We start from the raw sequence: 42,866 nt of genomic DNA, 5'->3' as shown, positions 1-42,866 counted from the left end.
AAGGGAAGAAAAAATGTGTCCGCAGGACGCGGTTTTTCTTCGAGATTCGCTCGAAAGCGTGGTTTCGAGCGAGAGGCTGTTCGGAAAACGAAGTTTTTCGACAGCCTCAAAGGACCCCAAAGGGGTCCTTTTCTGTGTGCGTAAGGCTCTTACTTAATGTTATCAAACAGTCCGGTAAAATCAAACGTTGCAAAGTAGTCCTTCGGGGTCTCTGCGCGGCGGATCATTTCTACCGAGCCGTCCTCGCGCAGCAGCAGCTCTGCGGAACGCAGCTTTGCGTTATAGTTATAACCCATCGAGAAGCCGTGCGCGCCGGTATCGTGGATATAAACGTAATCGCCGATGTCAATCTGCGGCAGATTGCGGTCAACGGCAAACTTGTCGTTATTTTCGCACAGACCGCCGGTCACATCGTAGGTATGATCGCACAGCGCGTTTTCCTTGCCGAGCACGGTGATATGGTGGTATGCGCCGTACATCGCCGGACGCATGAGGTTTGCCGCGCAGGCGTCCAGACCGGCATACTCCTTATAGGTATGCTTCTGGTGGATGCACTGGGCAACCAGAGCGCCGTAAGGGCCAAGGATAAAGCGGCCCATCTCGGTGTAGATGGCAACATCGTCCATGCCGGCCGGAACAAGAACCTCGTCGTAAGCCTGATGTACGCCTTCACCGATGGCCATGATGTCGTTCGGCTCCTGCGACGGACGGTACGGAATGCCTACGCCGCCGGACAGGTTGATGAATGCGATATGCACGCCGGTCTCCTTCTGCACGTCAACCGCCAGCTGGAACAGGATGCGTGCCAGTGCCGGATAATACTCATTGGCAACCGTGTTGGAGGCGAGGAATGCGTGAATGCCGAAATGCTTAACACCCTTTTGCTTCATGTACTTGAACGCTTCGACCAGCTGCTCGCGGGTCATGCCGTACTTGGCCTCCTGCGGGGTATCCATGATGGAGTTGTTCAGCACGAAGTCACCGCCCGGATTGAAGCGGCAGGACATGGTCTCCTTCCAGTCACCTACTACCTTGTCGTAGAAACCGAGGTGGGTAATATCATCGAAGTTGATGATGGCGTTCAGGTCGGACGCGAGCTTGTAGTCCTCTGCCGGAGTGACGTTGGAGGAGAACATGATGTCATGCTCCTTTACGCCGCAAACATCGCTGAGCTGCAGCTCGGGCAGGCTGGAGCAGTCACAGCCAAAGCCTTCCTCATGCAGAATCTGGATGAGACGCGGGTTCGGCGTCGCCTTAACAGCGAAGTATTCCTTGTAGCCCGGATTCCACGCAAATGCTTTCTTTACCTTGCGGGCGTTCTCACGGATCGCCTTCTCATCGTAAATGTGGAACGGAGTCGGATAGGTTTTGGTGATCTCCTGCACTTGCTGGAGCGTCAAAAAGGGTTTCTTTTCCATTGGTGTGTTCGCCTTTCCTTTACTGGGGTATTCAATCGGTATTCTTACCGAGAATTCGCTCAAATCGACGGCGCATATCGTTTTCCATGCGCTGGGTCTCGATTTCGTCGATATCAACGATACGGCCGTCCTTGATGATGACCACCATGCCCTCGCACAGCATTGCCGGTGCATCGGCACGGTCGAAATTCACCATTTCGCCGTTTACTTCAACGACTACGGAATCGCCTTCAAAGCGATCTACAATTCCGGTCTGCTTTGTCATAGCAGTCTCCTCCTCGCCTCATTGATTCTGGGCGGTACCACATTGGGTATTCCCTTTTACTTACATTACTTACTCTTAAGTTCTGCTTTACTTACTCTTAAATTCTGCTTTTGCAGATTACTCTACGCAGTGATGGTAGGAATCGAACTCATCGGTCACTGCCTTGGTCGGTGCCGGTGTCAGCAGGCTGACAACAACGATGGCAAGCAGACCGAACACAAAGCCCGGCACGATCTCATACAGATCGAAGATGCCGCCGGACAGCTGCGCCCATACCAGATCGACTACGCCGCCGACGATAATGCCGGCATACGCGCCCTGCTTGTTCGTGCGTCTCCAGAACAGCGAACACAGAACCAGCGGACCGAAGGCAGAGCCGAAGCCGCCCCATGCGTAGGATACCAGACCAAGGATGGTGCTGTTCTGGTTGGTTGCGATCAGAACAGCGATAATTGCTACCGCCATAACGCAGCCGCGGGAGACCCACATCAGCTCCTTCTCGCTTGCGTTCTTGCGGATCTTGTTGTGGTAAAAGTCCTCCGTGATAGCGGATGCGGTAACCAGCAGCTGGCTGTCCGCAGTGGACATGATGGCTGCCAGAATAGCCGACAGGAAGATACCGGCGATGAATACCGGGAAGATCTTCGCTACCATGTTAATGTAGATGGTTTCCTGATTGCCGTCATTGAGCAGCAGTCCGTCGCCGAGGAACATACGGCCGGAAACGCCAATCATGATAGCTGCGGTCAGCGAGATAAGCACCCATACCGTAGCAATGCGTCGGGATTTCTTGATCGCCTGCGGAGACGAAATGCCCATGAAGCGCACGAGGATATGCGGCTGACCGAAGTAGCCGAGACCCCATGCAAGCAGCGAGATGATGCCCATTGCAGTATACGGCACGCCGGTCGCACCGTCAACGAGCATATTCAGGAAATTCGGATCGAACGCTTCCACCTGCGAGAAGAACTCGGTCGGGCCGCCCATCGAGAAGATAGCGATGGTCGGAACCGCGAGCACGCAGAAGAACATCAGGATGCCCTGGAAGAAGTCGGTCCAGCAAACAGCGAAAAAGCCGCCTGCAAACGTGTACGAAATAACGACTACTGCACCGACCAGCAGCGACACTATGTACGGAATGCCGAATACGGACGAGAACAGCTTCGCGCAGGATACAAAGCCGGACGCGGTGTAGAACAGGAAAAACACCAGAATGAACACCGCTGCAACAACCGAAATCCAGCCGCTTTCATCGTGGAAACGGTTTTTGAAGAACTGCGGCAGCGTAATCGCATCACCTGCGGTTTTGGTGTACTGGCGCAGACGCTTTGCAACGAGCAGCCAGTTAAGGTAAGTGCCAATAGCCAGACCAATGGCAATCCATCCTGCGGAAATACCGGACAGGTACGCCGCACCCGGCAGACCCATCAGCAGCCAGCCGGACATATCGGATGCCTGTGCACTCATGGAGGTTACCCACGAGCCAAGCTGTCGGCCGCCCAGAAAATACTCATTTGTCGTGCGGTTTTTGCCGACGAAATACATGCCTATGCAGAGCATAAAGATCAGGTAACAGCAGAATGCCGCTATTGTGATTATGCTGTCGAAAGTCATATGTTTTACCCTCCTAAAATTTCATTTTAATTATACACGGAAACGTGCAATTTTGCAAGATTTCACGAAGGAAATTGCATCTTTAGCGAAAAATATACACTTTGCACAATTTTCCGCCGAGGAAAATGACAGCAGTTATCACAAACGCACCCAACATATCCTCATTCTGCAATATCAGACGGGCTCTCCTGCACGAGAAGGCGTCCGGCGGTACGGTCGATGCCAATGGCGCCGAGCGGCGCGGTAATCAGGATGGCGAGCACCGCCACCGAAAGCACCAGCTGTCCGCACGGCAGACCCATCGACAGCGGCACCGAGCCGATGGCCGCCTGCACGGTTGCCTTCGGCAGATAGGCAATAACACAGAACAGGCGCTCCTTTCGGTTCAGCCCGGTACCGAGCATACAGATGCTTACGCCGACTGCGCGGAACACGAGCGCAAGTGCGATCATGAGCACAGCGGCGGCACCGGCCTGTACTGCGCAGCGGATATCCACAGCCGCGCCGACTAGCACGAAAAGAATCGCTTCGGCAGCGATCCACAGCTTGCCGAACTTGGCGGACAGACGTTTGGTGACTTTCTCCGGACTTTTGATCTTGAGGACGCACGCCATGCTCATAACGGCCAGCAGTCCGGACACGGACACGATGCCCTTGAGCCAGGTCTCCACCGCCATCAGCAGGAACGACAGGCCGAGAATCAGAATAACCTTCGTGCTGTTGCGGACATAGCAGCCGTGCCGATAAGCGGTCTCAAGGAACAGGTGCAGCAGCAGACCGACAGCCGCACCGAGCGCCACGCCGAGCACAATGGAAACCGGGATGTTCACGAAATCCATCATGTTGGCACTGCCGCCTTGTGCCATGCCGACAAAGGTCGAGAACAGCACGATCACATAAATATCGTCACAGGACGCGCCCGCCAGTATCATCTGCGGAATGCCCTGCCCTGTTCCCCGCTTTTCTTCCATCAGCTGTACCATTCTCGGCACAACCACCGCCGGAGATACCGCACCGAGCACGGCACCCATGACGGCCGCTTCTATCCGGTTGATGCCCAGAATGTGCGGCGCGAGCAGAAAAAACGCCAGAATCTCACAGCTTGCAGGCACGCACGCCATCATGACCGCCGGACGTCCCACCCGCTTGAGGTCGGACAAATCGAGCGACAGACCCGCTTTAATTAAAATAATGATGAGCGCCATCTGCCGCAGGTCGGACGAGATGGACAAAATGGAATCGTCCAGCCAGTTCAGCACATACGGGCCTATCAGAATGCCCGTAAGCAGCATGCCGATGATGCGCGGCAGACCAATCCGGCTGCACAGTGCCGCCGCAGCCAGACCGAGCAGAAATGCAAGCGCGAGTGAAGTAAGCATAGTTTTTTCCTCCCAGAAACGCAGAAAAGCCGATGGCATCTGCGTAAATTTAACGCAGAAGTCATCAGCTTTAAGTCTAAAAAAAGTCTAAAAAAGCGGTTTAGGACGTTCGTCCAAGGGAGAACCTCATTCCCCTGTTGCAGTTCTTATTATAAGGTATAGAAACCGGTTTGTAAAGCGGAATTTACAGCGCCATCGCTCTCGCCAGCTTGCTGGTCGGCTCAACCACGAGGTCAAGCTGCTGCGCCAGCTCTGCGGCAAGCGCGTGGAAGGTATCCTCGCTGCCTGCGACATACTCAAGTTCGATCTCGCACAGCGGCGCCGCTTTACCGTTATGACGCAGTTCGCCTTCGTCAAGCGCCATTTCGCACACGGTGTCGTCCTCCTGCAGCAGAACCGCACACCGGCGGAACGAAACCGTGCAGATTTCATGCAGGTCGGCTGCCAGCGCCCGCTCGCACAGGTCGTTCGGTGCACCAAGCTCGGGCAAACGGCGCAGACCGTCAAGCAGAGAGACCGCCTCGCACTGGTACTCCTCGTGGGCACGCATGCCGTCCGGCGTATCCGTGTTGCGCAGCTCATACAGCACACGCTGCGGTCGTTCTCGCGGCGCAGACGCAGTGCCGCTTGATGTTCCTTCAGCAGTCCGTCCGCCGTGTCAAAATAGCTGGATTCCATGTTGATGGTTCGGCTCTGGCTGCCAATCCGCGAGGAAGCCCACAGCAGCGCCTGACCGAGCAGCTTCTCGTCGGCACGCCACTTATATTCCTTCTCCATCGTTTTATCCATTATCGCACCTGTCCGTTTCCGTAAATGATATACTTGGTGGTGGTGAGCGCGGTCAGACCCATCGGGCCGCGTGCGTGCAGCTTCTGGGTAGAAATGCCGATTTCAGCGCCGAAGCCGAACTCAAAGCCGTCGGTAAAGCGCGTAGACGCATTGACATAGACAGCCGCCGCGTCCACTTCCTCAAGGAATCGCTGCGACGCATCATAATCGCGGGTGACGATGCACTCCGAGTGACCGGTGTTAAAGCGGTTGATATGCTCAATGGCCTCGTCCAGCGAATCGACCACCTTGCACGAAATTTCGTAGCCGAGGTATTCTCTGCCGTAATCCTCATCGGTCGCGGGCGCAATGCTGTCACCGAGGATGTCCATCGTGCGCGGACAGCCGTGAATTGCCACATGATCGGGTGCAAGGCCCTCTGCTGCCATCGGCAGAAATTTCTCCGCAACGTCCTTGTGGACAAGCAGGCTTTCCGCCGCATTGCATACGCTCGGGCGCTGGCACTTGGCGTTGACGAGAATATTCTTCGCCATCTCAAGGTCGGCAGCCGCATCAACGTAAACGTGGCAGTTGCCCGTGCCGGTCTCGATGACGGGCACGGTCGCGTTCATGACAACCGAACGGATCAGTCCTGCACCGCCGCGCGGAATCAGCACATCGAGATAGCCGTTCAGCTTCATCATCTGGGTTGCGGTGTCGCGGCTGGTGTCCTCCACCAGATTGATGGCGTTCTCCGGCAGACCCTCGGCCGCCAGTGCTGCGCGCATCAGCCTGGTCAGGCACATGGAGGACCGGAATGCCTCCTTGCCGCCGCGCAGGATGCACGCCGAGCCGGCCTTGAAGCACAGCACAGCCGCATCCACGGTGACATTCGGACGAGCCTCGTAGATAATGCCGATCACACCCATCGGCACGCGCTTCTGACCGATGTTCAGGCCGTTCGGACGCTTGTGCATCCAAAGCACCTCACCGACCGGGTCGGGCAGCGCCGCCACCTGACGGCAGCCTTCGGCAATGCCCGCAATGCGCTTTTCGTCCAGCATCAGGCGGTCGATCAGGCCGTCGTTCAGACCTGCCGCTCTGCCATTTTCAATATCAATCCTGTTTGCCGCGATGATCTCGTCCGCATGTGCCATCAGCGTGTCCGCAATGGCGAGAATGCCGCGGTTTTTGTCGTTCGTGCCGAGCTTCGCCACTGCGTACTTGGAGCGGCGGGCGTCCTCGGCAATTTCTAAAAGCTGTCGCATTACTTTCACCTCTTATAATCAGGAATTATTAGTAATTATAATCCTTTTGGAACAGGGTTCCAACCTCTTTACCGTCCACAATATCATACAAAAGTCCCTGCTTATCGCCGTTGGCGACCATCATGGGAATGCCTGCGTCCATGCAAAGCTCTGCGGCGGTGATTTTGGTCGCCATGCCGCCCGTGCCGTGCGCGGAACCGGCGCCGCCCGCCATACGGCGGATTTTTGCGTCGATCCTGCCGACGTGGTTAATCAGCTTGGCCTGCGGGTTGGTGCGCGGATTGGAGTCGTACAGGCCGTCGATATCCGAGAAGATAACCAGCAGATCGGCATCGCACATGCGTGCCACAACCGCGGACAGCGTATCGTTATCGCCGAAGTTCTCGATATGCTTCAGCTCAGCGGTTGCAACCGTGTCGTTTTCGTTGATGATGGGCACAACGCCGATCTTGGTCAGCGCGGTAAACGTGTTATGGATGTTGGTGCGCTGGTCGTCATCGACGATATTCTCGCGCGTCAGCAGGATCTGCGCCACGTTGATGCCGTATTCCAGAAACATTTTGTCGTAAATGTGCATCAGCTCGCACTGCCCGACAGCCGCCGCCGCCTGCTTGACCGACAGCTCCTTCGGTCTCTCCGCCAGGCCGAGCTTTGCCGTGCCGACCGCCACCGCACCCGAGGATACGAGCACCATCTCGAAGCCGCGGTTCTGCAGGTCGCTGATCGTGCGTACCAGACGCTCGATACGGCGGATATTCGGCTTGCCGTTGTCATAAGTCAGCGTCGAGGAGCCGACCTTGACGACAATACGCCGGACCTCGTTCATGTTCAGCATAAAAATGACCTCCAAAAGATAACGTGGAAGCCTTTTCCCGGACTTCCGCCAATATACACATTTTATCACACTAAAACGCGAGAGACAAGCCGAACACAAATCTTTTACACTTTATACACATTGTGAAAATTCTATACGGAGATTTTTATCGTTTGCACAGAATTTTTATTTCAAAACCTGTCATATTGTGCTATACTATATCTTATCTTCTTATGCCCAAATTCGACAGTACCGCTTTTCAGCGGCGCTGTCCGCATATATATTATAATGAAAGGAAGGGACCCGTTATGGCAAACCGCATGGTTCTTCATATTGCCGGTCAAAAATACAACCTGGTCTCCAACGAGAGCGCGGACTATATGCATGAGGTAGCCGAGCTGGCACGCCAGACCGTAGCGCACTGCGGCGGCTCGCCGTCGTTTGCGTCCACACGCGCGTTGGCACTGGCAACGGTCACGCTGGCGGATGATTACATCAAGGCCAAGTCTGCCGCCGAAGCCGCTGAGGCAAAATGCCGTGCCCTCGAAGCCGAGCTTGCCGCACTGCGCGACCGACAGGCGCAGAATAACGGCAAGCACCCGAATCACAACCGCAAATGAGGAATAAAGTAGAACTTCTTGCTCCCGCCGGTTCGCCGGAGGGCATTCGCGCCGCTGTGCAGTCCGGTGCAGGCGCGGTCTATATGGCTTCGGCATGTTCAACGCACGCCGCAACGCACAGGGCTTTTCGCATGACGAGATGGCAGATGCCATCGCCTACTGCCGCGCACGCGACGTAAAAACCAATATCACACTCAACATTCTTGCAGGTGACCGCGAGCTTGAGGATGCACTCGAGGATGCAAAATTCCTGTACGAAGCAGGCGCGGACGCGCTTATCGTGCAGGATCTGGGGCTGGCGCGGCTCATCCACGCACACGCGCCGGATTTCGCGCTGCACGCCTCCACGCAGATGACCATTCACACGCTCGACGCAGCAAAGCAGGCGCGCGACATCGGCTTTTCGCGCGTAGTGCTCAGCCGGGAATGCTCCCGCGAGGAGATCAAACTCATCACCGAGCAGGCCGGTGTCGAGACCGAGGTGTTCGTGCACGGTGCGCTGTGCATGTGCTACTCGGGTCAGTGCTACCTGTCCGCCGTGATCGGTCAGCGCTCGGGCAACCGCGGTCTGTGTGCACAGCCGTGCCGCCTGCCGTACAGCGGCGGCTATCCGCTGTCGCTCAAGGATCTCATGCTCGCCGGACACGTTGCCGAGCTTTCCGACTGGGGTGTGTCCTCGCTCAAGATCGAGGGCCGCATGAAGCGTCCGGAGTACGCCGCTATTGTAACCAAGGTTTACTCTGACCTGCTCCGCGAACACCGCAGACCGACCGCCGAGGAGCGCGACATTCTGCGCCGCGTATTCTCGCGCGACGGCTTCACCGACGGCTACTACACCGGCAAACTGGGCAACAGCATGTTCGGCACCAAGACTGATGTGCCGATGAACGAGGTAAAGAAACTCTATGACGAGGCCGCGCACCGCTTTGCCGAGGGCAAGGAGGCACCGCTCGTGCCGGTTTCCCTCTGCTTTACCGCCCGCAAGGACACCGGCGCGGTGCTCAGCGCGGACGGCGTTTCGGTCGTCATGCCGGTGGAGCAGGCGCAGAACCGCCCGACCACACCGGAGATGATCGAAAAATCGCTCAGAAAGATCGGCGGCACGCCGTTTTATATTGAGAATATGCGTATCGAGGTGCAGGACGGTCTGATGATCCCGGCGTCCGTGATGAACGGCATGCGCCGCGATGCACTCGACCTTCTGCTGGCAAAACGCGGCGTTGCGCCTCCCGCGACTGGCTGCACGGCAACGTGCTGCCGCGCGACGACGAGGCCGCTGCCCGCGAGGGCTTCCGCGGCTACACCGCAGCCGTGCGCACCAAGGCGCAGGCGGATGCGCTGCGCGAGCTTGGTCTGGAGACCGTTTACGTCCCGCTTGAAGTTGCAGCGCAGACCGGACTGCCCGCCATCCTGCCGCGCGTGTTCTCGGACAATGAGCAGCCGCAGATCGAGATGCTGCTCGGTGAAGCCATGAGCCGAGGAACCGACACGGTTCTCGCCGGAAACATCGGTCACATCCCGCTTGCCAAGCGGCTTGGCTTTACCGTACACGGCGATTTCGGTCTGAACGCCTACAACAGCAAAACGCTGAGTGCGCTGGCTGAAATGGGCGTTTCCCGCCAGACGCTTTCGTTCGAGGCTCGTCTGGCGCAGATTCGAGATATGCGCGGTCCGCTCGAGACCGACCTGATCGTCTACGGCCGTCTGCCGCTGATGATCTTTGAAAACTGCGCCATTCGCCGTCAGCACGGCGGCAAGTGCTCGTGCCAGAACGGCGTGACATACCTCACCGACCGCCGCAAGGAGCGTTTCCCGCTGCTGAACGAATTCGGCTGCCGCAACACGCTGCTGAACAGCCGTCCGCTCTGTCTGCGTGAGGATTTTGCCCGCCTGGGTGTACAGACCGCGCGTCTGCAGTTCACCATCGAATCGCCCGAGGAATGTGTGCGGATTGCCCGCGCGTTCCTGTCCGGCGCACCGCTGGACGGCGAATTTACCAACGGATTATATAAAAGAGGAGTCGAATAATGGAGATCGTTTTAGCGTCCGCTTCGCCGCGGCGCAAGGAGCTTCTGTCGCTTATCACCGAACACTTTACGGTCTGCCCTGCCGATGCGGACGAAACCCTGCGAGATGCGCCGCTCGGCGAGGAAGTCACCCGCCTTTCCCGCCTGAAAGCCGAGGCTGTGCAGGCGCAGCACCCGAACGCCGTGTGCATCGGCTCGGATACCATGGTCACGATTGACGGACTGCGCCTCGGCAAGCCGAAGGACGCGGACGAGGCCGCTTCCATGCTCCGCCGTCTGCGCGGACGCACCCATGAGGTGCTGACCGGACTTGCCGTGCTCACGCCGGACGGCGGGGCGCACACGCTGCACACCTGCACGCGCGTCACCTTCCGCGATTTTGCGGAGGACGAGCTTGCCGCCTACCTCACCACCGGAGAGCCGCTCGACAAGGCCGGCGCCTACGGCATCCAGGGCCACGGCGCACTGCTCATCAAGGGCATCGAGGGCGACTATTACAGCGTCATGGGTCTGCCTGTGGCTCCGCTTTATACCATTCTGCGCGATATTCATGCGGTGTAAGCCGCATTTACCTGCTGAAATTCCACATTTCAGTGCAACATTATGAAAGGAAGATTCGTTTTGCGACGACGTCATAAAGTCGGCTCTCCGCTCCTGATCGGTGCGGCAGTCGTCATTCTGCTGTGCATTTTCTCCGCGGTGTACAGCGGCATCAGCGGCAATTCCTCGCCGATCACGAGAGCCGCCGGTGCGGTTGTCCGGCCGTTTCAGCGGTTCGGCACCGGTGTCGGACACTTTTTCAACAAGGGACTGGATTATTTCACCGAGTTTGATGCACTCAAGGCCGAGAATGAGCAGCTCAAGCAGCAGATCAGCGACAATGCACAGCTTGTGCGCGACGCACAGATCGCGCTCGAGGAAAACAACCAGCTGCGCTCTCAGCTTGGGCAGCCGGAGAACACCCGCACCACCACCACGGTCAGTGCTGAGGTCATCGCCCGCAGTCCGGGCGACTGGGCGGATACGCTGACGCTGGACAAGGGCAGCTCGAGCGGCGTCAACAAGGACGATCTTGTAACGACCGTGGACGGCATGCTCGGCTTTGTCAGCGAGGTGACCGACAACACCTGCGAGGTGACTTCCATCACCGACCCGAAAATGCAGTGCGGCGCGCTTGTCACCCGCACGCGCGAGACCGCCATTGCGGAGGGCGACTATAACCTGATGACACGCGGTGCGCTTCGCCTGTCCTATCTGCGCGAGGACTCCAAGGTGGTCGTCGGCGATACGGTCGAGACCTCGGGACGCGGCGGTGTATTTCCCAAGGGCATCCTCATCGGCACGGTGGAAAGCGTACAGCCGGAGGAAAGCGGTCTGTCGTATTACGCGGTCATCAAGCCGTTTGTCAGCGTGGACAGCGTTTCCTCGGTTTCCATCATCACCGAATACACGGACACAGCGGAGTAAGCCATGCAGAGAGAACATATTTCCATCCCGAAGCTGATCGCGTATGTGCTTTTTTCGGTGATTATCTTCGCGCTGCAGACCGGCACGTTCGGCGGCATGCGCATTTTCGGCTCTGCGGTCGATCTGCTGCCCGCACTTGTCACGGCAGCCGCGCTGCTCGGCGGCCCGGCGGAGGCGGCTGTTACCGGCTTGACGGTCGGCATCTGCTATGACCTCAGCTTCACCGGCGTGGACGGTCTCTATCCCCTGTTTTTCCTGCTGTTCGGCTATGCCGCCGGAAAGCTCTGCCAGAGACTGCTCACCCGCAATTATATTTCCATGCTCATCCTTACGGCGTTTGAGTGTGTGCTGCTCGGTCTGCTGCGGTATCTCTTCTCGCTGATGCATGCAGGCGCGTCCTTCCTGATCGTCCTGCGGCAGCTTGCCGTCGGTACGGTGCTGACCTGCCTGTTCTGCTTTGTCGTTTACCTGCCGCTGCGCAGGCTCAGCGGCAAATCCCGTAAGCGCAGCCGCTGACCCTTTGCGGAAAGGAGCACTTCCCCATGTTAAATAAACCTCAACTGCTTCGCCGTCTGCTCGCGCTGTGCGGACTGCTGCTGCTGTGCAGCGGTGTGGCGCTCTCGCAGTTATTCCAGCTGCAGATTCTGAGCGGCGAAAAGTATGTCCGCCGCTCGGCGGAGTTTCTCACCACCACGTCTACGGTTTCCGCTGCCCGCGGTGAGATCCTCGACCGCTACGGCAGGCCGCTCGTCACCAACAACACCGGCTTTTCGCTCGTGCTCATCTACTCGTCCTTCTGGGACGGCAACGATAAGCGGTTTGATACCCTGCTCGATCTGACGCACCGTATCCAGACCGCAGCCGTGGACGCGACCGCCAAGCAGAATGCCGCAAAGGCGGCTGCTGCCACCGATACCTCGAGTGACACCTCTGCGGATGCCGCAGACAGCACGGATACGTCCTCGGACACCCCGACCGACACCGCGCAGGCGGTTTCTGCGGACACGGCGGCGATTCCGTCCATCAACGACCGGCTGCCGATCACACAGTCCGCGCCGTTCACCTACAACAGTTCATCGCTGGCCGAATTGTCGGGTTATATGAAGGACAGCGCCAAGTCGCTCGGTCTGGATGCGGTTACGGCGGCTGTAGACGCTGCCAAGCAGGCGAACGAGACCGACCCCAAGACCGACGAGAACGGCAACACCATTGATCAGGCGGCACAGGTGGATGCGACCAAGCTGGTCTCCCCGACCGAGTTTATCAACGCCATGCGCGCCTATATGGAGAAAAACCTCGGCATGCCGACCGATCTCTCGCTTGCGGACGCCCGCACGATGGTCGGCATCTATTACAGCATGCGCACGGTCGGCTTCAGCAATCAGGCGACCTACACACTCGCGGACAATGTGCCGATGGACCTGATCGCCTATATCAAGGAGCACAGCGCGGATTTTCAGGGCATTGAAATCCAGAGCGAAGCCGTCCGCCAGTACGACACCGCCACCGCCGCGCACCTGCTCGGCACGATCGGCTCCCTGACCTCCGACGAGTGGAATTCCGACAAAAACGGCGGCCCTTACAAGGACAAGACAGGCTACCAGATGAGCGATCTCATCGGCAAATCCGGTCTGGAGAGCGCGCTCGAGTCCTACCTGCACGGCACGGCAGGCTCCCGCACGGTGGAGACCGACCTTGGCGGTTCGGCTATTGCCGAGCAGACCACCGCTACGGCTCCCAAGCCGGGCGACAATGTTATCACCACGATTGACCTTGACCTGCAGGAAGTCGCCGAGAAATCGCTGGAAAGCAATCTGTCTGCCTACGGCAAGGGCGGCGCGGCTGTTGCGCTCGACCCGAACACGGGCGAGGTGCTCGCGATGGCGTCCTACCCGACCTACGATCTGGCAAACTACAACAAAAACTACGCCTCCATCCAGGCGGACAGCCGCCATCCGGAGGTAAACCGTGCAACCTCGGGTGTGTACCCGCCGGGCTCCACCTTTAAGATGGTGACCGCCATCGCGGGTCTGGAGGAAGGCATCATCTCCGGTGACACCTACGTTACCTGTACCGGCACCTACGAGTACGGCGGACAGACCTTCCGCTGCAACAACCACGACACACCCATGACGCTCAACGTCACGGATGCGCTCAAATACTCGTGCAATACGTTCTTCTACACGGTCGGTCAGAAGCTGACCGGTGAGCACCTCGAACAGTGGACTAAGAAGTTCGGTCTCGGCACGGCGACCGGCATCGAGGTCGGTGAAACCACCGGTCAGGCGGCAGGCCCGACCTACCGTGAGCAGCAGCGCAAGGCCGACCCGGCGATCCGCGAATGGCAGGGCGGCGATGATCTGAACGCAGCGATCGGTCAGTCGGATAACGGCTTTACGCCACTGCAGCTGGCAAACTATGTTTCCGCGATTGTAAACGGCGGCACGCTGTACAAGCCGACGCTCGTCAAAAGCATCAAAAGCTACGATTACAGCAGCTTTATGAAAACCGATGAATCCGAGGTGCGCGGCAAGATCGACATTTCGGATGCCACGCGTGAGCTTGTCATGCAGGGCATGAGCGAGGTTACCGACGAGGGCGGTACCGCAGGCAGCGTTTTCGCGGACTACCCCATCAAGGTCGGCGGCAAGACCGGTACGGCCGAGATGTTCGAGAACGGCGAGTCATTCGACAACGGTCTGTTCATCGCGTTTGCACCCTTTGACAACCCGCAGATCGTTATCTGCGTGGTCGGTGAAGGCGCAGGCCACGGCGCTTACGTTGCGCCGATTGTGCGTGATATGCTTGATGAGTATTTCTCTGTCGGCAAGTCGGACCGCGCAGCTCCCGTCAGGCGGAGAACACCCTGATTCGATAAAACAATTGTAAGCGAAACTGCAGTTTCGCGGCAGCCTAAGCCCGGCAAATGTGATTTTGCCGGGTTTTCTGCGTTCAAACCAGGCGGCTTTCCAAGTTTTCAACAAAAAAATCTCGAGGAACGCTTGTAAACCGCCCGCTGTTAGTTTATAATACACTTGTAGGCGAATCTGCAGATTTATGCAGTATTGCCTTAAATAAGGTTTTCTTTCGGAGGCGGTATGTTGAAGGTGATTCTTGTTGCGTCCGGTAAGGGCGGCACAGGAAAAACCTCCCTTACAGCGGGCGTAGGCGCGGCTCTCGCGCAGCTTGGCAGCAAAGTGCTGCTGATTGACGGCGACTGCGGTCTGCGCAATCTGGATATCGTGCTCGGCATGTCCGACCGGGTGGTCTACTCGTTTGCCGATGTGGCAGGCGGCGCAGTCCCCCTCGCGGATGCCATGGCGTGTCATCCGGATATGAAAACGCTGTACTTACTCACTGCACCGGTGGCGCTTCCCGCTCTCAGCGAGCGCGGCATGGAGCAGCTGGCTGTGCAGGCCGAGGAGGCCGGGTTCGACTACCTGCTGATCGACGGTCCCGCCGGACTGCCGGCTGAGCTTTCCTTTCTGGCGCATATTGCCACGCAGGCGATCATCGTCACCTCGACCGACCGCGTGTGTGTCCGCGGCGCAGAACGCTGCGCCCGCAAGCTGGAGGAGGAATACTGCATACAGCGCATCCGCATGGTGCTTAACCGCGTGCGTCCGCAGCTCATCAGCCACGGCAAATCCGGCAACATCGACGACGCGATGGACGAAGCGGGACTTCCCCTGCTCGGTCTCGTACCCGAGGATGTGGACCTCATTTCGTGCAGCAACAGCGGCAGGAGCATTCATGCCGTCAAGCACACGGGCGCGGCTCGCGCCTTTATGAATATCGCCCGGCGGCTCAACGGCGAGCGTATTCCACTTAAATTGTAAGTAATCTCAACATGAATATACAGGAAAGGGGTTATTCCTGATGAATATAGCACTGATCGCACATGACCGCAAAAAAGAACTGATGGTACAATTTTGCATGGCATACTGCGGTATTCTTGCAAAGCATAATATCTGTGCCACCGGCACCACCGGCAAGTTTGTTGAAGAAGCTACCGGTCTGAAAATCGACAAGTGCCTTGCGGGTATGCAGGGCGGCGAGGAGCAGATCTCCGCGCGCGTAGCCTACAACGAGATCGACCTCGTGCTGTTTTTCCGTGATCCGATGTCCAACGCACAGTACGAACCGGACGTTCATGCGATTTCCCGCCTGTGTGACATGCACAATATCCCGATTGCAACCAACTCGGCAACCGCGAGATGCTCATCCTCGGTCTGGACCGCGGTGATCTGGATTGGCGTAATATTGTCAACCCGAAGAACAAAAAATAAACATAGCATTCGTTGCACCGGATCGGGTACGCCAATTCGGTGCATACGTCTGTCTTGAGGAGAATCAAAATAGTTATGGAAAAAGTAAAACCCAGAACCTTATCCGGCTTTATGGAGCTGCTTCCGGCACCGCAGGTGCAGATGGAGCGCATCATGCAGGTACTGCGCGAAACCTATGCGCTGTACGGCTTCTATCCGCTGGATACCCCGCTGATCGAGTCCTCCGAGGTACTGCTTGCCAAGGGCGGCGGCGAGACTGAAAAGCAGATCTACCGCTTCACCAAGGGCGACAGCGATCTGTCCCTGCGATTCGACCTGACCGTACCGCTGGCAAAGTATGTTGCCCAGCACTACGGCGAGCTGACCTTCCCGTTCCGCCGTTTCCAGATCGGCAAGGTTTACCGCGGTGAGCGCGCACAGCGCGGCCGTTTCCGCGAGTTCTATCAGGCGGACATCGACGTCATCGGTGACGGCAAGCTGGACATCATCAACGAGGCCGAGGTGCCGAGCATCATCTACAAGACGTTCACCTCGCTCGGTCTTCAGCGCTTCAAGATCCGCATCAACAACCGCAAGGTGCTCAACGGCTTCTTTGCTATCCTCGGTTTGACCGAGAAGGCCGGCGACGTGATGCGCACCATCGACAAGCTGGAGAAGATCGGCGCAGAGAAGGTAAAGACCATTCTGGTCGAGGATTTCGGCGTGGAAGCGGCTACGGCTGACGAGCTGCTGAAGTTCATCGAGACCCCGGGCGGCACCGAGGGTATCCTCGCGGCGCTGGAGGGCTACAAGGGCAGGAACGAGGTATTCGACCTCGGCGCAGAGGAGCTGAAAACGGTTGCAACCTATATGCAGGCGTTCGGCGTTCCGGCTGACCACTTCGAGATCGACCTGACCATTGCACGCGGTCTGGACTACTACACCGGTACCGTTTACGAGACCGCTATGCTCGACCATCCGGAAATCGGTTCCATCTGCTCGGGCGGCCGCTACGACAACCTTGCCGAGTACTACACCGACAAGCAGCTGCCGGGCGTGGGCATTTCCATCGGTCTGACCCGTCTGTTCTACGTTCTCGGTGAGCAGGGTTATCTGAACGACCAGATGAACAAGGCACCGGCGGACGTACTTATCCTGCCGATGACTGACGACATGGGCGCCGCTATCAAGACCGCTACCGCTCTGCGCGAGTCGGGCATCCGCACCCAGTTGTACAGCGAGCAGAAGAAGTTCAAGCACAAGATCGGCTACGCCGACAAGCTGGGCATTCCGTTCGTTATCTTCCTCGGTGAGGATGAGATCAACGCGGGCGTTGTCGCTGTTAAGGATATGGAGAGCGGCGAGCAGGTCAAGATTTCGCTTGACGAGGCAGCAAAGCTCATCCATGACGGTCTGGCGAAGAAAAACGCAGGCAAAGTAATCTGCGACAAATAAATCGCTAAATTGCAGGGCGGGTGCCCCCCGCCTTTAGTAGAGATAGATTTTCAACTGAATATGGAGGGATTGTTTATGAAACAGCTTGTTTACGGCGGTATTCTCATGATAACCGGCATGCTCGGTGTCATTGCGGCTATTCTGGCGCTTTCCGCGTCGATTGCCGACAACGCTTCCATTATGTTCCTTATCGCCTTCGCCGGCATTATTTTATTTGCGATTATGGCCTTTCTCGGCTATTATGAGCACGTTCGTCCGGCGATGAAGGATAAGGACAATCAGTAACTTACCATCTATATTTCAGCTAATTCGTGCAACAGCGCGTATTAAATAGAATTTGCTCTGCAAATCAAAACTGTAATAAACAAATCTTAAAGGATTGATAAACATGAATAACACATCTATTGCAGGCATGAAGCGCACGCATATGTGCGGCGAGCTTCGCCTGGAGCACGCGGGCCAGACCGTTACCGTAAACGGCTGGGTTGACCGCGTGCGTGACAACGGCGGCGTTCTGTTCCTGCTGCTGCGCGACCGTGCGGGCATTGTACAGTGCACGTTCGACAAGTCGGTCAATGCTGACCTGTTCGACATTGCCTTCACCTGCCGCACCGAGTTCGTTGTAGCGGTAAAGGGCAAGCTGGTGGCCCGCGATGAGGCAGCCATCAACAAGAAGATGCCGACCGGCGAGGTCGAAATTATTGCCGAGGACATCCGCATTCTGTCCAAGGCAGAAACCACCCCGTTTGAGATCGACGACACCAAGGAGGTCGGTGACCAGATCCGTCTGAAGTACCGCTACCTTGACCTGCGCCGTCCGTCCATGCAGAAGAACCTGATGCTGCGCCACCGCGTAACGCAGGTTGCCCGCAACTACTTCGACGAGCACGGCTTCCTCGAAATCGAGACCCCGATGCTGACCAAGTCCACCCCGGAGGGCGCGCGCGACTACCTCGTGCCGTCCCGTGTACATCCGGGCAAGTTCTACGCCCTGCCGCAGTCCCCGCAGCAGTACAAGCAGCTGCTCATGCTGTCCGGCATGGACCGTTACATTCAGATCACCCGCTGCTTCCGCGACGAGGATCTGCGCGCTGACCGTCAGCCCGAGTTCACCCAGATCGACCTTGAGATGTCGTTCGTTGAGCAGGATGACGTTATCGCCGTCAACGAGGGCTTCCTCCAGCGCGTATTCAAGGAAGTGCTCGATGTTGACATTCAGCTGCCGCTGCCGCGCATGACCTGGCAGGACGCCATGGACAAGTACGGCTCGGACAAGCCGGACGTTCGCTTCGGCTTTGAGATCAAGGATATTTCCGACATTGCCAAGGACTGCTCGTTCAAGGTGTTCAAGGACACCGTAGCGAACGGCGGTACGGTTCGTCTCATCAACGTAAACGGCTACGCGGACAAGTTCCCGCGCAAGGAGATTGACAAGCTCGGCGAGTTCGTCAAGACCTACCGCGCAAAGGGTCTGGCATGGATGAAGCTCGCTGCAGACGGCAGCATGACTTCTTCGTTCGCCAAGTTCCTGTCCGAGGACGAGATTGCAGCCATCAAGGAGCGCGCAGGTGCAAAGGAGAACGACCTGCTGTTCGTTGTTGCCGACGCAAACTGGCAGACCGCCGCTGTGGCTCTGGGCGCGCTGCGCTGCGAGCTGGCTAAGCGCCTGGGTCTGGCTAAGAAGGACGACTTCAAGCTGCTGTGGGTCACCGAGTTCCCGCAGTTCGAGTACAGCGAGGAGGAGAACCGCCTCGTAGCCATGCACCATCCGTTCACCGCACCGATGGACGAGGATATCCCGCTGCTGGACACCGATCCGGCCAAGGTTCGTGCCAAGGCTTACGACATTATCCTCAACGGCTGTGAGCTGGGCGGCGGCTCCATTCGTATCCACGATCCCGAGCTGCAGACCAAGATGTTCGAGGCCCTCGGCTTCACCGAGGAGAAGGCCAAGGAGCAGTTCGGTCACCTGATCACTGCGTTCTCCTACGGCGCACCTCCGCACGGTGGTCTGGCTTACGGTCTGGATCGTCTGTGCATGCTGCTCGCCGGTCTGGATTCCATCCGCGACGTGATCGCCTTCCCGAGGTTCAGAACGCGTCCGACCTGATGATGAACTGCCCGGATACCGTAGATGACAAGCAGCTGGACGATCTCTCTATCGCAGTTACCCGCGTAGAGGAAACGCCTGAGGCATAAATTCTAACGACTTGAGAAGCCGCTGCGGAAACACCACAGCGGCTTTTCCGTTTCTGCGAAAGGAGCAACTTTTTTGAGCATTGAACGTAAGGTTCAAAACGAAACCGGAAGAAATCCGTACCGAATCGGTGCAAACGTACTGCTGCTCGTTGCGTTTTTCCTGCTGTTCCATCCCCTGCTGAGCAGGGGCTCGCTGATGTATCAGCCGACCATCTCGCACTGGCTGACCGCAGGCGCATTTGTGCCGCTGGTGCTGCGTCCGTGGCGCCGCAACCACCCGTTTGCGGAAAATCACACGCGGCTGTACGCGGCGGTTCTGCTCGTGCATGACGTGCTGCTGTTCCTGTCTGCGGCGGCTGTCAGCCTGATCCTGGTGGAATACATGGTCAAGGGCTGTGTCATCACGCTCAAGCAGTCGTTTTTTCAGGGCTGGATCTGCTATGTGGCGGTTTACGCCGCGGCCTATCTGATCTGCGGCAACGTGCGTATCGGCGTATGCTCGGCATGGCAATTTCGATGATCCACGGCATGATCGACCACTACGTTATGCTGTTCCGCGGCACGCCTGTCATGCTGAGCGACATTGCCGCCATCGGCACGGCAGCCAACGTGTCCAAGGGCTACTCTGCACCGATAGAGCTTTCCGTGCTCCGCGCCGCAGCGGCGGCTGTGCTGTTCTGCGTGAGCGTGTGCCTGATGCAGCGCAGCTTCAAGGTGCACAAGCGCTGGTACTTCCGCAGACTGTTTTCGCTGCCGTGTGTGCTCGTGCTGGCGTTCATCGCCTACACCGGCATCCAGACGGTCGGCACCGGACTGGCTTTCTGGCAGTCCAGCCGCCAGTACAGCGAGATTTTCTACTTCCTGCGCTGCGCGACCAGCTCGTTTGTCAAGCAGCCGGAGGGCTACAGCGCGGACGCGCTTTCTGCCGCACAGAGCGAATTTACCGGCAAACAGGGCACGAAAACGCCCAATCTGATCGTGATCATGAACGAATCCTTCTCGGATCTCGGCTCGGTCGGTGCGCTTGAGACCAACGAGGACCCCATGCCGTATGTGCACAAGCTGATGCAGGGTCAGGAAAACACCATCAGCGGTCAGCTGACCGTTTCGACCTTCGGCGGCGGCACCGCCAACACCGAGCTGGAGTTCCTCACCGGCGATTCGATGGCGTTCCTGCCGTACAACTGCTCGGCGTATCAGGTGTTCATCAAGAGCGAAATGCCCAATCTGACCTCGGGTCTGGATTCGCTCGGCTACCAGACGGCGGCGATTCACCCCTATCTGTCCACCTCGTGGAACCGCACGAACGTCTACCGCTTCTTCGGCTTTGAAGCGCAGTATTATCAGGACGATTTTGCCGCTGACGCCAGTCGTGTGCGCGATTATATCAGCGACAGCGCAAGCTACAAGAAGATTTTCGAGCTGTACGAGAACAAGAGGGAAAACACGCCGCTGTTCGTGTTCAACGTAACGATGCAGAACCACGGCGGCTACGACTGGGACGGCGACGGTTACTTCGACAAGCGCATCTACCTCACCGGTGAGGAGCAGGACAAGTACCCGACGGTTGACCAGTACCTGTCGCTCGTGCGGTACAGCGACGACGCCGTGCAGGAGCTGATCAGCTACTTCTCCAAGGTGGATGAGCCGACGGCAATCGTGTTCTTCGGCGACCACCAGCCCAATCTGCCGGAGGACTTTTACAACACCCTGCTCGAGAGTCAGCGCGGCAATCTCTCGGATGCCGAGCTGCGCCAGAAAAAGATGGTAACGCCGTTCTTCATCTGGGCGAACTACGACATCGAGGAGCAGACAAACATGCAGATCAGCGCGAACTATCTGTCCGCGTATGCGCTGAACGCGCTCGGCTGCTCGACCTCGGGCTTTGACCAGATGCGCCTTGCCCTGCAGCAGCAGATTCCGGTGATGAACGTCAACGGTTATCGCCTGCCGGACGGCACCTGGTATCCGCAGAGCGAACAGCCGGAAAACGACCTGCTGAACGATTATCACAATGCGGAATATGCGCAGATTTTTGATGCAAAAAATCGCAGCGATGAATGGTATACACCGTAATTTCGTGCAGATCCCCACTTTATGTGGGGATTTTTCCTTGTAAAAAAGATACAGTTTTACGAATTTTTTTGTTGTTCCTGATAATTTTTTAACGTTCACTTTGTAAATCTGCGTTCAGTTAACGTCGAAATGCACAAATACACCTTCTTGTTTATGTGCAAGTATCCAAAGTGCGAAAAAAGTAAAAAAAATGCTTTGCTATAGCTCTTATATAGTGTTAAAATAACTTTCGGACAAGCGGCAACGCGGTTTGCCCATTTAACAGATCTTCAGTCCTTCGATTGACGGTCTTGTTTTTTGGGATCTTGCGGGCACGCGCACGCAAGCACAAATCGGTGCTGTACATTCACGAAGTTCCGGTGGATTTTGAGGGATCTCCGCCGGGACAAGAAATTTTTACAAGGGGAGAAAAAGATGAACTTCGTAAACTCCATGGCGTTTACCGCGATCACCTTCGTGGCGTTCACGGCACTCGTCGCACTCATCTCGTGGTGGAAAACCCGCGGTGACAACCTCGACACGCAGGACGGCTACTATCTCGGCGGCCGCAGCCTGACCGGCCCGGTCATCGCCGGTTCTCTGCTGATGACCAACCTTTCCGCAGAACAGCTCGTTGGCAACAACGGTCAGGCAGTTCGCGTCGGCATGTCCACCATGGGCTGGGAGGTAACCTCTGCAATCGCTCTGGTAATCCTCGCATTCGTACTGATGCCGAAGTACCTGAAGACCGGTCTGACCACCGTTCCGCAGTTCTTTGAGCAGCGCTACGACGAAGGCACCCGCCGTCTGGTTTCCATCATCGTACTGCTCAGCTACGTTGTAATCATGCTGCCGAACATCCTGTACGCAGGCGCACAGGTATTCGTAAACATCTTCGGCATTGACAAGATGTTCGGTATTTCCCGTTTCGCAGCAATCGCAATCGTATGTGTTGCAACCGCAATCATCGGTTCTATCTACGCCATCTTCGGCGGCCTGAAGGCAATCGCACTGTCCGACTCCATCAACGGCCTCGGCCTGATCGTCGGCGGCCTGCTGGTTCCGGTATTCGGCTTCATGTTCCTGTCCGGCCAGCTCGGCGGCGACGGCTCCTTCGTGGACGGCTTCGACAAGTTCCTGCACACCAATCCGTCCTACCTGAACGCCATCAACGAGGTTAACACCCCGGAGCCGTGGCTCCCGTGGCCGCTGCTGTTCACCGGTCTGCTGGTCAACAACATGTACTACTGGGCAACCAACCAGTCCATCATCCAGCGTACCTTCGGTGCTAAGAACCTGAAGGAAGCACAGAAGGGCGCCGTATTTGCAGGCTTCCTCAAGATCATGACTCCGCTGATCATCGTTGTTCCGGGCGTTATCTGCGCACTGGCTTACCCGGGCATGGACTGGGGTTCCGGCGACTCCGCTTACCCGATGCTGGTAGCAGAGGTTATGCCGAAGCCGATCCTGGGCTTCTTCGCTGCTGTAATGTTCGGCGCGATCCTGTCCTCCTTCAACTCGGTACTGAACTCCGCATCCACCATCTACGCACTCGATATTCACCGTCCGCTGTTCAACCCGACCGCTTCCGATGCACGCATGGTTAAGATCGGTCAGAACTTCGGTACTGTAGTAGCAGTTGTTTCCACCATCATGTCCCCGTTCATGCTGTACATGGGCGGCATCACGAGCTTCGTAAACTCTGCTTTCGCTGCGTTCAACACCCCGATCTTTGTTTGCCTGCTGTGCGGCTTCTTCTGGAAGAAGGTTCCGGCTATCGCTGCTAAGATCGTCATCCCGGTTCACGTTGTACTGTACTTCATTCTCCAGTTCGGTCTGCGCAACGTAATCCCGGCACTGAACAACATCCACTACCTGTACTTCACCGCGATCCTGTTTGTATTCGACATGCTGCTGATGTGGGTAATCGTTAAGAAGCATCCGCGTGCAACCGATTTCGAGCTGAAGGACGTAGGCGCTGTAGATCTGACCCCGTGGAAGAACGGCAAGATCTGGGCTACCGTTACCCTGCTGATCATGGTTCTGGCTTATGTAATCTTCTCTCCCCTTGGCTTCGGCAAGAGCGAGAAGACCACCTACCAGAACTACCTCGAGAATCAGACCACTGCTTCGGTTTCCGATTCCGTTCAGTAATGCAACTCAAAACGACCGTCAAAAGACGGTCGTTTTTTTATGCCTGTCCCCTATGCAAATCCGCAAAAACGTGCTATGCTAATACTAAGGCGAGAATGCCCGTACAAGGAGGAATCACCATGAAGGAACACTATAAAGGTATCGGCCATATTGCGATCTACACCGTAGATATGGACCAGAGCATTGCATTTTACGAAATGATCGGCGGCAGTGTATTCAAGCGCGACGGCGTAGAGACACCGGAGGGCCTGAAGAAGCTGGCACTCGTTGAATTCGGCGGCTTCCTGCTCGAGCTGATCGAGCCGCCCGCAGGCACGCTCGTGCCGTCCGGCGAGGGCAGCATCCCGCACTTTGCCGTTTACGTTGACGACCTCGACAAGACCGCGGCTGACCTCAAGGCGGCAGGCGTTATCAGCTTCACCGCACCGGAGAAGAAGGTGCTGCCGAATACCTTCGGCGGCCTGCAGAACTGGTTCTTTACCGGTCCGTCCGGTGAGCAGATCGAGCTGCTGCAGATGCTGTAAAAAAGAACTCCTCCCGTCTGAAGCGATGGGAGGAGTTCTTTTATTCTATACCGGTACCGCAGGGCGGGCTGAGCGCAAGGATAGCGCCATTTCCCATTTCCCATTCTCCATTCAGCATACTTGAAACCGCAAAAAAAGCTCCCAACCTCACGGTTGGGAGCTTTCGTAAACCTAAAGCGAGTTTATCGCGCGCTATTAATAGTGGCGAGACTCGAACAGGTGATCCTCGATGCGCTTGCGGGCAGCCTGAACCTCAGCCTTCTGAGATACCTCAGCTACGCCTACACGCCACCAAGCCTCGTAGCCTGCGGACATGGTCTTCGGCAGAACCTTCATGTCGATCAGAGTGGAAACGGTCTGCTTCTTGGAATCCTCGATTGCAGCCTTCAGCTCGTCAAGAGTCTTAACGGTGTAGGTCTTGCAGCCGTAAGCAGCGCCGATTGCAGCGTAATCTACCTGGATTACCTTGCCCTTGTGTACGCCGTTGGTTACGCCTTCCTCAAGCATGTTCTTCTCGGTGCAGATGGAAGCGTTGCCGTTGGAAACCTCGAGGTTGTTGATGCAGCCGAAGGAAGCGTTATCGAACAGCATAACGTTGATCTTGTGGCCCATCTGAACCGAAGTGATCAGCTCAGAGTGCAGCATGTCGAAGGAACCGTCGCCGCACATAGCGTAAACTTCCTGATCCGGGCAAGCGATCTTAGCGCCCAGAGCGGAGGCAACCTCGTAACCCATGCAGGAGTAACCGTACTCCATGTGGTAGGTGTTCTCCTTGCGGGCACGCCACAGACCCTGCATGTCGCCCGGCAGAGAGCCTGCTGCTGCACATACGATAGCGTTGTCATCGATCATGTGGTTGATGGTGCCCAGAACGGTGGTCTGGCACAGCTTGCAGCCGGTATCCTCGATGTACTTCTCAACGCACTCACGGTTGTCGTCGTTGCACTCCGGGGTGAAGTGCTCCGGATCGGTGTACTCAACCTTGTCCAGACGCTCAACCTCAGTCCACCACTCCTTGCGCAGAGCAGCAACTTCCTCAGCGTAAGCCTTGTCGGTGTGGTAGCCGATCTTAGCCAGCTCCTCGCCGATTGCGGTCAGAGCCTCGTTTGCGTCAGCAACGACCGGAGTAGCGTCCATCTTGTAAGCCTGGAACTCAGACGGGTTGATGTTGACGAACTTCGCGTCGGTACGGTACAGCCACTTGGAAGCGGTGGTGAAGTCGGTGTAACGGGTGCCAACGCCGATTACAACGTCAGCCTCGTGCGCCAGCTTGTTTGCAGCGATGCCGCCGGTGGTGCCCAGACCGCCGAGGTTCAGCTCGTGATCCCAAACAACAGCGGACTTGCCGGCCTGGGTCTCGCCGAATGCGATGCCGAAGTCCTCAGCGAACTTCTTGAATACCTTGTGTGCCTCAGCATAACGAACGCCGCCGCCGCAGATCAGGAGCGGCTTCTTTGCGTTCTTGATGACCTCAACAGCCTTGTCCAGAGCATACTTGGTAACCGGACGGCGGTCGATGCGCCATACACGCTTCTTGAAGAAGTCAACCGGGTAATCGTATGCTTCAGCCTGAACGTCCTGCGGCAGAGAAATTGCAACAGCACCGGTGTTAGCGGTATCGGTCAGAACACGCATAGCGGAGATCATGTCGGTCATAACCTGCTCCGGACGGTTGATGCGGCCCCAGTACTTGGTAACAGCCTGGAAAGCATCATGAGCGGAGATGGACAGGTTCTGCGGCTGCTCCATCTGCTGGAGAACCGGGTCCGGCTGACGGGAAGCGTAGATGTCGCCCGGCAGGATCAGAACCGGAATGTTGTTAGCGGTTGCGGTTGCAGCAGCGGTAACCATGTTGCAAGCGCCGGGGCCTACGGAAGAGGTGCAGGCGAAGATGGACTTGCGGCGCATCTGCTTAGCGTAGCCAACTGCAGCCAGAGCCATGCCCTGCTCGTTCTTGCCCTGGTAAACAACCATGTCCTTGAGCTCCTGCTCAACGCCGTTAGCGAAGCCAACTACGTTGCCGTGGCCCGGCAGCATGAAGATGCCCTTAACGAACTTGTGCTCCTGCTCGTTGCCATCCATATCAATGTAGCTGATATACTGGTTCTCGAGGAAGCGAACGAGTGCCTGAGACGCAGTCAGACGAACGGTTTCCATATGAATCATGTTGGAAATCCTCCTAAATAGAATACAAATAATGATGAATCAAAGCCAGTCTCCAACAAGCCTTGACTTAGCACCCTCCCTCTCCAAAAGGAGGGGCAAGGGAACCATAGGTTCCCAAACGCACGAGACAGGTCTCGTGCCTGCCGCGCGCACGCGGCAGATGCAGTTCTTATCAAAGTCCAGCTCCGCCGGACTTTGATACCCCTGCCTCGGGACGTGGTGTCCCGAGCCTCGTTCGCTGTGCGAACGAGAGGGGGTTATCCGAAAAAGTTTCCTTGGGAACTTTTTCGGTATCTAAGGGAGCGAACACGCGCCTTAAAATAAACGCGAAGCGTTTGCGCGTGCGAGTTTCAGACGACCGCTTGTGATTTTCGAACAAGCGGTGTAAAAACAGCCGGTGGCTGTTTTTACAGTCTGTTTCCCGGCGTCCCCCTTAGAAGCAAGGCAACTTAGTTGCCGCTCGGGCAGTGCAGATGTGATCGTTGGCATCGTCCTCGAGCAGCCACAGGTGCTCCTCGTCATCGATGCGGGTCTTGTCCCACGGGTCGCCCGGCAGATGACGGATGCCCCATGCGTAGCAGCAGGAGTAGCCCGGTGCGGTTACCTGGGAGTGCATCTTATCGGTGATGATAGCCAGACCGTTGTGATGGGTCTCGTAGATCTCGCCGTTGCCCCAGCCTGCGCCGAAGCCCATCGGCTTGTCGAAGCGGTAGAAGTAGCACTCCGGCTGCGGATGATGATGCGGCGGGTAAGAGGACCACTTGCCCGGCAGGTTGACAACTTCGCCCAGAACCATGTTGGAGTACGGCGCGTTGTCCAGATCGAAGCAGGTGCGTACATCGCGCTTGATGCAGCCCATCAGCTCGCCCTTGTTGCCGCGTGCCCAGGTATCGGTGTCTTCCGGCTTGTACATCTTGCTCGGGAAGGTCTTTTCGTTCAAAGTCTTCTGGATGTAGATGTTGCACGGACCGTGTGCGATGATCTCGAACTTTACGCCCTTGCAAACGTGCAGGCAGGACGGGTTGTAATCGAACGGATTCGGACGGTCTACGTCGTAGGACTCATTCTCCCACTTGATGGTGCACTTGCCGTCGAATACCAGTGCTGCAACTTCCTTCTCAGGCTCCTCGCAGCTCCAGGTGTCGCCGTCTTCCATCACGAGGAGAGCAACGTCCATCATGGCATCCTTGCCGATGCCTTCGTCAAGACGGATGTACTCGTTGTATCCGCGCTTGACCTGCTTATCCATGTACATAGGAATTCCCTCCAAAAAATAATTTTTTGGTGCGGTGACCGGTATATCCCACCCGATCACGCAGATTCAGCTGTGAAAAACAGCCTATCTGTTATCATTATACCACGCCATAACAGCCAGTTTCAACCACTCATTGAACGGATTCGGCGCGGTGCGGAAAGGCTTTGTCATTCAGCACAAAAATCCGAGTGGATTTTCTCGCAAATGATACAACAAAAATACGATTGGTTTGTGTCGCACTCTTGCCTTCCCTTCCTTTTTCATCTATAATTATAGCAGATATTCAAAGGATTGCTTGCAATTTCTTCAGCAGTAATAACACGATTTTAAGGTATGCACGCAGCGTGTGCATCAGAAAGGATTTTCGCCATGGATGCAGCCCGCCGAGAAAAAAAAGAGCACGGCACACTTGCGTTTCCGTTCCAGATCTACCCCGCGCTGGACGGCAGCGAGGCCGATGACAGCGATTTTATCCCCTATCACTGGCACCCGGAGCTGGAAATCATCACGGTGGACGCGGGCCACGTTTCGCTCACCATCGCTGACCACACCTACGAGGGCACCCACGGCGATGTGTTCTTCGCCGCCGGTGAGGAATTGCACGAAATCCGCGCCGCCGGACGGGAAAATCAGTTCCGCTCGTTCGTGTTTGCGGCGGATTTCCTGCAGTTTTCGCGCGCCGACCAGAGCGAATTCGCGCTGCTCGCGCCGCTCGCGGAGGGACGGCTGCGGTTCGACACCTGCATCCGCGCCGGTGAACCCGGGCAGAACGAAATCCGTGCGCTGCTCGCACAGATCGTGCGCGCGTGGCAAGTGCAGGCGCCCGGCTGTCAGCTTGCCGTGAAGGCCGCGCTGCTCGGCATCGTGGCGGTGTGCGCGCAGTACGGCAGACTTGTCGGACATCAAATGCGCCGGGCGCGGACTATAAGGCGCAGCAGCTGAAGGAGATCGTCGGCTACCTCGGTGAGCATTTCACCGAACCGCTCTCGCTGTCGGCGGTTGCAGCGGAGTTTGGATTGTCGCCGCAGTATTTCAGCACCTTTTTCCGGGATAATTTCGGAAGGACATTCACCCAGCATATCAATTCCCTGCGGATCGAGCAGGCGGCGCGTCTGCTCCGTGAGACCGATCTTCCGGTCATGGAGGTCGGGTTTCGCGTTGGATTTGATAATTTCAGCTACTTTATCAAGCGGTTTCGGCTTGTGTATGGCGTTTCGCCGTCGCATTATCGGAAAACAGTTTAACTTAAACACGAGACTTGTTTTCTGCACCGGCGGAGCGGGGCACACGAACTGCGCGAGCGTGTTCGCCCTGACAGGGCGAACACGCTGACGCAGTTTGTGTCCCCCGCCTAATTACTGCCAGAAAACGCAAAAACCTCCGTATGAACCATACGGAGGTTTTTTCTATGTCTTATCTCGTCTGCTGGGTGATAATAAACACCGGAATGTACCAAATAAGCTGATACAGCAGGATATTCATCACCGGAAGCGCGTCTGCGGCGTTCTGGTACAGCAGGTAGAACACGATCAGCATACCGAGCAGGCCGGCGAACGTGCCGAGCGTCAGCGCCGAGCGGACGGCGCCTGCCAGCTTATCCGCGCCGCGGAGCACCTGCATGAACGGACCGGCACCCTCGCGGGTGAGGATAGCTGCCGGTGCATCGCCCTTGGCGTAATTCGGATTCAGCAGACGATCCACGCCTGTCGGGTCCGGCTGGTCGGCAAAGCCGCGTCGAAGGTCAAACTCCTCCTCAATCATCGCCGGGGAGATATTGAAATCACGAACAGCGAGGACCGCATTCATGTGCATGCGGCGCATGAGGCGCATCGCCTTATAGGTATTCTTGGTAGTCTGGTAACGCATGGTCAGCACGCCTGCAAGCGCGTTATCCACAACCAGATACATATTGATCTGACCCTTATGGCCGGATTCGATCGGAACGCCCATCTTGACCATGAGCGCCGCTGTGCCGAGCACGATACGGCTGGTGCCGACAGCGCCGGTTACACCGCCCTCGACCAGACGCACGTCACGCGCGGTGAAGGTGATGCCGAAGCGCTCCTTCGTGGTATCGGTCAGCACGCGGCCCAGCTCCAGACCGGCAGATTCGGTCAGCGCGGCTGCACAGCCGAGAATCTGCTCGTCCGTGATACGGCCCAGATTGTCGATGGCCTCAAGCTCGATCGAGCCGGTCGGGAACAGATCGTTCTCGAGCAGCATGACCTTCTCCGTGCCGCGCAGCAGGTTGGCCTGACGCGCACCCGCAATGGCTGCACCCGAGCGCAGCAGGCGGCTTGCGGTATTCTTGTAGCTTGCGCCGAACGCGCACAGCAGACCGATCGGCGCGGACACCGACAGGATTGCCGAGAACGCCCAGAAGAAGCGCACCGGCTCGCCGCAGTTGAACGAAGCGACCAGCGACAGGATGATTGCGAGCGCCAGTGCAATCGGCGTGTAGATGAGCGAGAAGCGGTCAACCGTGTCCGGGCGCTCGATCTCGGTCAGGAACGAGCTTGCATCGTACAGCGGGCACTTGACGGCATTGCACGCATCAATCTCGCTGTCGTAGTGGCTGTAAACCGCCAGCGGCTGCTCTGCTTCGCAGACAGCACGATAGGAACGCGCCTGCGCCAGACTGCGGCCGCGTGCCTCACGCATTTCGGCGTAAAGCAGAAGGATGGAAACCACCGTGTACGGTACAGCGACGCCGCCCTGATCCGGAAATACCAGCAGAGAGGCGCAGTGCAGCAGCGATGCCAGTTCCGCAAACGACACGAGCGTGCCGCGTGCCGGACGGCCGTGCAGCAGCGAGGAAAAACCGTTGCCGAACACGTCAATACCGATCAGCAGCGCCAGAATCTGCAGGGCAGCCAGTGCGCCGATGCCGATGGTCGGGTTCTGCAGAATATCGAGCACGACCGGAAGCGGCAGTGCCTCAAAGCTCGGTGCAAAGCTGAGATACGCGGCAGCTGCGGCAAGGATCAGCACCAGCAGCGACCGGAACGACAGAATGCCCGAACGGCGGCGTGCCGCGTGCATAGCCGCCTCCGGATCGACCAGCTTGATGTCCTCCTCTTCCTCAGCCTGATCGGCAGCAATGCGTGCCGCTCTTGCCTGCTTGCGCGAGATGCTCGCCTTGCGGCTTGCTTCCTCGGCGGCGGCTTCTTCCACGATCTCCTGCTGCTCGGCAGCCTGCTCGGCGGCTTCCTTTTCTGCCAGCTTGGCCTCGCGGCGTGCCTGCCGCTCGGCGATCTTCTGCACGGTCCTGCGCTCGCGCTCTGCCATTTTCTGCTCGCGCGCCGCGATGCGCGCTTCGCGTGCTTCTTCAACAGACTCGTGTGCTGCGGCAGCGGTCTCTGCAGCCTTCTTTGCCGTTTTATCCTTCTTATTCCTGGGAGCCGTCTGCGGCTCCTCTGCCTTGGTCTCTGCCGCCGGTGCGGGCTGCGGCTCGACCGGCTTTTCCGGCTCTGCCGCTGCCTTAGGCATTGGCTCTGCCGCCTTTGCGGGCGCCTGACCGGAAACCTCGGCGATGATGGAATCCAGATCAAATTCATCGGTATCCGGTACATCGCTGAGCATATTTTTCAGCGATTCCAGATCCATATCGTCTTTTCTATCCATGTTCACTTCCCCCTTAATTGCCCTGCGTGCGTCGGCGAAGCGCCTCAAACAGCAGCACAGCCGCTGCGTTGGATGCGTTCAGCGAGTTGACACGGCCTCTCATCGGGATGCTGACGATGTAGTCGCACTTATCGCGGGTCAGGCGGCTGAGCCCCTGTCCTTCCGAGCCGATGATGATGGCGGTTGGACGATCAAACGGTGCGTCATACAGGCCGACCGTACCGTCAGCCTCTGCACCGAACAGCCATACACCGCGTTCCTTGAGTTCATCGAGCGTGGACGCAAGGTTGTTTGCCTTGTGTACGCCGACATACGCGAGTGCGCCCGCCGCCGAACGAGCGACAGCCGCGGTCAGACCGACGGCTCTGCGCTTCGGGATGATAACGCCGTGTGCGCCTGCAGTCTCTGCCGAACGGATGATGGCACCCAGATTATGCGGGTCCTCGATGCCGTCGCAGACAACGATGAGCGGCACCTCACTGCGCTCCTCGGCGACGCGGAAAATATCGTCGAGCGAGACGTACTCCTGTGCCGCCGCCTGTGCGATAACGCCCTGATGGTTGCCGGTCGGGCTCATGCCGTCCAGCTTGCGCCGGTCGCAGGTGACGACCGGAACGCGATGCTTGCGCGCTTCTGCCGCCACATCACCGATGTGTGCGCCTTCGGCCACAAACACCTTATCCACTGCACGGCCTGCGCGCAGCGTTTCGAGGACGGCGTTGCGCCCCTCAATCAGCGTGCCGTCATCCTCGACCGGAGGACGGCGTCTGTTTTTTTCATATGCCATAAATTTTTACGCTCCAAAATGAGAAATAACTTTACATATCCTCAGATACTTTCAGTTAGTTTCATTATACACACTTCCCGACCGTTTTTCAATGTTAGACACGAAAATTATACAAACATCGCCGCAAAAGTGCTGTCCTGCGTTCGACACTTCTCGACAATTCGCTCTGCCTCATTTACACAGCCAGATTTTAGGCGATACAATGAAACCGGACCGAAAGGAGCGAGGACATCCATGGATGGCAAAAAATTTGACAAAAACACGCTGAAAACACTTGTAATCGCGGCTTCTCTGCTGCTGAACTGCGTTTTAGGCGGTGCGTCGTACACCTATTATCATCATCTGGCGGAGCAGATGAACGAGACCGCTTCCCTGCAGTCGCAGGTAAGCCATCTGGAAGGCTCGGTCTCCGACCTGCAGGCGCAGGCGGACGAATCCCAGCCGGCCATTGACGATTTGAAAGCGCAGGTGGCTTCGCTCACCGAGGAGAAGAACGGCCTGCAGACGCAGGTGGACACGCTCACGAGCCAGAAGGCGGATTTACAGAAACAGGTGGATACGCTCAAAGCAGGTGCATCGAGCGGTTCGTCCTCCGGCGGTTCCTCGAGTGACAGTTCGTCCGTCCCGGCAGCTTACAGCAGCTCGGACGACCAGAGCGAGACCGTTTACGTCACGGACACCGGCTCCAAATATCACCGCGCCGGCTGCCGGTATTTGAAGAAAAGCCAGATTCCAATGTCGCTTTCCGAAGCCAAGCGGCAGGGTTACACCGCCTGCTCGGTCTGCGGCGGATAATATGAAAAAGAAGCTGAGATTTTGTCTCAGCTTCTTTTGTTTGCCTGTTAAAACAGTCTATCCATATTCTGCCGCAGCATGCGAACCATACGTTCGCAATCGAGCATGGTATCATCCGCGCCGAACATGACAGCGGTCTGATCGACTACGCTCGTATCCGGATTGCTGCTGCCGACCACGACCCGACCGTTCTTCACGCGGTCCATCACGGTATCCGCGTTATTGATGAGGAAATCCAGTTCGTTCATCAGGCTGCTGTTGTAGTAGCGGATCGGGTTGACCTGCTCGGTCATGCCGCTGCGGATGGTCTGCGCCTTGCGCTTGATGGAATCCAGCGCCGCCATAGCAGCCGCCTTATCGGTAATCACATAGTCGGTATAGCTGCCGTTTTTCACCGCAGAATTGCAATTCTTGAACTTTTGCGTATCCGTTCGCATATCGAGTAGCTGCTTCATGAGGTTCGTCGCGTAGGTTTCCATTTCGGCGCGCTTGCTGTCCGAAAGCGGCATGCGCAGGAAGATGGCGTTCACGTCATTCTCTGCCTTGGCGCTGTACCACGTTACATCCATGCCGGTCAATTCACCGATGTTGCGCAGCGGCAGATAGATGGAGTTTCGGTAAAACAACGGATAAATCGTCTCGCCCTTCTGGTTTTTGAAGGTCTGCTGTTTGCCGTCCACGAGCACCTTCACGCCCTTATCGAGCGTAGCCGTGCCGGTCGCACCGACATATTTTACGCCTTCCTTGTGGTACGCATCGTCATCCGCACACGGATACGACTTTTCCGTAGTGCCGGACAGGAATACCGTGCGCGATGCACTGTCCCACGAGATATTTTTGCCCATCCAGCGGCCAACCGTGCGCAGCGGCATGTAGGTCGAGCCGTTGTAGCTCAACGCCGTGTAAACCGTCTTGCCGTCTCGCTCGGGAAGGTGGCCGGAATGCCCTCAACATAGATGTTCGCGCTCTGCGGATTGATTTTACGGCAGTGCGGGTCTGCGCCGTATTCTGTGCAGCTGCCTGCACCGTACCCGACGGTATATAGGTCTGCACATTGGCTGCGCCTGCGCTCATCATCAGTGCGGACGCCATCAGGCAGCCCGCGAGTGTGCCGCTTACGATTTTCTTGAACTTAGTCATAATTGCCCCTCCACATAATACAGTTTTTTCTATCCATACCTATGGTATACAACAAAAATCATATTCTGTCAATCCATTTTTCCCGATACTATTATAACGACCGAGAGCGCCGTTTTGTGACAACAAGCCGCTAAAAAAATTTTTCAAAAAATTTGCCACAGAAAATCCCGCTCAGGCGTTGTATAATTGAATGGTATCATTTCCAACCCAAGGGGGAACCAAATTGACACAGGAGCAAATCCTCTTTTTCGAGGAATCATATGCAAAGTATTACAGGATGATGGTGCAGACCGTTCTGCCCATTGTCGGCAGCCGCGATATTGCCGAGGACATTGTGGCCGACACCTTTCTCATCCTGCTGGCCAAGATAAACAGCGTGATGGAGCACGAGCAGCCGGTCAAGTGGCTGTTCCGTGTGCTGAAAAACAACGCCATCAGCGAATACCGCGCGCAGTGCAGACACGCGGCCGCGCCGCTTGAGGAAAGCATTCTGCGTGCAGCCGAACCCGAGCTGATACCGTTTTCCGGTATGCTGCCAAAGGGCTTATCCGCGTCCGAACAGCGCATTCTGACCCTGCGGCTCGCTGAGGACATGGACTATTCCACCATTTCGGAAAAACTCGGCATTTCCGAGACCGCCTGCCGCAGCCAGTACAGCCGCGCACGGCGGCACTGCGCCGAACTTATGGAAAGGAGTGACGACAATGCAGGATTCTAAGCAGATTGACGAGCTGTTCCGGCTGATGGACGACGTTTGCGAAAACGGTGATGCGGCTCTGCCTGCGCTCGAGCAGTATTTGCAGACGCAGACGGACGTGCCGGAAATCGACACAGAAGCGTCACTCAAAAAGTTCAAGGCCGACCATAGGGAATTTTTCGTCAAGCCGCACCGCGGGCGGCGGCTGTGCTACCGCGTTTTTGTTGTCGCGGCGGCTGTTTTCGCCGCAGGAACCGTGTTTGCGCTGGCTACCGGTCACAATCCGTTCGACTATGCGGCGATGTGGGATTCCGAGACGTTCGGCTTTTTCCAGAGCGGACATGACGATTTTGAGACCACTGAGGACGGGTATACGCATTTTCCGGATGGTACATCGGTGAATTATGAGCACGCGACCGACACGGTGGAATACGACCCGAATGCACCGCTCGGCTCAGAGGCGAATCCTCTGCCTGCTGACCCACAGGTACCTGAACCCGGATATGAAGATTTACCGGATACAGATTTGTCCGATACCAACTTAGAGAAAACCGAGTCCACTTGGAATGAAATGCACGTTATGGAGTATTTCGATATCACCAATGCGGATTTGAAAACCACTTTAGCGGAATTCGGTGTAAAACAGAAAATGGCACCTACTAAAATTCCTTCTGCGTATTCCATACCCCAAATTCAAATCACAAAAGATTATCTCTCCGATCGAGTAACTTTTGTCGGTTCTTATACCAAACCCACCGACCCTAACGGTCCTTATATTCTGGTACTCATTGAAGTTCCACTAAACGGCAGTGCCGGTGGCATCGAAAAGGACGACCGTCCGGTTATCGAATATAAAAAACCAAATGCCACATGGTACATCATGCACAATCTGGAGCAAATCAACGCGGTTGCCATGATTGACCAATATGAAGTGCTGATTTCTGCACCGCTTTCGGTAGATGAGGTAAAGGAAATCATCGACTCCATCTACGAATAACAAAAACCCGATCTCCAACAGACACAATGGAGATCGGGTGCTTTTTTATGCGAAAATTTTATGGTACGCGTGCGAGACGTAACCGCCGACAGCGGCGGTCATTTCCTTGGATGCCACGGCTTTATCCGCCACGGTGACGATCCACGCGATTCTTGTGCGCGGCATGGCCGCCAGCGGAAACATGTGCCGTGCGATGGCTTCGCACTCCCGCTCGGACAGACCGAAGGTATGCTTGGCGCGGTCGGCTGCGATGTGGCCGTGAATGAACCCGTGCATGTGCGCAATGCGGTGCACGCCGGAAAAATGGCTCAGATAACGGCGAAAGCGCTCGCCGTGCCAGTCATAGCCGAAAAAGTCATGCAGCAGCGCGGCACGGACAACCGAAGTCGTTTCGCTCTCCGACAGACGCATCAGGCGGGCGATCTGACAGGCTGCTTCCGCTACCGCAACGGAATGGTCATACACAGAGTTGTCCAGTCCGTGGTGACAGAACGTGCGAAGCTGCTGAAAACGCGGATGTGCAAGGATATCTCCCGCGTACTGCTGGATTTCACTGTCCATCGGACCCACCTTCCTTCCTTTCTTTTGATGTCTTTATTATAGTGCGCTTAGTGCACAAAATCAAGAGGTAATTTGTAACAAGTTTGTGACAAAAATACCAACGATCTGCTTAGCCGAGCGGCGGCGTGTCCAGTATCATCTGCCTGTACTCTAAATCCTCAAAGCCGAGCATGTGATAGAGGGCACTTGCCCGCACGTTGCTTTCCGTTACCTCCAGACGATACCGCGCGGCTGTGTTGTACTTTTCGTGCACCGCGGCGATGATCCTGCTGCCGATGCCCTTGCCGCGCTGCTCGTCATCCACCATGATTTCCTCCAGCCAGACGCACAGACCGCCCGCCTCATTCGACCAGGTGAGCGCCAGCAGACAGTACGCGCACGGCTGTCCGTTCTCGTCCTCGGCAATCAGGCAGTCCGCATACGGCGTGCCGTGCAGGAGCAGCTCAAACGTGCGTTCGGCGTTCTGCTGCGGGATTTCATGGTCGCAGGCAGGCGTTTTGTAGAACGCATGGCAGCGGTCGATAAAGAATTCGCGGTCGGATGCCTCGATAGAGCGAATACGCATAGTTTCCTCCTGAAAGAACAGGGCATGTCCGTTGACACACCCTGTTTTGCTGTAAATTAAATCTGGTTAAGAGCCTGTTCCAAATCAGCGATAATGTCCTCAACATTCTCCAGACCGACCGAAATGCGAACCATGCCCGGCTCAATGCCTGCGGCAACCAGCTGCTCGTCGGTCAGCTGACGGTGGGTTTCGGACGCCGGATGCAGCACGCAGGTGCGGATGTCGGCAACATGAACCTCATTGCACGCCAGCTTGAGGCTGTCCATGAACTTCATCGCCGGAGCGCGGCCGCCCTTGATGTCGATGGACATAACGCCCGAGGTGCCCATCGGCAGGTACTTCTGTGCACGCTCGTAGTGCTCGTTGCCCGGCAGTGCGGGATAGCGAACGGATGCGATCTTATCGCTCGACTCGAGGAACTTGGCAACGGTCAGCGCGTTCTCGCAGTACTGACGCATACGCACCGGAAGGGTCTCCAGACCGAGGTTGAGCAGGAACGCCGAGTGCGCTGCCGGATAGCAGCCGAAGTCGCGCATCAGCTGCATACGCGCCTTGATGATGTACGCCATCGCGCCGAACTCGCGGGTGTAGACCACGCCGTGGTAGCTTTCGTCCGGCTCGGTGAAATCCGGGAACTTGCCCGATGCCGCCCAGTCAAACTTGCCGCCGTCCACGATCACACCGCCGCCCTGTACGGCATGGCCGTCCATGTACTTGGTGGTGGAGTGGATGACAATATCCGCGCCCCATTCGATCGGTCGGCACAGCACCGGCGTTGCAAACGTGTTGTCCACGATGAGCGGCACGTTATTCTTGTGCGCGATGTTCGCCCACTTTTCAATGTCGAACACGGTCAGAGCGGGATTGGCCAGCGTCTCACCGAACACAGCCTTGGTGTTGGGCTTGAACAGCTTCTGCACTTCCTCCTCGCTTGCCTCTGCGTCCGCCCAGATGCACTCGATGCCCAGCTTTTTGAGCGTTACGCCGAACAGGTTGATCGTGCCGCCGTAGATGGTGGAAGCCGCGATGAAGCTGTCGCCTGCCGAGCACAGGTTGAGGATGGACAGCAGGGATGCCGCCTGACCCGAGGAAGTCAGCATCGCGCCGACGCCGCCCTCGAGGGACGCGATTTTCTTCTCTACCGCGTCGCAGGTCGGGTTGGCAAAGCGCGAGTAGATGCACTCTGTCGGCATATCGAACAGGGACGCGATCTTTGCGGTCGAGTCAAAGCGGTAAGTGGTGGACTGCACGATCGGCATGACGCCCGGACCGCCGTTTTCCGGCTTGTAGCTTCATGCAGGCATTTTGTTTCGATTTTCATATAGACTACCTCTTTACTATGATTTAACGTAGAAGAATCTCCATTTATTGTAGCATGCAGAAGCCTGTCGGTCAAGGCAGTTCGGTTGAACAAACGGCGGTATCATGGTATGATAGAGGCAGTACGAAGGGAGGCAAACCGCATGAAGGATCTGCTCATTACTCTGCTGAATACAGCGTTCTGGGTCGGACTGCATTTCGGTACGGCTGGCGTATTCTGCGCTCTGCCGCAGGACGTGCAGACACGGTGGTTCGACCCAAACCGGCGCTTTTTCACGGTTTCCGATTGGGAAATGCGGGTTTTCCGCAAGATCGGTCTGCCGAAATGGAAGGACCGGCTGCCGCAGTTTAATCCCGAATTTGACAAGCGGCACCTCAAATCCGGGCGGGATACGGCATACCTCGACCGTTTTCTGTTCATCACCTGCCGCGCGGAGGTGATTCATTATGTGATCGGCGTGCTCGGATGGGTGTCGCTCACGTTCTGTCTGCTGAGCGCCGACCGGACGGCGTGGCTCATCCGGTATGCGGTCATTGCGCTTGCGATTCAGCTGGCGAACCTGCCGTTCGCGTGGATTCAGCGATATAACCGGAAACGGCTGCTCAGCGTCCGCAAAAGGCTTTCATTACGGATAGAAATTTGATATAATATAAAGATAGCATAAGGATAATCAAGGAGATTTTGCAATATGACAGACGAAAAAATTGCACGCATCAACGCGCTTGCCAAAAAGGCCAAAACCGAAGGACTGACCGACGCGGAGAAGAAGGAGCAGCAGGAGCTCCGCGCAGAGTACGTTGCCGATTTCCGCAAGAGCCTAAAGGCACAGCTGGACAACACGGTGGTTATCAATCCGGACGGCAGCTCGTACAAGCTGAAGCAGGACAAAAAGTGATGCGGCTGCCCGAACACGCGGCACACGCCATCCGGCGATTAGAGCGTGCCGGATTTGAGGCGTGGGCGGTTGGCGGCTGCGTGCGCGACAGTCTGCGCGGAGTCGAACCGCACGACTGGGACTTGTGTACGTCCGCGTCTCCGGCTCAGATGCAGGCTGTGTTCGCGGACGCGCGTGTGCTCACCACCGGACTCAGGCACGGCACGCTGACCGTGCTCACGGACGGCGGCCCGCTCGAGATTACCACCTACCGCACGGAGGGCGGCTACTCGGACGGGCGGCATCCGGACGGCGTGCGCTTTGTCACCGACATCCGTGAGGATCTGGCCCGCCGGGATTTCACGGTCGGTGCGATGGCGTGGCACCCGGAACGCGGTCTGTGCGACCCGTTTGGCGGGCAAACCGACCTCAAAAACGGCGTTCTGCGCGCGGTCGGTAATGCAGACACCCGATTTCAGGAGGACGCGCTGCGCATCCTGCGCGGACTGCGCTTCGCATCCAAGCTGGGATTCGCCATCGAGCCGGAAACCGCCGCTGCCATGCGGCGGCAGGTGCATCGCCTGGACTGCATTGCCGCCGAGCGCATCCGCGAGGAGCTGACCGGTCTGCTGTGCGGCCGCTATGTGCAGCGCACACTGATGACTTATGCTGACCTTATCACCTCTGCCCTGCCCGAGCTCGCGCCCATGCAGGGCTGTCAGCAGCAGAATCCGCACCACCTGTACGATGTGTGGGAGCACACCGTGCGCGCGGTCGGTCAGGTGCCGGCCGAGCCGGTGCTCCGGTGGGCGATGCTACTGCATGACAGCGGCAAGCCCGCCTGCAAGACCGTGGACGAGCAAGGCATCGGGCATTTCCGGGGACATCCTAAGGCGAGCCTTGCGCTGTCGCGCGAGCTCCTGCCGCGGCTGCGGTTCTCGAGCGCGGACACCGAACGCATCCTCCTGCTGGTCGAGCGGCACGACACACCGCTCGGTGACAACGAAAAGCTGGTGCGGCGCAGCCTGTCGCGCATCGGAGAGGCGCGGTTCCGCGACCTGCTGGCAATCAAAAAAGGCGATGCGGTCGGTCAGGGCACCAGCCGCGACTATGTAGCGCAGCTGTTTGAGACCGAAGCGCTGCTGAACCGCGTGCTCGCGCAGGAGCAATGCTTCTCGCTGCGGCAGCTTGCCGTAAACGGAACCGATTTACAGGCGCTTGGTCTGCGCGGCAGGCCGGTCGGTGAAATGCTGCACGCCCTGCTGGATGCCGTGATAGACGGTCAGACCGACAATCGGCGGGATACGCTTCTGCGGCTTGCCCGCACCCGAATGGAGGAACAACATGACAAATAAAGAGATTTTCATCGAAACCTACAACAAAAACATCCATCGTCCGGGCGCGGAAAAGCTGCTTGCGTGGCTCGAGGGCACGGATTTCTTCACGGCTCCCGCGTCCACGCGGTTCCACGCTGCGTATGAGGGCGGTCTGCTCGACCACTCGCTCAACGTGTACAACGTGCTGATCTCCAAGCATTTCAATCCCGAAACCGACGATCTGGAAAGCTACACCATCGTTTCGCTCCTGCACGATCTGTGCAAGGCCGGTTTCTACAAGACCGAGCTGCGCAACCGCAAAAACGACCGCGGCGAGTGGGAAAAGGTGCCGGTTTACGCAGTAGACGACCAGTTTCCGTACGGTCACGGCGAAAAATCCGTGTTCCTGATCGAGCGGTTCATGCGGCTGCGCACCGAGGAAGCGATCGCCGTGCGCTGGCACATGGGCGGCTTTGACGAGTCGGTCAAGGGCGGCAGCTTCGCACTCGCGCATGCGTTCGAGAAGTACCCGCTTGCCGTAAAGCTGCACCTTTCCGATCTGGAAGCGACCTATCTGCACGAAAGCCGAGGAGAATGAGCATGAAAACCAGGGAATTTTCCATCTCGACCGATCACGAGGGCATGTACAATATCACCGCCAGACTGCGTGAAGTCATCCGCGAAAGCGGCGTGCAGAGCGGCCTTGCCGTGGTGTACTGCCCGCATACGACCGCCGGTATCACCATCAACGAAAACGCTGACCCGGATGTGCAGCACGACCTGCTGCTCGGTCTGCGCGAGGCGTTTCCCGACAGGCGGGAGTTCCGGCATGCCGAGGGCAATTCGACCGCGCACCTCAAGTGCAGCTATGTCGGCCCGAGCCAGACCGTGCTCATCGAGGACGGCAAGCCCATCCTCGGCATCTGGCAGGGCGTGTACTTCTGCGAGTTCGACGGTCCGCGCCATCGCCGCTACTATATTAAGGTAATGGCGGATAATTAACTTGCACTTGCTTTTCCGCTCTGCTATAATAAAGTCAAACATACTCTAAAAAGGAAGATATTCTCATGGAAGCACTGGAATGTATCAAAACCCGCCGAAGCATCCGCAAGTTCACCGAGCAGCCTGTGACCGAGGACGAGGTTCGTCAGGTCGTTGAAGCTGCCGCCTTTGCGCCGAGCTGGAAGAATACGCAGATCGCGCGCTACATCGTTGTGACCGACAAGGAAAAGAAGGACAAGCTGGCCGACAACTGCATGCTCGGTTTTACCTACAACCAGAAGACCACCCACGGCGCACCGGCGCTGGTCGTGCTGACCATGATCAAGGAGCGCTCCGGCTACGAGCGCGACGGCTCGTTCAGTACCCCGCTTGCCACTCACTGGCAGTCCTTTGATGCGGGCATCGCCGCACAGACCTTCTGCCTGTCCGCGCATGCGCTCGGTCTCGGCACGGTTATTATGGGTATTTACGATCCCGCTGAGGTTGCCAAGGTTGTGGAAATCCCCGAGGGTCAGGAAGTGGCCGCGCTCATCGCGCTCGGTCATCCGGCACAGGACCCGCAGCGCCGGCGCGTAAGGATGTCGATACGCTGCTGCGATTTGAGTAAAAGCGCATACTTTGAACACCGTGGAAGCAATTCTGCGGTGCTTTTCTTTTCTCGACACAAGGTGACCAGGGCACACGAACTGCCGTCGGCGGGTTCGCCCTATCTGGGCGGCTCCTTTTTCTGCACCGGAAAGCCGGGGTGCGCGAACTGCGTTAGCGTGTTCGACCCTGACGGGCGGGGAGTTTTTCGCTGAACCTCAGCGGGGAGTTGCGCTCTGCGGAGCGCGGGGATTCGCCGCGCCCGAGGCGGGGGCAAAAAGGAAGGACAACCTGCGGTTTTCCTTCCTCTTTGAACTCCTACCTTTCCCTTGCTTCCTAATCTGGCGCAGACCAGAGACCGGCGACCGCTTCGAAAAGAGGAACGGCAGTCGGGTTACCGTTGCGTGGCTCTCTCCACCTTTTCGCAGTTCACAGATAGCATACTGCTACACAGGCGAGTTACTCTACGCAGGCGCGACATAACAGTGTCGCGCAACACTTTGGCATGTTGTAACGCACGGCACCTGCGAATTAAGCATTCGGTACAATTTATCTTCGCAGGTGCCGGGCGGTATAACGCGCAAAAATTGGGCGGCACTGTCATGCCGCCCTCTGCGTGGACTTAATCTTATGTGTAGCAGAACGGTATCTGACACTGCGAATAGGTAAAGAAATGGGAGCACACTGTGCTCCCCTACGGTAGAAAAAATCCTCTGCCGTTCCTCTATAGTCTCAGTTCTCCCATCACCACCGTGCCCTCCAAGGGAAAGGGGTGATTCACAAGAGGGTGGAAACCGCAGGTGTACTACCCTCTTGATGCCCCGGCCGGCAGGCCATGTCCCGCTGAATTTCAGCGAAAAAACTCACAAATCCTGAATATTCATCT

The 42,866-nt window shown here is 57.1% G+C and carries 40 protein-coding genes, 4 pseudogenes and 1 riboswitch; of the genes and pseudogenes, 27 read left to right on the top strand and 17 right to left on the bottom strand.

The window, feature by feature from the left end; all coding sequences use genetic code 11:
- Positions 1-149: 149 nt before the first annotated feature.
- From DXB00_RS13630 to proB, 8 genes and pseudogenes are all read right to left on the bottom strand, one after another.
- Positions 150-1,418, bottom strand: coding sequence for a diaminopimelate decarboxylase (locus DXB00_RS13630; protein ID WP_118729737.1), 1,269 nt, complete (start codon positions 1,416-1,418; stop codon positions 150-152).
- A 31-nt stretch (positions 1,419-1,449) separates the two neighbouring features.
- Positions 1,450-1,683 (bottom strand): DUF3006 domain-containing protein, encoded by a 234-nt coding sequence (locus DXB00_RS13625; protein WP_117490977.1) that lies wholly within the window; start codon positions 1,681-1,683, stop codon positions 1,450-1,452.
- A 117-nt stretch (positions 1,684-1,800) separates the two neighbouring features.
- Positions 1,801-3,297, bottom strand: a complete 1,497-nt coding sequence (putP, locus tag DXB00_RS13620) for a sodium/proline symporter PutP (RefSeq protein WP_118729738.1) — start codon at positions 3,295-3,297, stop codon at positions 1,801-1,803.
- A 161-nt stretch (positions 3,298-3,458) separates the two neighbouring features.
- Positions 3,459-4,676, bottom strand: a complete 1,218-nt coding sequence (locus DXB00_RS13615; protein WP_118729739.1) for a cation:proton antiporter — start codon at positions 4,674-4,676, stop codon at positions 3,459-3,461.
- A gap of 48 nt (positions 4,677-4,724) precedes the next feature.
- A riboswitch (Fluoride riboswitch) is annotated at positions 4,725-4,819 on the bottom strand.
- A 41-nt stretch (positions 4,820-4,860) separates the two neighbouring features.
- Positions 4,861-5,265, bottom strand: coding sequence for a hypothetical protein (locus tag DXB00_RS17465; protein WP_243107238.1), 405 nt, complete (start codon positions 5,263-5,265; stop codon positions 4,861-4,863).
- A 17-nt stretch (positions 5,266-5,282) separates the two neighbouring features.
- A pseudogene (locus DXB00_RS18310) lies at positions 5,283-5,453 on the bottom strand (CYTH domain-containing protein); the annotation flags it as partial.
- 11 nt (positions 5,454-5,464) lie between these two features.
- Positions 5,465-6,721, bottom strand: a complete 1,257-nt coding sequence (locus tag DXB00_RS13605) for a glutamate-5-semialdehyde dehydrogenase (protein ID WP_442861149.1) — start codon at positions 6,719-6,721, stop codon at positions 5,465-5,467.
- Positions 6,722-6,740: 19 nt separating this feature from the next.
- Positions 6,741-7,547 (bottom strand): glutamate 5-kinase, encoded by an 807-nt coding sequence (gene proB, locus DXB00_RS13600; protein ID WP_243022701.1) that lies wholly within the window; start codon positions 7,545-7,547, stop codon positions 6,741-6,743.
- A 287-nt stretch (positions 7,548-7,834) separates the two neighbouring features.
- Here proB and DXB00_RS13595 point away from each other — a divergent pair, with 287 nt between their 5' ends.
- The 16 genes and pseudogenes from DXB00_RS13595 (at position 7,835) to DXB00_RS13525 (ending at position 24,295) form a co-directional block, all read left to right on the top strand.
- Positions 7,835-8,146 (top strand): cell division protein ZapA, encoded by a 312-nt coding sequence (locus DXB00_RS13595; RefSeq protein ID WP_158578334.1) that lies wholly within the window; start codon positions 7,835-7,837, stop codon positions 8,144-8,146.
- Positions 8,147-8,240: 94 nt separating this feature from the next.
- Positions 8,241-9,620 (top strand): peptidase U32 family protein, encoded by a 1,380-nt coding sequence (locus DXB00_RS13590; RefSeq protein WP_243107237.1) that lies wholly within the window; start codon positions 8,241-8,243, stop codon positions 9,618-9,620.
- Positions 9,599-10,174, top strand: a complete 576-nt coding sequence (locus DXB00_RS17460; protein WP_330427934.1) for a U32 family peptidase — start codon at positions 9,599-9,601, stop codon at positions 10,172-10,174. Before DXB00_RS13590 ends, DXB00_RS17460 begins: the two co-directional genes overlap by 22 nt.
- Positions 10,174-10,734 (top strand): Maf family protein, encoded by a 561-nt coding sequence (locus DXB00_RS13585; protein WP_118729744.1) that lies wholly within the window; start codon positions 10,174-10,176, stop codon positions 10,732-10,734. Before DXB00_RS17460 ends, DXB00_RS13585 begins: the two co-directional genes overlap by 1 nt.
- A 60-nt stretch (positions 10,735-10,794) precedes the next feature.
- Positions 10,795-11,640 carry a rod shape-determining protein MreC gene (mreC, locus tag DXB00_RS13580; RefSeq protein ID WP_158578335.1) on the top strand — a complete coding sequence of 282 codons (846 nt, stop codon included), beginning with the start codon at positions 10,795-10,797 and terminating at the stop codon, positions 11,638-11,640.
- A 3-nt stretch (positions 11,641-11,643) separates the two neighbouring features.
- Positions 11,644-12,156, top strand: coding sequence for a rod shape-determining protein MreD (gene mreD, locus DXB00_RS13575; RefSeq protein ID WP_118729746.1), 513 nt, complete (start codon positions 11,644-11,646; stop codon positions 12,154-12,156).
- A gap of 26 nt (positions 12,157-12,182) precedes the next feature.
- A complete protein-coding gene (locus tag DXB00_RS13570) occupies positions 12,183-14,510 on the top strand; it encodes a penicillin-binding transpeptidase domain-containing protein (protein ID WP_119215046.1) in 2,328 nt (775 codons plus the stop codon).
- Between the two features lie 228 nt (positions 14,511-14,738).
- Positions 14,739-15,479: a nucleotide-binding protein gene (locus DXB00_RS13565; RefSeq protein WP_117490997.1), complete on the top strand. Its 741-nt coding sequence runs from the start codon at positions 14,739-14,741 to the stop codon at positions 15,477-15,479.
- Positions 15,480-15,519: 40 nt separating this feature from the next.
- Positions 15,520-15,929: pseudogene (locus DXB00_RS13560) on the top strand (methylglyoxal synthase).
- A 75-nt stretch (positions 15,930-16,004) separates the two neighbouring features.
- A complete protein-coding gene (hisS, locus tag DXB00_RS13555) occupies positions 16,005-17,363 on the top strand; it encodes a histidine--tRNA ligase (protein WP_118285088.1) in 1,359 nt (452 codons plus the stop codon).
- Between the two features lie 75 nt (positions 17,364-17,438).
- Positions 17,439-17,648 carry a hypothetical protein gene (locus DXB00_RS13550; protein ID WP_118285089.1) on the top strand — a complete coding sequence of 70 codons (210 nt, stop codon included), beginning with the start codon at positions 17,439-17,441 and terminating at the stop codon, positions 17,646-17,648.
- A 103-nt stretch (positions 17,649-17,751) separates the two neighbouring features.
- Positions 17,752-19,562, top strand: a pseudogene (aspS, locus tag DXB00_RS13545) (aspartate--tRNA ligase).
- Positions 19,563-19,635: 73 nt separating this feature from the next.
- Complete coding sequence (locus tag DXB00_RS13540) at positions 19,636-20,082, top strand: hypothetical protein (protein WP_119215045.1); 447 nt, start codon at positions 19,636-19,638, stop codon at positions 20,080-20,082.
- Positions 20,067-21,638, top strand: a complete 1,572-nt coding sequence (locus DXB00_RS13535) for an LTA synthase family protein (RefSeq protein WP_158581325.1) — start codon at positions 20,067-20,069, stop codon at positions 21,636-21,638. The genes DXB00_RS13540 and DXB00_RS13535 overlap by 16 nt, the downstream gene beginning before the upstream one ends.
- A 414-nt stretch (positions 21,639-22,052) precedes the next feature.
- A complete protein-coding gene (locus DXB00_RS13530; RefSeq protein WP_117491007.1) occupies positions 22,053-23,771 on the top strand; it encodes a solute:sodium symporter family transporter in 1,719 nt (572 codons plus the stop codon).
- A 119-nt stretch (positions 23,772-23,890) separates the two neighbouring features.
- The gene (locus tag DXB00_RS13525) at positions 23,891-24,295 is read left to right on the top strand and encodes a VOC family protein (protein ID WP_118285092.1); all 405 of its coding nucleotides are present in this window, start codon (positions 23,891-23,893) and stop codon (positions 24,293-24,295) included.
- Positions 24,296-24,490: 195 nt separating this feature from the next.
- Here DXB00_RS13525 and iolD read toward each other — a convergent pair whose 3' ends face one another.
- The gene (gene iolD / locus DXB00_RS13520) at positions 24,491-26,452 is read right to left on the bottom strand and encodes a 3D-(3,5/4)-trihydroxycyclohexane-1,2-dione acylhydrolase (decyclizing) (RefSeq protein ID WP_116704877.1); all 1,962 of its coding nucleotides are present in this window, start codon (positions 26,450-26,452) and stop codon (positions 24,491-24,493) included.
- Positions 26,453-26,894: 442 nt separating this feature from the next.
- The gene (locus DXB00_RS13515) at positions 26,895-27,716 is read right to left on the bottom strand and encodes a 5-deoxy-glucuronate isomerase (RefSeq protein ID WP_119215042.1); all 822 of its coding nucleotides are present in this window, start codon (positions 27,714-27,716) and stop codon (positions 26,895-26,897) included.
- 369 nt (positions 27,717-28,085) lie between these two features.
- Here DXB00_RS13515 and DXB00_RS13510 point away from each other — a divergent pair, with 369 nt between their 5' ends.
- Both DXB00_RS13510 and DXB00_RS13505 read left to right on the top strand, forming a co-directional pair.
- Entirely contained in the window at positions 28,086-28,658 is a 573-nt protein-coding gene (locus DXB00_RS13510; RefSeq protein WP_158581324.1) for an AraC family ligand binding domain-containing protein, read from the top strand.
- Entirely contained in the window at positions 28,589-28,960 is a 372-nt protein-coding gene (locus DXB00_RS13505) for a helix-turn-helix transcriptional regulator (protein ID WP_158581323.1), read from the top strand. The genes DXB00_RS13510 and DXB00_RS13505 overlap by 70 nt, the downstream gene beginning before the upstream one ends.
- Positions 28,961-29,129: 169 nt before the next feature.
- Here DXB00_RS13505 and DXB00_RS13500 read toward each other — a convergent pair whose 3' ends face one another.
- The gene (locus DXB00_RS13500; protein ID WP_119215039.1) at positions 29,130-31,340 is read right to left on the bottom strand and encodes a hypothetical protein; all 2,211 of its coding nucleotides are present in this window, start codon (positions 31,338-31,340) and stop codon (positions 29,130-29,132) included.
- A gap of 13 nt (positions 31,341-31,353) precedes the next feature.
- Positions 31,354-32,127 carry a 23S rRNA (guanosine(2251)-2'-O)-methyltransferase RlmB gene (gene rlmB / locus DXB00_RS13495; protein WP_117752336.1) on the bottom strand — a complete coding sequence of 258 codons (774 nt, stop codon included), beginning with the start codon at positions 32,125-32,127 and terminating at the stop codon, positions 31,354-31,356.
- Positions 32,128-32,361: 234 nt separating this feature from the next.
- Between rlmB and DXB00_RS13490 the strand changes: the two genes are divergently transcribed.
- The gene (locus DXB00_RS13490) at positions 32,362-32,922 is read left to right on the top strand and encodes a coiled-coil domain-containing protein (protein ID WP_117752337.1); all 561 of its coding nucleotides are present in this window, start codon (positions 32,362-32,364) and stop codon (positions 32,920-32,922) included.
- Between the two features lie 47 nt (positions 32,923-32,969).
- Here the strand turns inward: DXB00_RS13490 and DXB00_RS13485 are convergent, their stop codons facing one another.
- Both DXB00_RS13485 and DXB00_RS17455 read right to left on the bottom strand, forming a co-directional pair.
- Complete coding sequence (locus DXB00_RS13485) at positions 32,970-33,767, bottom strand: copper amine oxidase N-terminal domain-containing protein (protein WP_243107236.1); 798 nt, start codon at positions 33,765-33,767, stop codon at positions 32,970-32,972.
- A complete protein-coding gene (locus DXB00_RS17455; protein ID WP_243107235.1) occupies positions 33,682-34,062 on the bottom strand; it encodes a hypothetical protein in 381 nt (126 codons plus the stop codon). The genes DXB00_RS13485 and DXB00_RS17455 overlap by 86 nt, the downstream gene beginning before the upstream one ends.
- 223 nt (positions 34,063-34,285) lie before the next feature.
- Here DXB00_RS17455 and DXB00_RS13480 point away from each other — a divergent pair, with 223 nt between their 5' ends.
- Together DXB00_RS13480 and DXB00_RS13475 are read left to right on the top strand one after the other, a co-directional pair.
- The gene (locus DXB00_RS13480; protein ID WP_158578337.1) at positions 34,286-34,780 is read left to right on the top strand and encodes an RNA polymerase sigma factor; all 495 of its coding nucleotides are present in this window, start codon (positions 34,286-34,288) and stop codon (positions 34,778-34,780) included.
- A complete protein-coding gene (locus DXB00_RS13475; RefSeq protein WP_118729755.1) occupies positions 34,767-35,756 on the top strand; it encodes a hypothetical protein in 990 nt (329 codons plus the stop codon). Before DXB00_RS13480 ends, DXB00_RS13475 begins: the two co-directional genes overlap by 14 nt.
- Before the next feature lie 45 nt (positions 35,757-35,801).
- Here DXB00_RS13475 and DXB00_RS13470 read toward each other — a convergent pair whose 3' ends face one another.
- From DXB00_RS13470 to DXB00_RS13460, 3 genes and pseudogenes are all read right to left on the bottom strand, one after another.
- Positions 35,802-36,317, bottom strand: coding sequence for an HD domain-containing protein (locus DXB00_RS13470; RefSeq protein ID WP_110437311.1), 516 nt, complete (start codon positions 36,315-36,317; stop codon positions 35,802-35,804).
- 109 nt (positions 36,318-36,426) lie between these two features.
- Positions 36,427-36,882, bottom strand: coding sequence for a GNAT family N-acetyltransferase (locus DXB00_RS13465; RefSeq protein WP_118285100.1), 456 nt, complete (start codon positions 36,880-36,882; stop codon positions 36,427-36,429).
- A gap of 56 nt (positions 36,883-36,938) precedes the next feature.
- A pseudogene (locus DXB00_RS13460) lies at positions 36,939-38,203 on the bottom strand (O-acetylhomoserine aminocarboxypropyltransferase/cysteine synthase family protein).
- Between the two features lie 142 nt (positions 38,204-38,345).
- On the opposite strand from DXB00_RS13460, the gene DXB00_RS13455 reads away from it, so the two are divergent.
- The 6 genes from DXB00_RS13455 (at position 38,346) to DXB00_RS13430 (ending at position 42,195) form a co-directional block, all read left to right on the top strand.
- Positions 38,346-38,846, top strand: a complete 501-nt coding sequence (locus tag DXB00_RS13455) for a hypothetical protein (protein ID WP_118729757.1) — start codon at positions 38,346-38,348, stop codon at positions 38,844-38,846.
- A gap of 45 nt (positions 38,847-38,891) precedes the next feature.
- Entirely contained in the window at positions 38,892-39,098 is a 207-nt protein-coding gene (locus tag DXB00_RS13450) for a DUF896 domain-containing protein (RefSeq protein WP_116704796.1), read from the top strand.
- The gene (locus DXB00_RS13445) at positions 39,098-40,432 is read left to right on the top strand and encodes a CCA tRNA nucleotidyltransferase (protein WP_118729758.1); all 1,335 of its coding nucleotides are present in this window, start codon (positions 39,098-39,100) and stop codon (positions 40,430-40,432) included. The genes DXB00_RS13450 and DXB00_RS13445 overlap by 1 nt, the downstream gene beginning before the upstream one ends.
- Complete coding sequence (locus DXB00_RS13440) at positions 40,422-40,991, top strand: hydrolase (RefSeq protein ID WP_118729759.1); 570 nt, start codon at positions 40,422-40,424, stop codon at positions 40,989-40,991. Before DXB00_RS13445 ends, DXB00_RS13440 begins: the two co-directional genes overlap by 11 nt.
- 2 nt (positions 40,992-40,993) lie before the next feature.
- Complete coding sequence (locus DXB00_RS13435; RefSeq protein WP_110437318.1) at positions 40,994-41,395, top strand: secondary thiamine-phosphate synthase enzyme YjbQ; 402 nt, start codon at positions 40,994-40,996, stop codon at positions 41,393-41,395.
- Positions 41,396-41,460: 65 nt separating this feature from the next.
- Positions 41,461-42,195 (top strand): nitroreductase family protein, encoded by a 735-nt coding sequence (locus DXB00_RS13430; RefSeq protein WP_330427933.1) that lies wholly within the window; start codon positions 41,461-41,463, stop codon positions 42,193-42,195.
- Positions 42,196-42,866 lie beyond the last annotated feature (671 nt).

The organism is Butyricicoccus sp. OF10-2 (genome assembly GCF_003481925.1).
Lineage (GTDB): Bacteria > Bacillota > Clostridia > Oscillospirales > Butyricicoccaceae > Agathobaculum > Agathobaculum butyriciproducens.
Note: the sequence above shows the minus strand (reverse complement) of the source record. Positions and strands in the feature narration are given on the sequence as shown.

Excerpts from the sequence above, each read along its gene's own strand:
- DXB00_RS13525 (WP_118285092.1), top strand. The coding sequence starts at position 23,891 with ATGAAGGAACACTATAAAGGTATCGGCCATATTGCGATCTACACCGTA.
- DXB00_RS13440 (WP_118729759.1), top strand. The coding sequence starts at position 40,422 with ATGACAAATAAAGAGATTTTCATCGAAACCTACAACAAAAACATCCAT.
- DXB00_RS13485 (WP_243107236.1), bottom strand. The coding sequence starts at position 33,767 with ATGGGCAAAAATATCTCGTGGGACAGTGCATCGCGCACGGTATTCCTG.
- putP (WP_118729738.1), bottom strand. The coding sequence starts at position 3,297 with ATGACTTTCGACAGCATAATCACAATAGCGGCATTCTGCTGTTACCTG.
- DXB00_RS13465 (WP_118285100.1), bottom strand. The coding sequence starts at position 36,882 with ATGCGTATTCGCTCTATCGAGGCATCCGACCGCGAATTCTTTATCGAC.
- hisS (WP_118285088.1), top strand. The coding sequence starts at position 16,005 with ATGGAAAAAGTAAAACCCAGAACCTTATCCGGCTTTATGGAGCTGCTT.
- DXB00_RS13530 (WP_117491007.1), top strand. The coding sequence starts at position 22,053 with ATGAACTTCGTAAACTCCATGGCGTTTACCGCGATCACCTTCGTGGCG.
- DXB00_RS13590 (WP_243107237.1), top strand. The coding sequence starts at position 8,241 with ATGTTCAACGCACGCCGCAACGCACAGGGCTTTTCGCATGACGAGATG.
- DXB00_RS13615 (WP_118729739.1), bottom strand. The coding sequence starts at position 4,676 with ATGCTTACTTCACTCGCGCTTGCATTTCTGCTCGGTCTGGCTGCGGCG.
- DXB00_RS13625 (WP_117490977.1), bottom strand. The coding sequence starts at position 1,683 with ATGACAAAGCAGACCGGAATTGTAGATCGCTTTGAAGGCGATTCCGTA.
- DXB00_RS13490 (WP_117752337.1), top strand. The coding sequence starts at position 32,362 with ATGGATGGCAAAAAATTTGACAAAAACACGCTGAAAACACTTGTAATC.
- DXB00_RS13475 (WP_118729755.1), top strand. The coding sequence starts at position 34,767 with ATGCAGGATTCTAAGCAGATTGACGAGCTGTTCCGGCTGATGGACGAC.
- DXB00_RS13585 (WP_118729744.1), top strand. The coding sequence starts at position 10,174 with ATGGAGATCGTTTTAGCGTCCGCTTCGCCGCGGCGCAAGGAGCTTCTG.
- DXB00_RS17455 (WP_243107235.1), bottom strand. The coding sequence starts at position 34,062 with ATGACTAAGTTCAAGAAAATCGTAAGCGGCACACTCGCGGGCTGCCTG.
- mreD (WP_118729746.1), top strand. The coding sequence starts at position 11,644 with ATGCAGAGAGAACATATTTCCATCCCGAAGCTGATCGCGTATGTGCTT.
- DXB00_RS13435 (WP_110437318.1), top strand. The coding sequence starts at position 40,994 with ATGAAAACCAGGGAATTTTCCATCTCGACCGATCACGAGGGCATGTAC.
- DXB00_RS13445 (WP_118729758.1), top strand. The coding sequence starts at position 39,098 with ATGCGGCTGCCCGAACACGCGGCACACGCCATCCGGCGATTAGAGCGT.
- DXB00_RS13450 (WP_116704796.1), top strand. The coding sequence starts at position 38,892 with ATGACAGACGAAAAAATTGCACGCATCAACGCGCTTGCCAAAAAGGCC.
- DXB00_RS13455 (WP_118729757.1), top strand. The coding sequence starts at position 38,346 with ATGAAGGATCTGCTCATTACTCTGCTGAATACAGCGTTCTGGGTCGGA.
- DXB00_RS17460 (WP_330427934.1), top strand. The coding sequence starts at position 9,599 with ATGCTGCTCGGTGAAGCCATGAGCCGAGGAACCGACACGGTTCTCGCC.
- iolD (WP_116704877.1), bottom strand. The coding sequence starts at position 26,452 with ATGGAAACCGTTCGTCTGACTGCGTCTCAGGCACTCGTTCGCTTCCTC.
- DXB00_RS13595 (WP_158578334.1), top strand. The coding sequence starts at position 7,835 with ATGGCAAACCGCATGGTTCTTCATATTGCCGGTCAAAAATACAACCTG.
- DXB00_RS13630 (WP_118729737.1), bottom strand. The coding sequence starts at position 1,418 with ATGGAAAAGAAACCCTTTTTGACGCTCCAGCAAGTGCAGGAGATCACC.
- DXB00_RS13430 (WP_330427933.1), top strand. The coding sequence starts at position 41,461 with ATGGAAGCACTGGAATGTATCAAAACCCGCCGAAGCATCCGCAAGTTC.
- DXB00_RS13470 (WP_110437311.1), bottom strand. The coding sequence starts at position 36,317 with ATGGACAGTGAAATCCAGCAGTACGCGGGAGATATCCTTGCACATCCG.
- rlmB (WP_117752336.1), bottom strand. The coding sequence starts at position 32,127 with ATGGCATATGAAAAAAACAGACGCCGTCCTCCGGTCGAGGATGACGGC.
- DXB00_RS13535 (WP_158581325.1), top strand. The coding sequence starts at position 20,067 with ATGGCAATTTCGATGATCCACGGCATGATCGACCACTACGTTATGCTG.
- DXB00_RS13500 (WP_119215039.1), bottom strand. The coding sequence starts at position 31,340 with ATGGATAGAAAAGACGATATGGATCTGGAATCGCTGAAAAATATGCTC.
- DXB00_RS13565 (WP_117490997.1), top strand. The coding sequence starts at position 14,739 with ATGTTGAAGGTGATTCTTGTTGCGTCCGGTAAGGGCGGCACAGGAAAA.
- DXB00_RS13510 (WP_158581324.1), top strand. The coding sequence starts at position 28,086 with ATGGATGCAGCCCGCCGAGAAAAAAAAGAGCACGGCACACTTGCGTTT.
- proB (WP_243022701.1), bottom strand. The coding sequence starts at position 7,547 with ATGCTGAACATGAACGAGGTCCGGCGTATTGTCGTCAAGGTCGGCTCC.
- DXB00_RS13550 (WP_118285089.1), top strand. The coding sequence starts at position 17,439 with ATGAAACAGCTTGTTTACGGCGGTATTCTCATGATAACCGGCATGCTC.
- DXB00_RS13515 (WP_119215042.1), bottom strand. The coding sequence starts at position 27,716 with ATGTACATGGATAAGCAGGTCAAGCGCGGATACAACGAGTACATCCGT.
- DXB00_RS13570 (WP_119215046.1), top strand. The coding sequence starts at position 12,183 with ATGTTAAATAAACCTCAACTGCTTCGCCGTCTGCTCGCGCTGTGCGGA.